At 65.3% G+C, this 54,097-nt stretch carries 60 protein-coding genes and 2 tRNA genes (1 of these 62 cut by a window edge); 36 read left to right on the plus strand and 26 right to left on the minus strand.

The genetic code is table 11. From position 1 onward, the window contains the following. Window positions 1-337: 337 nt before the first annotated feature. Window positions 338-1,258 carry a DUF4349 domain-containing protein gene (locus tag ACNSN7_RS12600; RefSeq protein ID WP_418282650.1) on the plus strand — a complete coding sequence of 307 codons (921 nt, stop codon included), beginning with the start codon at window positions 338-340 and terminating at the stop codon, window positions 1,256-1,258. 25 nt (window positions 1,259-1,283) lie between these two features. On the opposite strand, the gene ACNSN7_RS12605 is transcribed toward ACNSN7_RS12600, so the two are convergent. From ACNSN7_RS12605 to ACNSN7_RS12615, 3 genes are all read right to left on the minus strand, one after another. Further along, a complete protein-coding gene (locus ACNSN7_RS12605; RefSeq protein ID WP_418282651.1) occupies window positions 1,284-2,204 on the minus strand; it encodes an EamA family transporter in 921 nt (306 codons plus the stop codon). A gap of 42 nt (window positions 2,205-2,246) precedes the next feature. Further along, entirely contained in the window at window positions 2,247-3,701 is a 1,455-nt protein-coding gene (locus ACNSN7_RS12610; RefSeq protein ID WP_418282652.1) for a small ribosomal subunit Rsm22 family protein, read from the minus strand. 102 nt (window positions 3,702-3,803) lie between these two features. Further along, window positions 3,804-4,577 (minus strand): NAD(P)-binding domain-containing protein, encoded by a 774-nt coding sequence (locus ACNSN7_RS12615; protein ID WP_418282653.1) that lies wholly within the window; start codon window positions 4,575-4,577, stop codon window positions 3,804-3,806. A gap of 277 nt (window positions 4,578-4,854) precedes the next feature. Here ACNSN7_RS12615 and ACNSN7_RS15555 point away from each other — a divergent pair, with 277 nt between their 5' ends. The 4 genes from ACNSN7_RS15555 to ACNSN7_RS12630 all read left to right on the plus strand — a co-directional run bounded on the left by ACNSN7_RS15555 (window position 4,855) and on the right by ACNSN7_RS12630 (window position 6,631). Continuing rightward, window positions 4,855-5,061, plus strand: a complete 207-nt coding sequence (locus ACNSN7_RS15555; protein ID WP_496923307.1) for a DUF8099 family protein — start codon at window positions 4,855-4,857, stop codon at window positions 5,059-5,061. Further along, complete coding sequence (locus ACNSN7_RS12620; RefSeq protein WP_418282654.1) at window positions 5,062-6,084, plus strand: DUF5794 domain-containing protein; 1,023 nt, start codon at window positions 5,062-5,064, stop codon at window positions 6,082-6,084. Between the two features lie 67 nt (window positions 6,085-6,151). Continuing rightward, window positions 6,152-6,376 carry a DUF5795 family protein gene (locus tag ACNSN7_RS12625; protein WP_418282655.1) on the plus strand — a complete coding sequence of 75 codons (225 nt, stop codon included), beginning with the start codon at window positions 6,152-6,154 and terminating at the stop codon, window positions 6,374-6,376. Between the two features lie 81 nt (window positions 6,377-6,457). Next, window positions 6,458-6,631: transfer RNA gene (locus ACNSN7_RS12630), tRNA-Trp, on the plus strand. An 846-nt stretch (window positions 6,632-7,477) separates the two neighbouring features. On the opposite strand, the gene ACNSN7_RS12635 is transcribed toward ACNSN7_RS12630, so the two are convergent. From ACNSN7_RS12635 to ACNSN7_RS12645, 3 genes are all read right to left on the minus strand, one after another. Next, window positions 7,478-7,741 (minus strand): type II toxin-antitoxin system HicA family toxin, encoded by a 264-nt coding sequence (locus ACNSN7_RS12635; protein WP_418282734.1) that lies wholly within the window; start codon window positions 7,739-7,741, stop codon window positions 7,478-7,480. Between the two features lie 28 nt (window positions 7,742-7,769). After that, window positions 7,770-8,030 (minus strand): type II toxin-antitoxin system HicB family antitoxin, encoded by a 261-nt coding sequence (locus ACNSN7_RS12640; RefSeq protein ID WP_418282656.1) that lies wholly within the window; start codon window positions 8,028-8,030, stop codon window positions 7,770-7,772. A gap of 264 nt (window positions 8,031-8,294) precedes the next feature. Continuing rightward, on the minus strand, window positions 8,295-9,416 hold the full coding sequence (locus ACNSN7_RS12645) for a hypothetical protein (RefSeq protein WP_418282657.1): 1,122 nt from the start codon (window positions 9,414-9,416) through the stop codon (window positions 8,295-8,297). Window positions 9,417-9,576: 160 nt separating this feature from the next. Here ACNSN7_RS12645 and ACNSN7_RS12650 point away from each other — a divergent pair, with 160 nt between their 5' ends. Then, window positions 9,577-9,780 (plus strand): hypothetical protein, encoded by a 204-nt coding sequence (locus tag ACNSN7_RS12650; protein ID WP_418282658.1) that lies wholly within the window; start codon window positions 9,577-9,579, stop codon window positions 9,778-9,780. Between the two features lie 34 nt (window positions 9,781-9,814). Here ACNSN7_RS12650 and ACNSN7_RS12655 read toward each other — a convergent pair whose 3' ends face one another. Then, window positions 9,815-10,507 carry a hypothetical protein gene (locus tag ACNSN7_RS12655; protein ID WP_418282659.1) on the minus strand — a complete coding sequence of 231 codons (693 nt, stop codon included), beginning with the start codon at window positions 10,505-10,507 and terminating at the stop codon, window positions 9,815-9,817. 196 nt (window positions 10,508-10,703) lie between these two features. Between ACNSN7_RS12655 and ACNSN7_RS12660 the strand changes: the two genes are divergently transcribed. From ACNSN7_RS12660 to ACNSN7_RS12670, 3 genes are all read left to right on the plus strand, one after another. After that, the gene (locus ACNSN7_RS12660) at window positions 10,704-11,165 is read left to right on the plus strand and encodes a MarR family transcriptional regulator (protein WP_418282660.1); all 462 of its coding nucleotides are present in this window, start codon (window positions 10,704-10,706) and stop codon (window positions 11,163-11,165) included. 245 nt (window positions 11,166-11,410) lie between these two features. After that, window positions 11,411-11,653, plus strand: a complete 243-nt coding sequence (locus ACNSN7_RS12665) for a hypothetical protein (RefSeq protein ID WP_418282661.1) — start codon at window positions 11,411-11,413, stop codon at window positions 11,651-11,653. 71 nt (window positions 11,654-11,724) lie between these two features. Continuing rightward, a complete protein-coding gene (locus ACNSN7_RS12670) occupies window positions 11,725-11,874 on the plus strand; it encodes a hypothetical protein (RefSeq protein ID WP_418282662.1) in 150 nt (49 codons plus the stop codon). Window positions 11,875-11,953: 79 nt separating this feature from the next. Here ACNSN7_RS12670 and ACNSN7_RS12675 read toward each other — a convergent pair whose 3' ends face one another. Further along, window positions 11,954-13,261, minus strand: a complete 1,308-nt coding sequence (locus tag ACNSN7_RS12675; RefSeq protein WP_418282663.1) for a multicopper oxidase family protein — start codon at window positions 13,259-13,261, stop codon at window positions 11,954-11,956. A gap of 730 nt (window positions 13,262-13,991) precedes the next feature. Between ACNSN7_RS12675 and ACNSN7_RS12680 the strand changes: the two genes are divergently transcribed. The 7 genes from ACNSN7_RS12680 (at window position 13,992) to ACNSN7_RS12710 (ending at window position 18,246) form a co-directional block, all read left to right on the plus strand. Continuing rightward, window positions 13,992-14,582, plus strand: coding sequence for a helix-turn-helix transcriptional regulator (locus ACNSN7_RS12680; RefSeq protein ID WP_418282664.1), 591 nt, complete (start codon window positions 13,992-13,994; stop codon window positions 14,580-14,582). 174 nt (window positions 14,583-14,756) lie between these two features. Next, the gene (locus ACNSN7_RS12685; protein ID WP_418282665.1) at window positions 14,757-15,083 is read left to right on the plus strand and encodes a hypothetical protein; all 327 of its coding nucleotides are present in this window, start codon (window positions 14,757-14,759) and stop codon (window positions 15,081-15,083) included. Window positions 15,084-15,142: 59 nt separating this feature from the next. Further along, window positions 15,143-15,490 carry an SHOCT domain-containing protein gene (locus ACNSN7_RS12690; protein ID WP_418282666.1) on the plus strand — a complete coding sequence of 116 codons (348 nt, stop codon included), beginning with the start codon at window positions 15,143-15,145 and terminating at the stop codon, window positions 15,488-15,490. A gap of 69 nt (window positions 15,491-15,559) precedes the next feature. Further along, window positions 15,560-15,976, plus strand: coding sequence for a DUF302 domain-containing protein (locus ACNSN7_RS12695; RefSeq protein WP_418282667.1), 417 nt, complete (start codon window positions 15,560-15,562; stop codon window positions 15,974-15,976). A gap of 6 nt (window positions 15,977-15,982) precedes the next feature. Then, window positions 15,983-16,336 (plus strand): SHOCT domain-containing protein, encoded by a 354-nt coding sequence (locus ACNSN7_RS12700; RefSeq protein ID WP_418282668.1) that lies wholly within the window; start codon window positions 15,983-15,985, stop codon window positions 16,334-16,336. A 690-nt stretch (window positions 16,337-17,026) separates the two neighbouring features. After that, window positions 17,027-17,605, plus strand: a complete 579-nt coding sequence (locus ACNSN7_RS12705) for a cadmium resistance transporter (protein ID WP_418282669.1) — start codon at window positions 17,027-17,029, stop codon at window positions 17,603-17,605. 215 nt (window positions 17,606-17,820) lie between these two features. Further along, on the plus strand, window positions 17,821-18,246 hold the full coding sequence (locus ACNSN7_RS12710) for an OsmC family protein (RefSeq protein WP_418282670.1): 426 nt from the start codon (window positions 17,821-17,823) through the stop codon (window positions 18,244-18,246). A 35-nt stretch (window positions 18,247-18,281) separates the two neighbouring features. On the opposite strand, the gene ACNSN7_RS12715 is transcribed toward ACNSN7_RS12710, so the two are convergent. From ACNSN7_RS12715 to ACNSN7_RS12725, 3 genes are read right to left on the minus strand one after another with little or no spacing between them, the layout of a single operon-like run. Continuing rightward, a complete protein-coding gene (locus ACNSN7_RS12715) occupies window positions 18,282-19,013 on the minus strand; it encodes a DUF5781 family protein (RefSeq protein WP_418282671.1) in 732 nt (243 codons plus the stop codon). A gap of 40 nt (window positions 19,014-19,053) precedes the next feature. Next, complete coding sequence (locus ACNSN7_RS12720; protein WP_418282672.1) at window positions 19,054-19,731, minus strand: metal-dependent hydrolase; 678 nt, start codon at window positions 19,729-19,731, stop codon at window positions 19,054-19,056. Further along, window positions 19,732-20,496: a hypothetical protein gene (locus ACNSN7_RS12725; RefSeq protein ID WP_418282673.1), complete on the minus strand. Its 765-nt coding sequence runs from the start codon at window positions 20,494-20,496 to the stop codon at window positions 19,732-19,734. Between the two features lie 109 nt (window positions 20,497-20,605). Here ACNSN7_RS12725 and ACNSN7_RS12730 point away from each other — a divergent pair, with 109 nt between their 5' ends. Further along, complete coding sequence (locus tag ACNSN7_RS12730) at window positions 20,606-21,280, plus strand: metallophosphoesterase family protein (RefSeq protein ID WP_418282674.1); 675 nt, start codon at window positions 20,606-20,608, stop codon at window positions 21,278-21,280. 131 nt (window positions 21,281-21,411) lie between these two features. Further along, window positions 21,412-21,687, plus strand: coding sequence for a PadR family transcriptional regulator (locus tag ACNSN7_RS12735; RefSeq protein ID WP_418282675.1), 276 nt, complete (start codon window positions 21,412-21,414; stop codon window positions 21,685-21,687). Between the two features lie 13 nt (window positions 21,688-21,700). On the opposite strand, the gene ACNSN7_RS12740 is transcribed toward ACNSN7_RS12735, so the two are convergent. After that, window positions 21,701-21,961 carry a hypothetical protein gene (locus ACNSN7_RS12740; RefSeq protein ID WP_418282735.1) on the minus strand — a complete coding sequence of 87 codons (261 nt, stop codon included), beginning with the start codon at window positions 21,959-21,961 and terminating at the stop codon, window positions 21,701-21,703. Window positions 21,962-22,156: 195 nt separating this feature from the next. Here ACNSN7_RS12740 and ACNSN7_RS12745 point away from each other — a divergent pair, with 195 nt between their 5' ends. Then, the gene (locus tag ACNSN7_RS12745; RefSeq protein WP_418282676.1) at window positions 22,157-23,212 is read left to right on the plus strand and encodes a TrmB family transcriptional regulator; all 1,056 of its coding nucleotides are present in this window, start codon (window positions 22,157-22,159) and stop codon (window positions 23,210-23,212) included. Window positions 23,213-23,321: 109 nt separating this feature from the next. Beyond that, entirely contained in the window at window positions 23,322-25,568 is a 2,247-nt protein-coding gene (gene mutL / locus ACNSN7_RS12750; RefSeq protein ID WP_418282677.1) for a DNA mismatch repair endonuclease MutL, read from the plus strand. A 68-nt stretch (window positions 25,569-25,636) separates the two neighbouring features. Here the strand turns inward: mutL and ACNSN7_RS12755 are convergent, their stop codons facing one another. Further along, window positions 25,637-27,022, minus strand: a complete 1,386-nt coding sequence (locus ACNSN7_RS12755) for a hemolysin family protein (protein ID WP_418282678.1) — start codon at window positions 27,020-27,022, stop codon at window positions 25,637-25,639. A gap of 202 nt (window positions 27,023-27,224) precedes the next feature. Here ACNSN7_RS12755 and ACNSN7_RS12760 point away from each other — a divergent pair, with 202 nt between their 5' ends. The 6 genes from ACNSN7_RS12760 to ACNSN7_RS12785 all read left to right on the plus strand — a co-directional run bounded on the left by ACNSN7_RS12760 (window position 27,225) and on the right by ACNSN7_RS12785 (window position 32,773). Next, window positions 27,225-27,500, plus strand: a complete 276-nt coding sequence (locus ACNSN7_RS12760) for a glutaredoxin family protein (protein WP_418282679.1) — start codon at window positions 27,225-27,227, stop codon at window positions 27,498-27,500. Then, entirely contained in the window at window positions 27,501-28,013 is a 513-nt protein-coding gene (locus tag ACNSN7_RS12765; protein WP_418282680.1) for a redoxin domain-containing protein, read from the plus strand. It abuts the gene before it with no gap. A gap of 238 nt (window positions 28,014-28,251) precedes the next feature. Continuing rightward, window positions 28,252-29,625: an ABC transporter substrate-binding protein gene (locus ACNSN7_RS12770; protein WP_418282681.1), complete on the plus strand. Its 1,374-nt coding sequence runs from the start codon at window positions 28,252-28,254 to the stop codon at window positions 29,623-29,625. A 6-nt stretch (window positions 29,626-29,631) separates the two neighbouring features. Continuing rightward, on the plus strand, window positions 29,632-30,699 hold the full coding sequence (locus ACNSN7_RS12775; RefSeq protein ID WP_418282682.1) for a carbohydrate ABC transporter permease: 1,068 nt from the start codon (window positions 29,632-29,634) through the stop codon (window positions 30,697-30,699). After that, a complete protein-coding gene (locus tag ACNSN7_RS12780) occupies window positions 30,696-31,595 on the plus strand; it encodes a carbohydrate ABC transporter permease (protein ID WP_418282683.1) in 900 nt (299 codons plus the stop codon). Before ACNSN7_RS12775 ends, ACNSN7_RS12780 begins: the two co-directional genes overlap by 4 nt. Beyond that, a complete protein-coding gene (locus ACNSN7_RS12785; protein WP_418282684.1) occupies window positions 31,595-32,773 on the plus strand; it encodes an ABC transporter ATP-binding protein in 1,179 nt (392 codons plus the stop codon). Before ACNSN7_RS12780 ends, ACNSN7_RS12785 begins: the two co-directional genes overlap by 1 nt. 257 nt (window positions 32,774-33,030) lie before the next feature. On the opposite strand, the gene ddfA is transcribed toward ACNSN7_RS12785, so the two are convergent. The 4 genes from ddfA to ACNSN7_RS12805 form a co-directional block, all read right to left on the minus strand. Next, a complete protein-coding gene (gene ddfA / locus ACNSN7_RS12790) occupies window positions 33,031-33,291 on the minus strand; it encodes a DdfA family disk-determining factor (RefSeq protein WP_418282685.1) in 261 nt (86 codons plus the stop codon). A 113-nt stretch (window positions 33,292-33,404) separates the two neighbouring features. Beyond that, entirely contained in the window at window positions 33,405-34,112 is a 708-nt protein-coding gene (locus ACNSN7_RS12795; RefSeq protein WP_418282686.1) for a DUF4013 domain-containing protein, read from the minus strand. Between the two features lie 7 nt (window positions 34,113-34,119). Further along, the gene (locus ACNSN7_RS12800) at window positions 34,120-34,533 is read right to left on the minus strand and encodes an SHOCT domain-containing protein (protein WP_418282687.1); all 414 of its coding nucleotides are present in this window, start codon (window positions 34,531-34,533) and stop codon (window positions 34,120-34,122) included. 80 nt (window positions 34,534-34,613) lie between these two features. After that, window positions 34,614-35,087, minus strand: a complete 474-nt coding sequence (locus tag ACNSN7_RS12805; RefSeq protein ID WP_418282688.1) for a DUF192 domain-containing protein — start codon at window positions 35,085-35,087, stop codon at window positions 34,614-34,616. A gap of 61 nt (window positions 35,088-35,148) precedes the next feature. Between ACNSN7_RS12805 and ACNSN7_RS12810 the strand changes: the two genes are divergently transcribed. Both ACNSN7_RS12810 and ACNSN7_RS12815 read left to right on the plus strand, forming a co-directional pair. Then, a tRNA-Val gene (locus tag ACNSN7_RS12810) sits at window positions 35,149-35,222 on the plus strand. Between the two features lie 201 nt (window positions 35,223-35,423). Further along, the gene (locus ACNSN7_RS12815) at window positions 35,424-36,392 is read left to right on the plus strand and encodes a succinylglutamate desuccinylase/aspartoacylase family protein (RefSeq protein ID WP_418282689.1); all 969 of its coding nucleotides are present in this window, start codon (window positions 35,424-35,426) and stop codon (window positions 36,390-36,392) included. 3 nt (window positions 36,393-36,395) lie between these two features. Here ACNSN7_RS12815 and ACNSN7_RS12820 read toward each other — a convergent pair whose 3' ends face one another. The 4 genes from ACNSN7_RS12820 to ACNSN7_RS12835 form a co-directional block, all read right to left on the minus strand. Beyond that, on the minus strand, window positions 36,396-37,913 hold the full coding sequence (locus ACNSN7_RS12820) for an amidase (protein ID WP_418282690.1): 1,518 nt from the start codon (window positions 37,911-37,913) through the stop codon (window positions 36,396-36,398). A 185-nt stretch (window positions 37,914-38,098) separates the two neighbouring features. Then, window positions 38,099-38,857 carry a DUF8116 family protein gene (locus tag ACNSN7_RS12825; protein WP_496923309.1) on the minus strand — a complete coding sequence of 253 codons (759 nt, stop codon included), beginning with the start codon at window positions 38,855-38,857 and terminating at the stop codon, window positions 38,099-38,101. A gap of 121 nt (window positions 38,858-38,978) precedes the next feature. Beyond that, complete coding sequence (locus ACNSN7_RS12830) at window positions 38,979-39,593, minus strand: DUF8054 family protein (RefSeq protein WP_418282692.1); 615 nt, start codon at window positions 39,591-39,593, stop codon at window positions 38,979-38,981. Beyond that, on the minus strand, window positions 39,590-40,357 hold the full coding sequence (locus tag ACNSN7_RS12835; protein WP_418282693.1) for a nucleotide-binding protein: 768 nt from the start codon (window positions 40,355-40,357) through the stop codon (window positions 39,590-39,592). Before ACNSN7_RS12835 ends, ACNSN7_RS12830 begins: the two co-directional genes overlap by 4 nt. A gap of 154 nt (window positions 40,358-40,511) precedes the next feature. On the opposite strand from ACNSN7_RS12835, the gene ACNSN7_RS12840 reads away from it, so the two are divergent. Together ACNSN7_RS12840 and ACNSN7_RS12845 are read left to right on the plus strand one after the other, a co-directional pair. Further along, complete coding sequence (locus tag ACNSN7_RS12840; protein WP_418282694.1) at window positions 40,512-41,789, plus strand: MBL fold metallo-hydrolase; 1,278 nt, start codon at window positions 40,512-40,514, stop codon at window positions 41,787-41,789. Between the two features lie 129 nt (window positions 41,790-41,918). Further along, complete coding sequence (locus ACNSN7_RS12845) at window positions 41,919-42,515, plus strand: NAD(P)/FAD-dependent oxidoreductase (protein ID WP_418282695.1); 597 nt, start codon at window positions 41,919-41,921, stop codon at window positions 42,513-42,515. A 160-nt stretch (window positions 42,516-42,675) separates the two neighbouring features. Here the strand turns inward: ACNSN7_RS12845 and ACNSN7_RS12850 are convergent, their stop codons facing one another. Then, complete coding sequence (locus tag ACNSN7_RS12850; protein WP_418282696.1) at window positions 42,676-44,427, minus strand: cobyric acid synthase; 1,752 nt, start codon at window positions 44,425-44,427, stop codon at window positions 42,676-42,678. Window positions 44,428-44,788: 361 nt separating this feature from the next. Here ACNSN7_RS12850 and ACNSN7_RS12855 point away from each other — a divergent pair, with 361 nt between their 5' ends. Both ACNSN7_RS12855 and ACNSN7_RS12860 read left to right on the plus strand, forming a co-directional pair. After that, complete coding sequence (locus ACNSN7_RS12855; RefSeq protein WP_418282697.1) at window positions 44,789-45,283, plus strand: DUF411 domain-containing protein; 495 nt, start codon at window positions 44,789-44,791, stop codon at window positions 45,281-45,283. 141 nt (window positions 45,284-45,424) lie between these two features. Then, a complete protein-coding gene (locus tag ACNSN7_RS12860; RefSeq protein ID WP_418282698.1) occupies window positions 45,425-46,123 on the plus strand; it encodes a helix-turn-helix domain-containing protein in 699 nt (232 codons plus the stop codon). 4 nt (window positions 46,124-46,127) lie between these two features. Here ACNSN7_RS12860 and ACNSN7_RS12865 read toward each other — a convergent pair whose 3' ends face one another. After that, window positions 46,128-46,709: a TIGR04206 family protein gene (locus tag ACNSN7_RS12865; RefSeq protein WP_418282699.1), complete on the minus strand. Its 582-nt coding sequence runs from the start codon at window positions 46,707-46,709 to the stop codon at window positions 46,128-46,130. 2 nt (window positions 46,710-46,711) lie between these two features. Further along, window positions 46,712-47,821: an OBG GTPase family GTP-binding protein gene (locus ACNSN7_RS12870; protein ID WP_418282700.1), complete on the minus strand. Its 1,110-nt coding sequence runs from the start codon at window positions 47,819-47,821 to the stop codon at window positions 46,712-46,714. A 157-nt stretch (window positions 47,822-47,978) separates the two neighbouring features. On the opposite strand from ACNSN7_RS12870, the gene ACNSN7_RS12875 reads away from it, so the two are divergent. Further along, window positions 47,979-48,179: a VNG_1110C family protein gene (locus tag ACNSN7_RS12875; protein ID WP_418282701.1), complete on the plus strand. Its 201-nt coding sequence runs from the start codon at window positions 47,979-47,981 to the stop codon at window positions 48,177-48,179. Between the two features lie 80 nt (window positions 48,180-48,259). Here the strand turns inward: ACNSN7_RS12875 and ACNSN7_RS12880 are convergent, their stop codons facing one another. Continuing rightward, window positions 48,260-48,715 carry a hypothetical protein gene (locus ACNSN7_RS12880; protein ID WP_418282702.1) on the minus strand — a complete coding sequence of 152 codons (456 nt, stop codon included), beginning with the start codon at window positions 48,713-48,715 and terminating at the stop codon, window positions 48,260-48,262. A 216-nt stretch (window positions 48,716-48,931) separates the two neighbouring features. On the opposite strand from ACNSN7_RS12880, the gene coxB reads away from it, so the two are divergent. From coxB to ACNSN7_RS12895, 3 genes are all read left to right on the plus strand, one after another. Continuing rightward, window positions 48,932-49,687, plus strand: a complete 756-nt coding sequence (gene coxB / locus ACNSN7_RS12885; protein ID WP_418282703.1) for a cytochrome c oxidase subunit II — start codon at window positions 48,932-48,934, stop codon at window positions 49,685-49,687. After that, window positions 49,687-52,188, plus strand: coding sequence for a cbb3-type cytochrome c oxidase subunit I (locus tag ACNSN7_RS12890; protein WP_418282704.1), 2,502 nt, complete (start codon window positions 49,687-49,689; stop codon window positions 52,186-52,188). The genes coxB and ACNSN7_RS12890 overlap by 1 nt, the downstream gene beginning before the upstream one ends. Before the next feature lie 122 nt (window positions 52,189-52,310). Beyond that, the gene (locus ACNSN7_RS12895; protein WP_418282705.1) at window positions 52,311-53,303 is read left to right on the plus strand and encodes an NAD-dependent epimerase/dehydratase family protein; all 993 of its coding nucleotides are present in this window, start codon (window positions 52,311-52,313) and stop codon (window positions 53,301-53,303) included. Between the two features lie 50 nt (window positions 53,304-53,353). Here ACNSN7_RS12895 and ACNSN7_RS12900 read toward each other — a convergent pair whose 3' ends face one another. Then, window positions 53,354-54,097: the 3' portion of a GNAT family N-acetyltransferase gene (locus ACNSN7_RS12900; protein WP_418282706.1), read on the minus strand. The gene runs 6 nt beyond the window's last position; the window shows 744 of its 750 coding nt (coding positions 7-750); its start codon lies off the right edge, out of view; it ends in the stop codon at window positions 53,354-53,356.

Here is a 54,097-nt window from a genome sequence, read left to right on the forward strand (position 1 = left end):
CCTGACGGCCGCTCACGGGCGCACGCCACCGCATGCATTCTTTATAAGTAGCCATCGCCGTCGCTCACGATCGTTTAAATACTATATTACAACCGACGACCTGCAACACCCACTCCCGCCATCGATCACCGCTGTGTCTGTGCTGGCCGTAACGGGCTAAATATATCATATTCAGAGAATTTCAACAGAGCCGATCGGGTGGTTAGACGGATCTACGATATCCGTCAAAGAGTCGGTCGGGAAGCGTATGGGTGACGACTTCGGGGTCGATCGGAAGGCACAAACCGACGTTTGCGCCTTGGAAGCGTTTACGGTTCCCGTCTCCGTGTGTCGAGGTATGAACACGAAACGGGTGCTGGTCGTCGTCGCGGTGGCGGCGATGCTCGTGCTCGCCGGGTGTACGGGTGCGGACGACGCGGGCGACACTGCGGGCGGAGACGGTGCGATCGAGGGCGACGCGAGTCCGGACGACGCGGCCGACCGATCCACGACGTTCGAGGGTGACGACGTGGACGCAGATATCGCGGACGGAGACGTCGACCCCGCCGCGCTCGCCGCCGAGCAACAGCTGATACGAACCGGCCAACTCCGGCTGACCGTCGACGAGTTCGGCGAGAGCGACGCGGCGGTCCGAGCGGTTGCGTCGGAGCGCGGCGGCTTCGTGAGCGAGGCGACCCGCGAGACGACCGATCGACACGGCGAGGAGTACACCGTCGGAACGCTGGTTCTTCGGGTCCCGAGCAGCGAGTTCGACGCCGCGATGGCCGACGTCGAGGCGGTCGGCGACGTCGAGTCCGCGAGCACCGAAAGCGAGGACGTCTCCGATCAGCTGACGGACATCGACGCTCGGCTGGAGAACCTCCGTGCGGAGCGCGACCGACTCCGGGAGCTGTACGACGACGCCAACGAGACCGCCGACGTGCTGGCGGTCCAGTCGGAGCTGTCCAGCACACAGGAGCGGATCGAGCGACTCGAGGCTCGACAGGCCGACCTGGAGAATCGGGTCGCGCTCTCGACGATCCGCGTCACGCTCTCCGAGGAGCCCCCGGAGCCCGAGATCGAGGCGTGGCACGACACCGGCGTCGTGGCGGCGTTTCTCGAGTCCGTGAGCGGCGTCGGAACCGTTCTCCGGGCGACGGTCGTCGGGACGGCGTACGCGCTCCCGTACGTCCTCGCGTTCGGCGCGCCGCTGATCGGCGTCGGCGTGCTCGCGAGGCGGATCGCCACGACACCGTCGCTGACTGACGACGAGGACTGAGAGGGACGACGACGCGACCGACGGCTCATATCGCGATCATCGTCACGCCGATCACCGCGAGCACGGCGGCGATGATCCGGATCCGGAAGTGGCGCTCGCCGAGCAAAAGCCCCCCGAGGACGACCGCGACGATCGCCTGCGTGTTGATGATCGGCGAGGCGATGCTCGCGGGGAGGATAGCGAACGCGAGCGTCGTGGTGTGCTCGCCGAGTGCGACGACCCCGCCCGCGAGCGCGAATTTCGGGAGGTCCGCGCGCACGTCGCTCGGGGGATTCCGGACGGCACTCGGGAGGAGCACGGCCGCGACGCCGGCTAGTAGCAGCGGGACCCACAGCGTCTCGGGAATGGCGAGCTCCTGGAGGCCGACGCGTTTCCCGACGTCGCTCACCGCGAAACACATCGCGCTCAACAGGGCGAGCTGTGCGGGTCGCGACCGTGCGGCCTTCACGAACGGTTGAAAGAAGCCGCCGGGATCGTAGTTCGCGACGTACACCGCCAGGGTCGCGACGACGACGCCGGCGACCTCCAGCGGCGTCAGGACCTGTCCGAGCAGCAGGATCTCCATCGGGAGGACGAACATCGGGACGACCTTGTTGATCGGCGTGACGTAGGAGACGTCGCCGTCCGCGATCGCGACGAGGAACAGCACGAACGCGGCGGCCGTCGAGAGGACGGTGACGGCGACGACTGCGATCTCGGCCATCCCGAACGCGGTGAGAGACGCCGCGGTCACGCTCCCGTCCGAGACGACGACCGGAACGTACCACGCGATCGCGAACGCGTTGATCAGCACGGCCAGCGCGGCCGGCGGATACCCCTCGAAGAGGCGCTTCAGGAGGTAGATGTACACGCCCCAGACGACGGCGGCAGTCAGCGCGAACCCGAGTCCGGGATCCGCCACCCCGCCAAGTTCGAGCGTCACTGGGACGCCGGATCCGGGGTCCATCGATAGATTCGACGGCGGTGTCACTCAAGAGGGGTTCGATCCTCAGGGCGCGACGAGGTCGACGACCGTCTCCGCGTCGACGACGACGTTGTACGCGCCCTCGTCGTCGTTCCAGAGGACGAGCCCGTTCTCGACGAACACGACCGCGCCGTAGTCGGCCTCCCGAAGGTGACGGTTGAGCTCCGTCTCCCGGGTGCACACCGCGTAGTGTTCGACGCGCTGGGAGCCGTCGCCGATCTTATAAACCGCGTTGTCGCCCTCGCTGAGGTCGTGGCTGAGCTTCACCGCGAGGAGGTTCACGCGGTCCGTGACGTGCTCCTCCGAGTCGGCGAGCCGCGCGCATCGCCCCTCGCTCGCGCGGACGTCGACGCGGCGCTTCCCGTCGGTCCGGAGGATCGAGTAGGCGAACTGAACGTCGACGTTGCAGAACTCGCCCGGTTCGTCCTCGGGTCCGCGAGCCGCGTCCTCGTCGAGCCGTCGCTGGAACGGCGGGATCGCGAGGTCGTCCGCGACGTCGAACGACCAGCCGGGGTCCTCCGGCACCAGCCCGGGCCACAGCCGAAGCGTCGGAGAGTAGACGTCGACGCCGCGGTCGGGCGTCGCAACCGCACGCTCTATCTCGCGGAGCCCGGTCGCGGTGTTGAGGTCCGCCGGCGCGAGCGCGACGACGCTCCCGTCGTCGGCGATCGTCTCGAGCGCGGTATCGACGACTCGAACAGGGTCGTCGAGTTCCGACAGGACGTTTCCGAAGACAACGAGATCGAACGGCTCGCGCCCGTCTCCGTCCCCGAGGGCAGCAGACGGGGGCGCTCCGACGCCGAGCACCGATTCGACGGTCTCCCGGTGGATCGTCGGTCGGAAGTTGCGTCCGGTCTCCGAGAGCATCCGTTCGAGCACGTCCGCCGCGGGGCTCGGCTCGACGGCGTGGTACTCGACGATCGCGTCGTCGGAGAGGTAGTCGTGGAGTCCGAGCGCCGGGCCGCCCGTCCCGGCACCGATATCGAGCACGCGGAGGGTCCGATCGAGGAGCCCGTTCTCGACCAGATCGTCGAGGACGTATCCGATCGCCGCGTAGTAGTCCGGGAGGTGATAGATCGCGTAGCCGAGCGCGGCGATCCGGTCGTACGCGACGTCGTTCTCGAAGAAGTAGTCGGTTTTCAGTCGACGGATCGCCTCGCGCAACCGGTCGCCCGACGCTCCTCGGTGCCAGTTCGCACCGAACTCCTCGACGAGCAGGTCCTCCAGCGCGAACGCGTACGGCTCCGGAAACGCGGCGGGGCTCCAGTCGGGCGAACGGACCGGTTCGTCGTCGACCGGCACGAAGCACCCGTCGTCGCGCTCGCGGAGCCGCAGGTCGAACGCCTCCTCGCGGAGCGCCTCGCGAACCACCGCGGGATGTGGGAGCCCCTCGATGTACTCGGCGATCTCGTCGGGGTCGATCGGCCTGACGTTCCGCAGGTAGTTGGCGTTGTTCCGGACGGCCTGTCTGTCGATCATCGTCGGATTCGGGTCATTGTGGATGTGTCGGGGTCGGTCGTACGCACGGGCGATTCGCGGTCGTCGGGGTCGGTCGTACGCACGGGCGGTTCGTGGTCGTGCTCAGTCGTGTCGCTCTCGCGTCTCGCGGTCGCCGCGTGCGCGCTCGTACAGCTCCGCGAACCGCTCGGGATCGGCGTCGGCGATGTCGCGGGCCGCCGCTGCGACGTCGTCGGCCCCCGCGAACGCGCGCTGGATCTCGGCGTACACGGCGGGTGAGCCCTCCGTGACCGTGTCCGCGATCCCGTCGAGCGCTTCCGAGACGGGCGTGTGAAACTCATCGCGAACGTCGTCGCCGGCGAGCCGCCACGCGAGCACCGCGGCGTGTGCGCCGGCCTGCACGGTCTCCATCGCATTGTCGTGTTCCGCGGCCGTCGTCTCGAAGACGTCGTTGCCGCCGGCCTCGATCGCGTGGGTGAGCAACGAGACGTATGGACCCGCCTCGTCGACGACGACGGCGACGTTGCCCGGAACGCGGGGCGGCGCGAACAGCGGGTGATAGCTCGCGCGCTCGCGGTCGGGGGCGTGCTCACGCATCGCTGCGAGCGCATCGCTCATCTCGCCCGAGACGTCCACGACGGCGTGTTCCGCGCGAGCCGCGTACGCCTCGGCCGCCGTGGGAACCGCGGACATCGGCACCGCGAGACAGAGTACGTCGAACGTCGACGCGGCGTCCGGTGACGTCGTTTCGGCATCCCGCGACCGCGCCGCCTCGGCCGCGACGGCAGGATCCCGGTCGGCGAACGCCACGGTCGCGTCGACGGGCGAGGAGTCGGCGAGGACGGTGTCGGCGACCCATCGCCCCATCTCTCCCGCGCCCACGACGAGTAGCTCCATCGGTCGTCCGAACGGACGGCGTGCGGCCGTTAAAAGCGTTCGATGCTCGCTTATAAGACGCGTTCAATCGAAGCCGATGAACGGATCTCGGACCGCCCGACGTACTGATCGTTCGTAGGATATTTCCTTCGAGCATCGGTTACCGACGAATATTCGATCGATCTCGACGTTTTCCGTCGGTCCCACGCCCACCCTTAAAAAGAAGCCATGAACTCTGCTGAGTTATGCGGACGTATCTCACACAATATTTAACCCGAACGCAACCGTAATTCGCAGTATGGACTCCGACAGTCCCGCAAACGCGTGCATTGCCGGACGGCCGACGATCGAGCTCGGCGGTTCCTTTACATCCGGCAATACCCGCAAGCGCTTCACGTGGACTCGTCGGGCCTCGGTCGGCTCCGACTCCGCACGCCGCGCACGCGGCTATCGTGGGTCGCCCGCTTCCAGCCGTCCGCCCATCGGTGAGGGCCATCGTCGCTGAATGAGCGTCTCGAAGCACCCGATCGCGCTCCGGCTCGAACGGCGGGTCGGCGGCGCGACGAAACTGCTCGCGACCGTGATGGCGCTGCCGCTGATCGACGGGATATTTCCGGCGCTCGTGGTCGCCGGCGTCCTCGCCTCGCCGACGGGCGTGATCGAGACCGGGATCCTCATCTTCGGCGGCTCCGCCACGGTGGCGGTGATCCTCGCGGAGATGGACGGCTCCCGTCGGGAGATGGCGACGTCGGTGCTGCTCATCGGTGCCGTCATACTTCCCGTCGCGGCGCTCGAGGCCGCGCTCGCGCCGACGCTCGAGGGGTTCCTGAACCTCGCGATCTTCGAGCGGTTCGCCGGTCTCGTGATCCTCGCGATCGCCGCCAAAACCGCGAGCTCGGAGATCGGCGAGTACCTCCCCAGCCCCGCCGTCATCATCGGGCTCGGGCTCGTCGCCAGCTTCGACCCGTCGGGGTTCTCCGTCGAAGTGTCGATGGAGTACGTCGTTCCGGGGACCGCCGCGGCGGCGGTCGGCGTCGCCTTCGCGCTGGCGGTCGCGCTGCTGTCGCCCCAGCTGAAAAACCGGGTCGACATCGATCGGTTCCGCTTCGGCTCCGCGGTCGCGCTCGGCGTGCTCGCGCTCCCGATCCTGTTGAGGCCGTTCGGCCTCATGCAGACCGAGGCCCCGATCGCGTTGGCCGTGCTCGGCGTCACCGCCCTGTTCGCGTACGATCCCGACTCGGGACCCGTCGACGAGGTCGGCGGTCACGACGACGACCCGTCGACCGGCGCGCTCCCCGTGGACGGCGACGGTGACCGCGAGTCGGACGATGCGGATGAACGCGTGCGGTCGGCGGATGCGCCCGCGAGCGACTCGCCGGTCGAGCCGGCGGATGACGCGCGCAGTGGCGCACCCATGCCGGCGATCGGTGAGGACGTCACGGTGATGGCGAACGGCGGCGGCGTCGCGGACGACGAGGAGTCGACGGACCCGTTCGGCGACGAGGACTCTCGGGCCCCGTGGTTGTAACCGCGTCCGGTTACGGACGCGCCCCCGATCCGCCGCCCTTTAGGTGACATCGACGCCAACGGTGCGTATGTCCAATCGCGTCGTGCAGGGTCGGATGGTGACGCCCGGAAAGCTCGCGGAGATGGTCGAAGGCGGATCGGTTCTCGAAACCGAAGACATCGAGGACGCCGACCGCGACTGTCCCGACTGTGGCGGCGACGTCATCGCCGTCGGCTACATGCCGAGCGTGACGGAGTTCGTCACCGGCTACAAATGCCAGGAGTGTGACTGGTCGGACGACGACCGCGAGTAGGACCCGGCTCTCGTCCACGGATCGCTCCGGATCGAAACCCCTTTAGTCGTCTTCACGTAATCGACGAGTGCAGGATCACGCGGGGCTGTGGCCAAGCCAGGCATGGCGACTGACTCCAGAGGCTACGCCCGGGACGACACTCCAGACTGATATACCGAGCGGACGACTGATCATCGTTCGTGTTGACGACCCTCTGGAGTTCCGAGGCGAACCGGAGATATCAGTCGATCGGGGGTTCAAATCCCTCCGGCCCCATTCCCTTCCTTTCAAACCCAAAACCACCAGACGGCAGTAACCCGGTGTTGGGATAACAGTCTGAACGACTGGTTTCAGCGTCGATTTGAGTGGGTAACGGGTACAGCCACCACACCGTATAGCGATCATTTCGATACACGCTATCGGCAGAGATCGCTACATTTGGAAGGGGCGGAGTCTCCCCCGCTCGATGTGTTGAAAATGAAAGAGATATTCAGGGGTTTAATTTAGCGGCTATACTAAAATTATATTTTCTGCATATAATATATGAAAATATATGGGGATTGAAAAATACATATTAAGCAGGCAAAAATATTAGTATATCAGACTGTCAGGTACGTTGTAATGGTTCAATCGTCTTATGTTCGATTCGGAATTATTTGGGCGGTACTGGTAATGCTCGGATTCATCCTCGGGGCAGTATTCGGCCCGCCGGATGCTGGCACTAATTTCCAGATTGGGGTGGGAGTAATCCCCGTCGGCGCAGTTATTTCGTATCTTGTAGTATACAGAATGGACGTATTCGCTACAGAGGCTCCCGAAACTAAGTAACTCTCCTGTACTGCGCGATTTGCGTTTTATTTTGTTATAGCAAGTCAATATACTCCTTCCGACCTTCTCGCTCCTGCTCCTTCGTCCGGGCGTCGTAGTGCTTGTCCAAGACGGCGACAGACATATCGACCCGTTCACTCAACTTTTCCTTTGGCCAACCACGATTGATGTGGTAGGTGATCGAACCGCGACGAATAGGGTGAAGCGAGACGGACGATGGACAGCTCGGTGCCTGATCGACGGATTGGGCGGCGTCACAGTCGTTGACCACTCGGTCGTGGGGGCAGTTGTTCGTCAGAACGCATGGACGAGTGATCGGTACGAGCGTTTTGTACGCCCGCTGGCGAGGCACCCGGCTATTGATTGTCGTGAACAATCGTCCGCGCCGCACTGATCGGCGATCGACTGTAGAGTCCCGATCGGGATCTCGTCTTCGGACGCCATGGGAACAGTCACGATCCGGACTTCGTCCGTATCTGGTGACTCGTAGCGCATCTTCAGATGACTGCCGACGCGACCGACACGCCTGTAGCCGAAATCGTGGAGCACGGACGCAATCTCGCGTCCGGAGAAATTCGTCCGGACTTCACTTCATGAAGTCAGGAAGCTCCTCGTCGCCGGGTTCCGCGTCCTCGAGGCCCCACTCCTCGAGGTCCTCGTCGGTTACGGGCTCACCGCCGCCCTCGTGAAGTTCGATCGCCTCCGCGAGCATCCGGAGGGCTTCCGCTTTCGTGTCACGGAAGGACGCGACACCGGTCTCGATGTCCTTGGCGGTGATCGAGCCGTCATCCTCGTGAATGAACTCGACGCCCTCCCCGTTGGATGGGTCGCGTGTCGCACTCGCCATACTCTTCCTTCGCGGACCGCTCGAATAAGCGTTCTGTCCAATAAAGCCCGGCAAGTGTGAGGCGATCCGGCTCAGTTCCGTGCCCGAGACGCTCGATCCCTTGTTCTTGACCTGCGCTTTGAATTCGATCCCGGTGTCAGTTACCGTGTCTCTTTCAGTCGACCTTGTCAAACTGATCGTTCCACTGTTCCACGATCCAGATGCACTCAACGTAGATCTGCTGTACCACTGGGAAATCGTGAGAATATCATATTGCCACAATCGTTATACGACGGCACTCAGCAGTTGGTTTATTATCTCGGGTTGGAGGAAGTACTCGATCGTCATCGAGAGGATCGGAAGAAGTATCGACCCGATCAGCCGGGCGATGACGGACACTCGGAGCGGATACAACCGTACCTGTTGATACGTCTGGTACTCGTCCCGGAGTCGGGTGAGTTTCTGTTCGGTGACGGGATCCGTGTCCACGAGGTCCGCACCCGTTCGTGGTTCGCCGGCTGCCCGCTTCAACTCCTCGTACTGATCCCGTATGTTCTCGAGGATCCGCTGACGAATCGCGTTGGCGCGCTGACTGATCTTGATCGTTGGATAGAGAAACGAGAGTCCGATGAAAACGGCGTACACACCGCCCATCACGTAGATGAGAGCTCCCGCAGGTGGTCCGACCGTCGCAGCGTACTGTAGTTGAAGGGGAAGCAGTAGCGATCCGATAGAAAACAACCCGGTGGTTCGGATCGCGTACGTCCCGACGATGGTCATCCCGCCGAGTCCGTCCGGATGCATGGGATCGATGCGGAGTTCTAAGGAAGCGATGTTCCGAATAATAAGGACCGTCACGGCGACCAGCAAAAACCCGATGCCCACGATCACCCCGATCCAGAGCAGAACGGCAAACACCGCCCAAAACAGTGGATCAGTGGCACCGAAGAGGCCATGCTGCCGGATAAACGGGCCTCCTCGGACCATCAGGATCGGGATGGGGATCGACGCGAGGATGGCTGCCATCCACCAGTACCGATCGATCACACGGCTGTATCGATCTACCAAGCTCTGCGCCCGGTCTCGGTCCGACGAAGCCACAATCGCGGTTACGTCGCGGCGGAACGTCGGGAGGAGTTTCGCCTCGTAGTACCAGATCAGGTACGGGGCCACGAGCAGAATGAGGAATACTGCGGCGAAGCTGAAGAGGTAACCAAGGGTCATGTACTGCCAGCGAAAGATCGGATAAGCGACCAGTACGATAGTCGGTGGGAGACCGAACAGCAATGTGCTCGCCCCAGCATATGAGTTCACGCGCCGTTCTCCACGCTCAATCCATGCCGTGATCCACAAGTGACAGTCCAACGAGTCAGCATCCAGCGGGTGCCTTGCCTGTGATTCCTCCATAATTCATTCACTCGCTCGTCACGGTATTGATCGATACCGGATCTATAGGTTCTTTTGGCTCTAATGGAGCCATCTGGGGCGGATATCCAGAAAAGCTGCTCATCAGGCCCATCTTCGCGAGTTCGCTCTCATCTGGTCACAACGTCAGCAATGTCTCACCATGATCGACGTCGATGAACATCCGCGAATCGTTCGAAAAGGATGGTGGCCGAGGACAAACAAGATCGGTCACGACAGGCCGGCGGACCGAGAGGAACCCGAGACACAGTACGAGCAGATCGTGGACGACGCCGAGGCGTTTGCGCACGTCGACGTAGCCCGTGACCGTCTCGAACGGATCGAAGACGAGTGGAGCAAGCGGTAGTCGTCGCGGTTTCCCTTTGGCGGTGTGGCGGTTCTCACGACTCGCTGTTTGCCTCGGACAAATATCGGTCCTGCAGCCGTAGCTTGCAGGTGTTCATCGCCCAGTTCCGAGCGAGTCCGTGGACGTACTCGACTGCCCGCTCCGTATCGTTTAGATCGAAGTCATTCAGGTCTAATTCGACCTGATTCTGAACGTCGATCTCCTCCGTCGTGACCTCGCCGCGAAACACGGGACCGATCTTATTCGCCATCTCTCCTTCAAAAAGGACGAGGGTCCGTTCGCGTTCAATATCGATCTCGCGTAACCAGTAATTCATCTCCTGTATCACTGAGGAGTTGATCTCCTCGCGAGGAGGGCCATCGCCATACGGTTCGTCTTTGAACGCGCGATCTGGAAGTACGTTCGCACGGTCCAGTTCGTTTTCCAGAATGAAAAAGACGGCCACATCGGCGTGGTCCGCGAAATCATAGCTCACCTCGTGCCAGAACTCCGCTTTCTCGCGTGGGCTCGCTCCATCCGGTGGGCTGTCGTCCCGGTCGGAGCAGATCTTCGCCTGCTCGAACTCATTGTCTTGTAACTTGAGTTTGACCTCATTGAGAAAGGCCTCACAATCACCCGAGTACGGCCCGAAGATGTGAAGGCGGAGATAGCGATAGAGCGCCTTATCGGATTGTGAATTTGCTTTCGCAACCGCACCACTCAGTCCATCCGGGAATCGGTCGTCCATTCGCTAGTCATGTAATACCCTTCACCGATCCACTTAATTCTCGGTATCGTGAGCCGTCAATCATATAGTATAGGATTTCTTAGTAAAAATCTTTATATCCACGGGTACAGAAATCTTGACTGTAGACGCAGAACCAACGCAATGTGCCATGGGCGGGAATGCGTAACAAAACACACTGCCAGGAACCAAAGAGATCATGTCGAACAACCTAGCAAAAGAGAGGGCTGAACTGTTCCCTCTTGAAATCAGGCAGGCTATCGAAGCATTGGATAAGAAACACGGAAAGGCTATCGTCGCCACGTTGTTGGAGGAGGGACCACAGTCGTTCACTGAGCTGAAAGAGGATCTCGGGCTCTCGTCTTCGCAGATCACGAACGCGCTTGACGCGCTCACCATTGCGGGGCTCGTCAGGAAGCGGACGACGATCGACGATGAGAGCTCGTACAACGGACGGTACGAGATCAGCGAGTTCGGGTCTCGGTTCGTGTATCAGATGCTCGAGTCGCTCGGCTCCGTCGATTCGTTTGAGAGCCATGACGAACCGTATGAGCCAGTCACGAACTACCAGAACAAAGAGACCGGAAACGAGCCCGTGGTTGAGTCATATCACCGGCAGAAGCGGTCACTTGATGCGGGCTCCGAGCTCCCGGTCCAATGATTCCGGAACTCGATCTCCCGGAATACTACGTCGAGTCGGTTAACATCGACGTTAACCCGGAGATTGGGGAGACGGTCTACGGGCAGGTCTCGAGTCAGTTTTCGGTCCGGAATCCGCGGCTGTGCGAGGACCCCTCCGGACTAACGTGTGAAGCCGAGCTGCAACTCGATCTGTATCGTGACGATGAGGCACCGTGGCAACAGGAGAATCCGGAACAAGCGACGCAGTTCGGTCAGGTCGATATCGTGACACAGATCCTCGTTCCGGGTGATCACGAGGACCTCTCACCGTATTATGAAACGTGGGACGAGGGAACCTACACGGATGTCGATGACGCGTTCATACAGCACGTCGAATCTGGGGTGCTCCATCACGTGATCACGCCGGTCGGAGACCTCGTCGAAAAATCGTTCAGCGGCATCATTCCACGGATGGTGATCACGCAGCCCGATGACTCTGTCAACGGGCCTGCCGAAGCCGAAGAATAATATCGGATTTCTTAGTGAAAAATTGGCTCCGATGAGTCGGCCGATCGCCCACGTTGTACCGCTCTGGCCACGTGTCCCCGCACTTTCCCTCCTCGTTCATCGTTTCGAACCCTCCGATCCGGTTTCAGATCCTCGCGCCCGACGTCGCGATCGTCGACATGACCCGACAGGCGGCCGGCATCCATCCGGCCGCGTTCCACTCCGGTGAGGTGGTCGTGTGAACCGGACGTTGTAGACGTACAATAGCGGTTGCACGGTCAATCGGTACACGAACGCGGAAACCTGTCCGGGCTGCAGCGGTTACCGCTCGTATCGAACCTCTCGAGCCATCCCGGTCTCCATGTGGTAGAGGTGATGGCAGTGGAAGAACCACATACCGGGGTTCTCCGCAACGAAATCGATCGTGACCTGCCCCATGTGACCGGGGACGACGACCGTATCTTTCAGTACGTCACCGACCACGAAATGGTGTCCGTGGAGATGCATCGGGTGGCGCAGTGGACTTCGATTCTGCAACCGGAGTCGAACGTACTCGCCCTCCTCGATACGGATCGGATCGGCGTCCGGATACGCCTGCCCATCGATAGTCCATTCGTCTCCGCTTCCGCTCATCGGACCACCGGAAAGCGTGAGGTCGACCGTCCGATCCGGCGAGCCCGTGTACGCGTCGAGCGAGTCGATAGCGGTGAGATCCGAGAGCTGAAGGCGACGAGAACCGATCTCACCATCGGTGACATCTCCGTCGTGCCCTTCGTAGTCGAGAATGGCTCGGCCCCTGGGTGCGGACGTATCGAGTGGGGAGACTCGGATCGGCCATCTCCCTGCCGAGTCGGCCGCAACGACGACGTCGTATCGTTCCCCCATGCCGATATCGAGCGTATCGACGGTCACCGGTTCGACGGCTGGCCCGTCCGTATGGGTGGCGACGAGTGTGTGACCACCGATACCGAATCGGTAGGTCGTCGCCGCTGCGGCGTTGATGAGTCGGAGTCTGATTCGCTCGCCCGCTTCGACGTCGACAGTTGCCGGTTCGTCCGGGAGCCGTCCGTTGACCAGCGTCCCTTCCGCCGGCGGTGCGTCAGGGAATCCGCCACCGCCCATTCCGCCCCCACCTCCCCTTGCGGATACGACGCGTGGTTCGGTCGGGAGATACTCGTCGAGGACGAGCGTGGCTTCGGTGTCGTACTCGACGTGCGGTTCTCGCTCCTCGATAACGAGCGGACCGAGAAGCTCCCGATCCAGTTGTAGGCCGACGTGGCTGTGATACCAGTGTGTGCCAGCCGGTTCGGCGTCGAACTCGTAGACGAACTCCTCCCCGGGTTCGATCGCAGCCTGGGTGACGCCCGGAACGCCGTCCATCGCGTTGTCACCGTCGAGGACCATCCCGTGCCAGTGAATCGTCGTTTCCTCCGGCAGATCGTTCTCGACTGTGACGCGGACGCGTTCACCTTCCACCGCGCGAATTTCCGGCCCGGGATACTCGCCGTTGTACGTCCAGCCATCGTAGGACTCGTCGGTTGCGACCGACACGTCACTCTCGGTCGCAGTGAGATGGTACGATCGGTCCGGCTCGCCGTATCGCGGCTCCGGGAACTCGCGGTCGTCCAACGATCCAACGGAATCAGTTGTGGTATCGACACAGCCAGCGAGCACAGTGCTCCCCGCAATCACACCGGCTGTGAGCACATCTCGTCGACTGGTCCTCTCCCTGAATGAGTTCGTCATTAGATTGTATGTCCAACATCTCGCGGTCTATTCCGTGATCCAGCGATCGTCATCGGAATCGAATACGGTACCGAATGGTGTATGAGTTCCAAAACTATGATCGATCGGACCGGTGGTTCAGAAGCCCGTCACGAGTCTGGTGGGTGAACCGTTCCAGTTCGTGGCGTGCGGCCTCGGGCAGATTCCCAGAGGAAGCTCGTAACGCCGGCTGTACGTCCGGGTCCAGGTCCGTGTCTCCGACGGTCACGCGGCCGATCATCCCCAACCGGGACCCATCAATCCGTGTCATTGCTCACTCACAATAGTGTATTGGATATTGTGACATAAGAGCATTACTGTGCGATCCCACTACTCTGGGAGCGGCGCCCGTTCCGGGAATCTCTTCAAAAGTACTCTCCAATTCAGCTCCGGGGGATAGTCACACGGAGTACGATCACCGTTTTTCACCGTATCGCGAATCGCCAGTACGATTCGTCTCAAATCACTCCCTCCGTGGGTGTGCTTCCTACGGATATTATTGTGGTTGCACCCCTTGATCGATCAAAACAGGTACGGCACACCCGCTCCAATCATCAGGTATGAAACAGCACCACGATGCGTCGAGGTGGGACAGATGAACCGACGGCGGGCCGACGTGATGGCCGGTCTCCTCGTTTCCATCGTTCTCATCGTCGGCGGTGCGCTCAGTTGGCAAGCCTACCAGCAACAGCAAGCCTTCGACCAGATGGGGTCAATGATGGGTACGTCGATGGGAACGGTCCACGGAACGAGCCCACTCTGGTACGTTCTCGGGACCCTCCTCGTCTCGGCTGTCCTCGGTGGGGGCTATCTCGTGATCCGGGACGACCTCACCGACACAGCCGCACACGACCGCTCGCAGAGCAAGTCGACGGGTCCCGACCGCGAGAGTACTGACGTACAGACGGGACCCTCCCAATCAGCCGGGGCCATCACTCCCGAGTCACAGCCCCGGGCTCGCGTGCTGGATCTCGTGCCGGATGACGAACGCCGGATCCTCGAGCCCGTTCTCTCCTCGCCCGGCATCACACAGATCGAACTACGGGATCGGTCGGATTTCTCGAAGAGCAAGGTAAGTCAGACGGTTAGTGCCTTGGAGAAACGAGGGCTGTTGTATCGCGAACGCCAGGGGCGGACCTATCGCATCTATCCCAGCGACGATCTGCATCAGAACCAAGAGGAGTAAGCGCGGGTCGAACCGGAGCACCTCGCTCCCCGGAGAATTCGGCAGGGATGAACGATTCTGGCTCCGAAAAACGATTAGCTCTCTCGAGATACGTTCTTGAACGTTCTCCTCTTCGGATTCACACCCATCATGATAACTCCCGACCCCTCCTACGGATAACCGAGGAAACGCACAATGACCCACTTCACCATCGGTCGCTGGCTGCTCGTGGCGCTCGCACTCGTCGGACTCGCGTTCGCCGCTCCTGTGGTCAGCGCACACGGCATCGACACGACTGCAAACGAGACGACTGCAAACGAGACGACTGCAAACGACACACACCCGTACGACGGAAGCGCCGACGACTGGGCAACCTGGATGGGGTCACACATGACCGAGCATATGGGTCCGGGTGCCGCTGAGTGGATGGACTCGCACATGGATGTGACCGCCGACAGGATAGCCCAAGACGGGGCTCACACCGACCGTAACGACGGAGTGTACGGGCAGGGCCACTGCTGACGGCTCCTGACTGCTCTCGCTCGCTTCGATAGAACACAGCGGCTACCCAATACACGACAATGACGCACCTTACCACTCACATCGGACGCACTGCTCGTCGACTCACGCTACTCGCCGTCCCGCTGCTCATCGCGGCGACCGGCACTGCTGTTGCGCACGGTGGCGGCAGTTACGGGAGCGGTATGATGGGCGGTAGCTGGGGGCTCTTCGGCGGGACGATGGGTCTCTGGGGACTCCTCTGGATGGGGCTCCTGCTCGCGATTCCACTCGCCCTCGTCGTCGTGCTCACAAGGCGTAGTGAAGATGGAACCGACGAACGTCCGCTGTCGGTTCTCCGAGAGCGTTACGCGCGTGGGGAACTTTCGGATGAGGAGTTCGAACGACGACGCGAACAACTGGAACGTTGAGGGTGATCCATTCGTGACGACCGCTTCGGGACACCAATAGTTAAGTACATAAGAGGCGTGACATATTATATGGGATACACGATACAAAAGACCGTGTTCGGTGACTTCGACCAGGTAGTCGAGACGACGATCGACGCGCTCAAAGACGACGGATTCGGCGTTCTCTGTGACATCAACGTGCAGACGACGCTCAAGGAGAAGCTCGGAGAGGAGTTTCGACAGTACCGCATCCTCGGTGCGTGCAATCCAGCGCTCGCGCACGAGGGTCTGAACGAAGATATCGAACTCGGCACGCTCCTCCCGTGTAACGTCATCGTCTACGAAACCAACGACGGTGGGATCGTGGTGAGCGCGGTCGACCCGCACCGGCTCCTCGACGTTGCCGACAACGACGCACTCGACTCGATCGCAAACGAAGTCCACGATCGGTTCGAGCACGTCCTCGCGAGCGTCGCTGACGAACTCGACTCACCATCGGAGGCCTAAGTATTGATGTCGTCATCTGACCGTCTCGACGCGACGACCATCGTTCTCCTACTCTTGGTGGTGATCGTCCTCTTTCCCCTGTTTACGATGGGCTTCGGATTCGGCGGGATGATGGGATCCGGAGGAATGATGGGCTGGGGTGGGACGACGAGCGGCTGGTGGCCACTCGTCGGACTGATCGCCCAACTGGTCTTCCTCCTCGTGTTGCTCGGTGGGGGATACCTCATCTTTCGCCGGATGACCGACGCACAGTCGTCTCACGATCCCGCGTTAGAGGAACTACGGATGGCGTACGCCCGTGGCGATCTCACCGAGGAAGAGTTCGAATCTCGACGGGAGACACTCGAACGCTCGGAGTGAATCGGTTGCGTTCGGGCTCCTCGAACTCCGTATTTAGCTCCGTTAAATACATACTATCTGATACATTGTTTCGATCGCGGTCAGTGATACACAGCGGCGATCGATAACGGGAGTGGGTGTTGCACGTCGCCGGTCGTGATATAGTATTTAAACGACCGTGAGTAGCGGCGACAGACGCTTATAAGCGAACGACGCGGTGGGGCGCGCGCCTCCGAGCGCCCGACGGGCGCGAGGAGCGCGTGCGAGGGAGTCAGGGGCGGTCGCCGAGCGGTTCCGGCGACCGCCCCTGACGAGGCTGGGGAGGCATGAGGCGCGGTCGCGGTGCTGTGCGGGGTGGGACTCAAAGGGGCAGCCGCGAGGGCGAAGCCCGCCGCAGTAAGCACCGCAGCGAGGAAGCGACAGCGACTGAGCGAGGCGCGCAGCAAGGCGCGCGAGTCGTCGCGGCTGGGGCTTTGCAGGCGTGCATCGTCGATCCGAGCGAGATCGCTTATAAGCGAGCGGCTGGGGCTTTGCAGGCGGTCATCGCAGAGTCGTCGATCACTTATAAATACCCGCCAGCAACATCCCAGTCTCACGTATAAACAACCACGCCACCGATCTGATTCACGTACTCCCGCTATCGCTCGCCACCGTGGCCGTCCGGACGCGGGAGAGAAACGCTATTATCGGGCCCTCGTGTACGGTTCCGACGTGGAACCGATCCTGTTCGTGGCGCTCCTGTTTTTCGCCGCAACCAACCTGGACACCTTCGTCGTCCTCGTGGCGTTCCTGATCGACGACGACTACCGGACTCCGGAGGTGTTTTTCGGCCACTCCGTCGGGGTCGTCGTCGGTCTCACCGGTGCCGTTCTCGGCGCGCTGCTCGCCGCCGAATGGCTCCACACGTGGACGTTCCTTCTCGGCGTGGTCCCGCTCGGACTCGGGATTTGGGGGCTCAGCCGGCCGGAGTCGGGTCCGGAGACGGACGAACTCCAGGTCGTCCCGGGTCCGATCGGGCGCGTCGGTGTCGTGTCCGTCATCGCGGTCGGACTCGCCGGGGAGAACCTGGCCGTCTACGTCCCGTTCTTTGCGGGACTGTCGACGGCCGAGTTGACGATCGTAGTCGCGGCGTACGTCGTCGCGTCCGGCGGCCTGTTTCTCCTTGCGTGGGGAGTCGCACGTCGAACCGTCGACCTCGGCGTGCCCGCGTGGGTCGATCGACTGCTCGTCCCGATCGTGTTGTTGCTCGTCGGTGCGTACATCCTCATCGCCGGGTGGTTCGTCGCGTGAGGGTTGGCAGTCGCGTGAGGGTTGGCAGTCGCGTGAGGGTCGGCCGTCGCGTCACCCGGCGGCCGGAAAGCGAGATCCTCCCGTGTTCTCAGTATTGTGTATAACGCACAACTCTTAAGCGGGATCGTTCCGTAGCGACGACCACGTCTCGGATCACCGGTGTCCCTCGATCGCTACTCGAACGCCGGGTACGGACGACCCACGACCCATCCACCATGACTGACTCGAACGCGGCGACGACCTACGAACTGACCGGCGAGCGGCTCAGCCCGAAACGAATGCGGATCGACACCGGCGACGCGGAGTTCGTCGTCGGCAAGGACGTCAACCCCGTCGAGTACTTCCTCGGTGCCGTCCTCGGCTGTCTGAACTCGACGGGGACCATGGTCGCTCGCGACATGGACCTGTCCATCGACGGACTGAACGTGTCCATCGAGGGCGACGTCGACTACGCGCGCTATCGCGGCGAGCAGTCCGACGCTCGGCCGGGTTTTCAGGGGCTTTCGGCCACGATATCGGTCGAGACCGACGCCGATGAGGCGGCCGTCGAGGAGTGGCTCGCGGCGGTCAAGGAACGGTGCCCCGTCACCGACAACGTCGAGAACGAGACGCCGCTCGATCTCACCGTCGAGACGGCCTGACCGGTCGGTGGAGCGGCCTGACCGGTCGGTAGTACTTAAACCGCGTACGCACGCGTCATCGACACGAGCGCTTTCCGATAGTCGCGCTCGGAGGGGTCGGGCCCCAGCGCGAGGAACCGGTCTTTGAACGCGTCGACGTCGACCGCCGGCGCGTCCGCGGCGGCGACCCGCGCGAGATCGTAGATGCGATGGGTCGGCGCGGCGATCCCGTGTCGCTCGATCAGCGCGAGCGCGAACGCCGCGTTGACCGCCGTGATCTCCGGATCCGCCCCGGTCGTGGCCGGCTGCGAGCCGGGGCGCGGCGGGGCCGGGCGGTCCGCCACCGCCGTCGCCAGCGTCGATTCGAGGAACTCGAGGAGCTTCTTCGCCGGCGCGACCGAGAGAGTGATGTCGTCGGCGTAGATGTCCTTCATGTGGTTCGCGATCTGGTAACAGTGTGCGAGCTTCCGACGCTCGACCCGCTCGCCGGCCAGTCCGAGGTACAGCGCCTCCTCGGTCGACTGCACGTGGGAGGCGTGTCCCTCCTCGTACCGTGCCATGTGTGACAGTTCGTGGACCGCCAGCTCGCGGGCCATCGCGCTCGTTGCGGCCCGCTTCGAGACGTTCAACACGTGGTGGTCGTCGTAGTGGCCGGCCCACGTCCGCTCGTCGGGGTCCGCCCGGACCCGAACGTGAACCGGCTTGTCGAGCGAGAACTCCGTCTCGAACACGTCGGCGGCTCCGAGAAACGGATCCGGGGCGACGTCACCCTGTATGCGAAGATCCATGCGTACAATTGACATGGACTGGGGAGATATGACTCTTGTGTCAGTCCTCGCTCGGCGGGTCGCGCTGGAGGCGTCGTGCGACGACGGTGAAGACGCCGACGAGGACGAGGTACAGTCGCCAGCCGCGGTTCGCGATCGGGAACCGTCGGTCGATGACCTCCCGGTCCGCGAGGTCATCCGGCGATCCGGGCTGGACTGGGTTGTTCACGTGGACGGTCTCGGTGGTTCCGCCGCCGCCCGGATCGACGGTTCGCTCGCCCGTCTCCGGGTCGAGGTCGACGTCGACGAACGTCTGGACGAACCCCTCCGTACTCGACCACAGCAGCTCTCCCTCCAGTCGGAAGAAGCGGTCGTGGAGCGGCCAGAGAGCGTTGACGCCGTCCAGGTGCGCCCAGTCGAGGAAGACGTGCGCGAACACGTGGACGAACAGGGCGACCCACGCGACGCGGACCCCGCGGTCCGCGAAGCGCTCGCGGAGCAGCGACTCGTCGCGCAGCCGTGTGTCGTAGTACAGGAGTATTCCCGCGGCGGCCGGCAGCACGAAGCTGTGGCCGACGGTGCGGTGTGCCCCCGGCATCAGCGGTCCAAGCACGGTGTCGACCTCCGGGAGGACGACGACGAGGAGGACGACCGCGAGCGCCTTTCGGTCGTACGACCCTTTTAACAGTCCGGCGGCGAGCAGCAGCGCGAAGCCGGCGTGAACCACCGTCGAGACCATCTACGGCGCACCTCCGTTCTCGCCGTCGAGCGCGTCCGCCCCCTCGCCGCGGTTCGTCGTCCCCGTCTCTCGGAGCCGCACCTCGCGGGACCGAACGGCGAGCAGACAGCCGGCGGCGGCGACGACGACCGCCTGCCAGCCGCTCCGGACGAGGTGGAGCTCGCGTTCGACGCCGATCGAGAGTCCGGGACGTCCGTCGGGGTTGACCCACGTCGGGACGACGTACGTCTCCGTCGTCCCCGGGCTCCGCAGCGGGAGTATCCCCGGCCCCTCCGAACCGACGGCGACGAACGTCTGGACGATCCCCTCCTGTGTCGAGAACAGCAGTCGGCCGCGAACGAGGTAGTAGGCGTCGTGAACGGGATACAGCAGGTTCGCGCCCGCGAACCCGAACAGCTCCGGCGCGATCCCGGCGACCGCGAACGCGGCCAACGCGACCCACGCGACCCTGACGCCGTACCAGCCGTAGCGGTCGCGGAGCCACGATCGGCCCCCCTGTTCGCTCGCGTTCGGGTCCGTTCTCGCGGTCGGGTCCGTTCTCGCGGTCGTGTCCCAGTAGAGGAGCGCTCCGAGCGCGAGCGGGATCCACACGTTGTGCAGGAGGGCGTTCGTCGCCCCGTCGACGACGAGGCTCGCGACCGCGTCGAGATCCGGCAGCACCGCGGCGGCGACGACGACCGCGACCGACCGGCGGTCGAAGGCGGCACCAAGCAGCGCGGCCGCCAGCAGCGCACCGAACGCGGCGTTCACGAGCGTCGGTGCCATACCGGTGGCTGCCCCCGAGCGCGGATAAGTTCTCCGTCGGGCCGGACGGCGGCGACGCGCGGGATCCGTGTCGGAACCTATTCGGATCGGGATGCCGAACGATCGTTCGATGAAGGTGGGGCTGATCTCGGACGTCCACGCGAACCTGCCGGCGCTCGCGGCGGTGCTCGACAACATGCCGCCGGTCGACGACGTCGTCTGTGCCGGCGACGTCGTCGGATACAACCCGTGGCCCGCGGCGTGTCTGGACCGCGTCCGAGAGGTCGCGTCGGTCACGGTCCAGGGGAACCACGACGCGACCGTCGAGACGCCGGAGCGATATCGGGCGAACCGGATGGCCGAGCGCGGACTCGAACACGCGAGGGCGACGCTCTCCGAGTCCGACCTCGCGTGGCTCCGGGCGCTCCCGCGGACGGCGACGTTCGACGGGGGGCGCTATCTGCTGGTCCACTCGCACCCGAGCCCGGACCGCGACGGCGCGTACGTGTATCCGGAGTCGTTCTCGACGCTCGCGCGCTACCTCGACGACTACGCCGGCGTCGTGCTCGGTCACACGCACGTGCAGGCGGCCGAATCGATCGACGACGGCCGCCTCGTCGTCAACCCCGGAAGCGTCGGACAGCCGCGCGACGGCGACCCGGACGCCGCCTACGCCGTGCTCGACACGGACCGAAACGAGGTCGACCTCCGTCGCACCGCCTACGATCGCGACCGCGTCCGGGCGGCCGTCGAGGAGGCGGGCTTACCGTCTCGGACCGCGGAGCGGCTGTTCGAGGGCGAGTGAACGCGATCATCCCCGGTGTCGACCAGTGCGCTCGGGGTCGCCGACCGAAAACGTTCGGGGTCACCGACCGGCTACGCCGTACGGTAGGGAAAAAACATATGCTATATTAAATTAAAACTGTCAGTAGGAGGATGTACGATCTCACCGGGTTCCAGCGGGACCTGCTGTACGTGGTGGCCGGCTTAGACGAACCGCATGGGCTCGCGATCAAGGCGGAACTCGAGACGTACTACGAGTCGGAGGTGCATCACGGTCGGCTGTATCCGAACCTCGACACGCTCGTCGAGAAGGGGTTGATCGAGAAGGGGGAGGCCGACCGGCGAACGAACTTCTACGCGGTCACCCGGCGCGGTCAGCGCGAGATCGAGGCGAGAGACGAGTGGCAGTCCCAGTACGTCGATCCGTAGCCTCGCCGTTCGATCACGGCCAGACTCCGACCACGAGCAGCACGTTCCGCACCGCCGCCAGCGCCGAGAGCACGCCGACGCCACCGAACATCACCGTCGCGACCAGTCGCCGGGTTCCACCCGCGAGCGCGACCGGCACCGCGATGACGACCATCCCAACGGCCTTCGTGACGACCATTCCGGTCGCGAGTCCGTACCGCGACACGAGGAACTGACCGACGGGTGACCCCTCGACGAATCGCCCGGAGGAGACGGCGACGTACGTCGACGCCATGTCCGCGGAGACCCCCACGATGAACACGGCGACCGCGACGATCAGACGGGAAACCACGACCGATACAGCGACCCCTCCGTGAATAAAACCCGGGGTCACGGACGATCGATCCGACCGAGCGACCGGTCGTGGCCGCCGCCGATCGCCGGAGGTGCCACCGACTCATCTAAGTGCCTCCCTGTCGCGTTCCGGAACATGGACGATCGAACGGTACCCGACCTCCTCCGTCGGTTCGGCTTCTCCGACAAGGAGGTCGACACGTACCTCTCCCTGCTCGAACACGGCGAGGCGAAAGCGAGCACGATCGCCGACGCCGCCGGCGTGTCGAAGCGGTACGTGTACAGCGTGAGCGAGTCGCTCGCCGACCGCGGCTTCGTCGAGGTGAACGACCACGCGGTGCCGACGACCATCCGTGCGATCCCGCCCGAGGACGTCATCGATCGGCTCCGCTCCGACGTCGACGCGCTCCGACCGGGATTGGCGGAGCGCTTCTCGCGGGTGGAACGCGAGACGGAGCAGTTCGAGGTTGTCAAAGCACGGGCGACGGTGCTCAAACGGGTCCGGTCGCTCGTCGACGACGCCGAGGACGAACTGACGCTGTCGATCCCCGCGAAACGGCTCTCCGAGATCCGCGAGCACCTCGTCGACGCCGTCGACCGCGGCGTTCTCGTGTTGCTGATCGTGACCGACGTGGACGGGGCCGCCGACACGGATCTCGCGCTCGACGGCGTCGCAAGCGTCGTCCGCGGCTGGCGCGAGGCGATGCCGACGCTTCTGACCGTCGACTCCGCGGCCGGCGTCGTCGCCCCGCCGGAGCTGCTCCGCCGGTCGAACTCCGACCGACAGGCGATCGTGTTCGCACAGGAGCAGATCGCGCCGGTCATCGCCGGATCGTTCCTCGGTAACTACTGGCCGGCGGCCGACGAGGTCGCCACCGTCGACCCGGTGCCGCTTCCGGTCGAGTACGCCGACTTCCGCCACACGGTGTTTCAGGCGACGCTGCACCGGCGAAGCGGGACGGCGATCCGCGCGACCGTCGGCGGCCGTCGAACCGACGACGACGAGGCGGTCGAGATACGCGGTCGCGTGACCGATGTCCGGCAGGGGATGGTCGAGCCGACGAACAACGAGTTCCCGGTCCAGCACTCGCTCGTCGTCGAGACGGGAGCGGGACCGGTGACCGTCGGCGGTCAGGGGGCGTTCGTCGAGGACGTCGAGGCCGACCTCGTCGTGCTCGAGCGCGACGCGTAGCGAGGATGCGGGACCGTCGACGAGGCCGAATGCGTCGACCCGCGTCGATCCGTCCCGACCCGCGTCGACAACGGGTTCAAGTACCCGCTCGTCCCACGAACACCCGTCAATGGAGTCGCCCGAGATCGAGCGGTTAGACGAGCGGACCGTCCAGCGGATCGCGGCGGGGGAGGTGGTCGAGCGCCCCGCGAGCGTCGTCAAGGAGCTGATCGAGAACAGTCTCGACGCCGGGGCGAGCCGCGTCGCCGTCGCGGTCGAGGCCGGGGGCACCGAGGGGATCCGCGTTCGCGACGACGGCGTCGGGATCCCGCCCGACCAGTTGGCGGCGGCGGTCGCGGAACACGCCACCTCGAAGATCTCGGACATCGCGGACCTCGATCGCGGCGTCGGAACCCTCGGATTCCGCGGCGAGGCCCTCTACACGATCGGCGCGGTGTCGCGGCTCACGGTTCGGTCGCGGCCGCACGGTGCGGAGGCGGGCGCGGAGATCACCGTCGAGGGCGGCGACGTCGGCGACGTCCGGCCCACCGGCAGTCCGCACGGGACGACGGTCGAGGTCGACGACCTCTTTTATAATACCCCCGCGCGAAAGAAGTTCCTCAAGCGGACGGCGACCGAGTTCGACCACGTGAACACGGTCGTCACGGGCTACGCGCTCGCGAACCCGGACGTCGCGGTATCGCTCGAACACGACGGCCGCGAGACGTTCGCCACCGAGGGGAACGGCGACCTCCGGTCGGCGGTGCTCGCGGTGTACGGCCGCGAGGTCGCGGAGTCCATGGTCGACGTCGAGTGGGAGCCTGACGGTCCGGCGACGAGCGACCGGGACGATCCGTCGGGGCCCGTTCGTCGCGTGACCGGGCTCGTGTCCCATCCGGAGACGACGAGGGCGAGCCGCGACTACCTGGCGACGTACGTCAACGACCGGTACGTCACGGCGAGCGCGCTCCGCGAGGCGGTCCTCGACGCGTACGGCGGCCAGCTCGCGCCGGATCGCTACCCGTTCACCGTGTTGTTCGTGGCGGTCCCGCCCGGCGACGTCGACGTGAACGTCCATCCCCGGAAGCTGGCGGTCCGCTTCGACGAGGAGCGCGCGGTGAAAGCCGCGGTCGAGGACGCGGTCGCGGCAGCGCTTCTCGACGACGGGTTGATCCGGTCGACGGCCCCGCGCGGCCGGTCCGCACCGGACGAAACGGCGGTCGCTCCCGAGTCGTCCACGACGGAGGCCGTCGGCGGCGCGGGCACCGATCACGAGACCGCCGCCACCGCCGATCGAGACCAATCCGATCGGACGACCGCTGCCGAACTCGACCCCGACGACGAGGGCGCATGGACGGTCGATGACCTCGGAGGCGGCGGCTCGTCGACCGGAGTCGGCGAGGGACCCCGGTCGCCGTCCCCGTCCGGTGACCGATTCGGTTCCGGTGGCGGTCTCGAGGGTGGGCCGGAGGGCGACCCCGCCGAGGACGACCCCGACGAGGGCGACCCCGTCGATGAAGACTTCGTAAGCGGTTCGGACGAGGACGTCGCCGCCGGTAACGGTTTCGCGGCCGACTCCGGCGAGACCGTCGACGGCGGCCGCCCCGGACACGCGACCGCACGGACAGACGCCGATCGTCCCGCTCCACGCGAGTGGCAGACGGACCCGGTCGAGGCGGAGTCGGCGGAAGCGACCCGATCCGCGCCCACGGGACAGCGAACTCTCGCCGGCGGGAAGACGAGCGAGGAGCGGTCGTTCGACTCGCTCCCGCGGCTCCGCGTGCTCGGACAGCTCCACGAGACGTACGTCGTCGCGGAGGCTCCCGACGGATTGGTGTTGATAGACCAGCACGCCGCCGACGAACGGGTGAACTACGAGCGGCTGTGCCGGGCGTTCGCGGACGGCGTCGACGCGCAGGCGCTCGCGTCGCCGGTATCGGTCGAACTGACTGCACGGGAGGCCGAGCTGTTCGCCGAGTTCGTCGACGAGCTTCGCGGGATCGGGTTCCGAGCGGAACGGGCGGGCGACCGCGAGATCGTCGTCGAGGCGGTTCCGACCGTGTTCGACGCGGCGCTGGATCCCGAACTGCTCCGCGACGTTCTCTCCGCGTTCGTCGCCGACGCCGCGGACGGGGCCGACCCCGTAGCGGACGTGGTCGACGAGCTGCTCGCGGACCTCGCGTGTTACCCGTCGGTGACCGGGAACACGTCGCTGACCGAGGGGAACGTCTTCGATCTCCTCGATCGGCTCGATGACTGTGAGAACCCGTACGCATGCCCGCACGGCCGACCGGTCGTCATTCGCTTCGATCGGGAGACCATCGAGGACCGGTTCGAGCGCGACTACCCCGGACACGCCGGGCGGCGCGCGGAGTGACTGCGGTCGAGCGCTCCGTTCCGGGTTGAGCGCTCCGTTCCGGGTTGAGCGCTCCGTTCCGGGTCGAACTACTCGTCGCTCGCTTCGGACTCGACGGGTTCGGACTCCGGCTGCTCCGCCTCCTCCGTCTGCTCGTCGACCGCCGGTTCGAGCACCGTGACGCGTGCCTTCATGATCCGGGTGTTGTCGACGCGCTCGATCCGGATCCGGACGCCATCGAACTCGATCTCCTCGCCCTCCTCGACGAGACGGCCCGCACGATTGAACACGAAGCCCGCAAGGGTCTCGAACTCCTCTCCTTCGGGCAGGTCGATCTCGAGCATCTCGTTGACCTCGTCGATGTTCATCTCGCCCTGCACGAACGCGACGTTCTCGTTGACGAACTCGATTGGTTCGGGCTCGTCGCCTTCCAGGATGTCGCCGACGATCTCCTCGACCATGTCCTCTAACGTGATGATCCCCTCCGTCGTTCCGAACTCGTCGATGACTATCACCATCTGGAGGCGGTTGTCCTGCATCTCCTCTAACAGCTCGTCGGCGTTCTTCGACTCGGGGACGTGCAGCGTCGGCTTGACGACGCGTTCGAGGGAGGGTTCCCCCTCGGAGTACCGGAGCTCCCGGACCAGATCGCGGACCTTCACGATGCCGACGATGTTGTCGAGGTTGCCGTCGTACACGGGGACGCGCTCGTGGTCCGCCTGAATGCACTTCTCGATCGCCTCCTCGACGGTCGCCTCCTTCGGGACCGCGGTGACGTCGAGTCGCGGCGTCATCACCTCCTTGGCGATGGTGTTGTTGAACCGGAAGATGCGGTCGAGCATCTCGCGTTCCTCCTCCTCGATGACGCCCTCCTGTTCGCCCGTCTCGATGATGTTCTGGATCTCGTCGCGGGTGACGTACGTCGACTCCAGTGCCGTCTCGCCGCCGGTGATCCGGTTGATCCCGCGAGTGATGTAGTCGAACAGGACCACGAGCGGATACAACGCGTACTCCGAGAACTTCAGCGGACGGGCGATCCTGAGCGCCCACGACTCCGTGTTCTCGACCGCGTAGGACTTCGGTGCGCTCTCGCCGAAGATCAGCACCAGCGTCGTGATCCCGAACGTCGTCGCCAGAACCGCCTGTCCTCGTGTGAGGTAGAGCGCGAACAGCGCGGTCGCGATCGACGTCATCGCCACGTTGACGATGTTGTTGCCGACGAGGATCGTCACGAGCAGCCGATGCGGGTTGTCCTTCAGCTTCTGGATGGTCCGTGCGCCCTTCGTCCCGTCCTCGACGAGACTGTCCACGCGGTGCTGTGGCAGCGAGAACATCGCGATCTCCGACGACGAGAAGAACGCCGACAGGCCGACCAGTACGGCGATCGCGAGAACGCCGAGGATAGTCACGGTAGTCCCGTCCAGTACCGGTATCTGTAGCAGGCCGGCTATCAGCATGCTCGACGACAAGCCCATTCTCGTTTGGGATATCGCGGCCCACACTTAAAGGATTACCTTCGTCGGCGTCGGACCGGCGACGGACCCGCCACGGGCACGGGTCCGACCGGCGACTGACCTGCCGCGAGCACGGGTCCGGTCGGCCACGAACCCGTCATGAATACGGGCACACGCTCCCGACGCCGACACGGTTACCACGGTGGCGGTCGCACGGGGACGTATGGCGGATCCAGCGATCACCCTGTATCGACTGCAGGCGTGTCCGTACTGTGAACGAGTCGTTCGAACCCTCGATCGCCTCGGACTGTCGTATCGGTCGCGGTACGTCGAGCCGATGCACTCCGAGCGAAACGTCGTCAAGCGCGTGTCGGGAAAGCGGAGCGTCCCCGCGATCGTCGACCGCGAGACGGGCGTGACGATGTCCGAGAGCGCCAACATCGTCGACTACCTCGAACGAACGTACGGCGACGCTATCACCGCGGCGGAGGGCGCGTAGATGCCCGACTTCGACGTCGTCGCCCTTCCGGAGACGGACCACGTCGAGGACGGGGACGTCGCCCCCGACTTCACCCGACCGCTCGTCGGGACGGAGTACTGGGAGGACCGCGCGCTCTCCGAGGTCGTCGACGGCCCGACGCTGCTCGTGTTCCATCCGATGGACGGCGCGTTTCAGACGACGTACGTGTACAACGAGATCGACGACCGCGACTGGGTCGCCGACGTCGACGTGCTCGGCGTCTCCATCTCCTCGCCGTACGAGCACAAGGACCTCCTCGCGGCGCGCGGCGACGGCGTTCGCGCCTTTTCGGATCCGAGCGCCGCGGTCGTCCGCGAGTACGGCGTCGACCACGACATCGACGCGATGGCGGGCATCACCGAGAGCCGACCCGCCGTGTTCCTGCTCGACGGGGATCGGACCGTCCGGTACGCGTGGGTCGCGAGCGAGCATCCGGAGTTCCCGGAGTACGACGCCGTCGACGCCGCGATATCGGAACTCGTCGATCGGTAACGGCGGTTCGACACGATCCTGTGCCATCCCGACCTGTGGGCTCGCTAATGCGTCCTCCCGCCTCGTGTGACTCGCTGCTGTGTCGCCCGAGACCGATCGAGAGTCGCAGATCACGACGGTGGAGATCACGACGGAGGATACCTCACGCGACGCAATGGGCCGATCTTAAATCGACCGTCAACAACCGGAAAGGATTGTCAATAATTAAGTATACTCGGGATCGAATACCCATTGACACATGTCACGAAACGATCGATCCGAGGGGGACGCTCGTCTGACTCGCCGCCGGTACGTCGCGGGTGCAGGTGCCGTTGTGACCGTGGGTATCGCGGGGTGTTCCGACGACCCCGAAGACGAGTTCGAGGAGGACGACGGAACGGGTGATTCGGGCGGTGACGATACGAACGGCGACTCCGGTGGCGACGCCCCCGACGCCGAGGAAGGAGACCTGGAGATCGTTCACTGGTGGACCGCGGGCGGCGAGGAGGACGCGTTCAACGCCCTGCTCGACGGGTTCCGCGAGGCGCATCCGGACGTCGAGATCGTCGACAACCCCGCGCCCGGCGGCGCGGGTTCGGCGATCGATACGGTGATCCAGAACCGCGTGCTCGACGGCAACCCCCCGAGCACGTTCCAGATCTGGCCCGGACAGGCGCTCACGCCGTACACGGACGCCGACCTGCTGGAGGACATCGGCGACTCCGTCTGGGACGACGAGATGCGGGAGGCGTACCTCGACGACATCATCGAGCTCTCCAGCCCGGCCGGGGACCTCGTCGCGGTGCCGATCAACATCCACCGGATGAACAACCTGTTTTACAACGTCGACGTCCTCGACGACGCCGGCGTCGACGCGACCGACATCGACGACCCGCAGGGGCTCCTCGACGCACTGGAGACGATCGACGCGGAGACCGATGCGGTCCCGCTCGCTCACCAGACGCAGAGCCCGTGGTCGACGCTCCAGTTGTTCGAGGACGTGTTCATCGGCCAGCACGGCGCAGACGAGTACGTCTCGTTCATCGAGGGCGGTGCCGCGGACCTCGAAGACGAGATCCGAGAGACGCTGGACCTGCTTGCGGCGTACGCGGACCACTACCCGGAGGACGCCGGTTCCATCTCGTGGGACCAGGGCAACGACGAGCTGATCGAGGGGAACGCGGCGTTCCTCCATCAGGGCGACTGGGCGGCCGGGCAGTACGAGGCCGCCGAGGGCTTCGAGTTCGCCGAGGACTGGGACATGGTCCCGTTCCCCGGATCGGACGGCGTCTACCACTCCGTCATCGACTCGTTCGTGTTCCCGACGAGCAACCCCTCGCCGGAGGCGACCGAGCAGTTCCTGAACTACGCGGGCACCGTCGACGCCCAGGAGCGGTTCAACCCGGTCAAGGGTTCGATCCCGCCGCGAACCGACGTGCCGATGGACGAGTTCGGCGCGTTCCTCTCCCGGCAGTTCGAGGACTTCGAGAACTCCACGAACCAGCCGCCGACGATCGCACACGGGACGGCGGTCGCACCGGCGATACACTCCGAACTGGAGGAGGCGTTCGCCAACTTCAACGAGAACCTCGACGTCGACACGGCCTACGAGGCCATTCGGGACGCGTTCTAAGGCCCGATGTTCGATCGGACACTTCGGTCGCTCCGAGCACGGCGCGGTGACGGGAGCGGCGCGAGGAGCGACGACAGCGGGGAGACGGACGCCGGCACCGCCGATGCGGTCCGTACCGACGGCGGAACGACCGTCACGGGGACCGACGACACCTCGACTGCCGGCGACCCCGACAGCACCCCGCTCGCGACGCGGCTCCGACGGAGCGAGTTCCTGGAGTCGCTCCCGTTCTGGGGGCCGCCGGGGCTCCTCGTGTTGCTGTTCGTGTACGGCGCGATCTCGTGGAACTTCGTCATCTCGCTGACCGGTTGGGAGGGGCTACGCCAACCCGAGTACACGTCGCTGACGACCGAAGCGTACACGACGCTTTTAACGGACGCCTCCTTCATCGCGGCGTTCCGGAACACGGTCGTTCTGTTGGTCGTGTTCACCGCGCTCTCGCTCGGCGTCGGGCTCGTCCTCGCGATCCTCGTGGACCGGGAGATACGGTTCGAGAACACGTTCCGGACGATCTACCTGCTGCCGATGAGCCTCTCGTTCGTCGTCACGGCGATCTTCTGGTCGTGGATGTACAACCCCCGGATCGGCCTGATCAACGAGCTGTTGCGGGGAGTCGGCCTCGACGTGCTGACGCAGGCGTGGCTCGCGGACCCGCGGTTCAAACTCGCCGCGATCATCTTCGCGCTGATGTGGCAGTTCTCCGGCTACTGCATGGTCGTGTACCTCGCCGGGCTGCGCGCGATCCCCACCGCCCAGTACGAGGCCGCGCGCATCGACGGCGCGTCGTCGGTTCGGATGTACTGGCGCGTCATCGTCCCGCAGCTCCGCGCGTCGACGATGTCGGCAGCGGTGGTGTTGATGGTGTTCGCGCTGAAGGCCTTCGACTTCCTGTTCGTGCTGTTCGGCGTCAACCCCGGCAGCTCCGCGGACATCCTCGCGGTGATGATGTATCGGGTCGCGTTCGACCGACTCCAGTGGGCGTACGGCTCCGCGGTCGCGATGGTGCTGTTCGCGATGGCGCTGTCGGTGATCGGCCCGTACCTCTACTTGCAGTACCGGCGAGGTGAACTATGAGCGACGACGCGACGCAACGCACCGACGATTCCGACTCGCTTTTCGATCGCATCGACCGGTCGCGCGTGGCGCTGTACGCCGTGCTGCTCGGCATGGTCGCGTTCTACCTCGCACCGCTGGAGTCCGGGCTGATGACCGCGTTTAAAACGACGGACGGCTTCCGTGCGACGACGCCGTTCGCGCCGCCGCCGCTCGGCGAGTTCACGTTCGCGGCGTGGCAGGTGGCGTTCGATCGGCTCTCGGCCGGCCTCATAAACAGCGCGATGATGGCGATCCCCGCGACGGTGCTGTCGGCGTTCTTCGGGTCGATCGCCGCCTACGGGCTGACGAACCTGAACTGGCGCGGCCAGATCGGCGTGCTGTCGCTGTTCGTCGCCGGCGTGTTCATCCCGTATCAGGCCGTGTTGGTACCGCTGACGCAGTTCTGGTCGTTCGTCGACCTCGGGGCTCGGATCCCCCTCGCGTTCGTCGAGAACAACCAGGGACTGATCAACCTGAGCATCACTCACACCGCCTACGGGATCCCGATCTGTACGGTCCTTTTCAGGGCGTACTACGCGACGATCGACGAGGAGATGCTGGAGGCGGCCCGACTCGACGGGGCGTCGGCGATGACGATCTACCGCCGGATCGTGCTCCCGCTGTCGGTGCCGATCTTCGCGGTGACGCTCATCTACCAGTTCACGCAGGTGTGGAACGACCTCCTGTTCGCCATCGTGTTGGTCAGCGACCCGTCGAATCAGGTGGTGACCGTCGCGTTGAATCAGCTACAGGGATCGTTCGTTCAGGAGTACAACCTCCAGATGGCGGGGGCGTTCATCGCGGCGTTGCCGACGCTCGTCGTGTACGTCCTCTTCGGCGAACAGTTCGCGAAAGGCGTCGCAGGTGAAACCTAATGGCACGACTCGAACTCGACTCGGTGACGAAACGATTCGGCGAGGGGGACGGTTCCGTCCTCGCCGTGGACGACGTGAGCGTCGACATCGCGGACGGGGAGTTCCTCGTCTTGGTCGGACCGTCCGGCTGCGGGAAGTCGACGACGCTCCGCATGGTCGCGGGGCTCGAAACGATCACGGACGGCGAGATACGGCTCGCCGGCGAACGGATAAACGAGCAGGGACCCGCGGAGCGGGACATCGCGATGGTGTTCCAGAGCTACGCGCTGTACCCGCACATGACCGTCCGCGAGAACATGCGGTTCGGGTTAGAGGAGTCGACCGACCTCTCCGACGCGGAGATGGACGACCGCGTCGAGTCGACGGCGTCGATGCTCGACATCACGGAGCTACTCGACCGGAAACCCGGTGCGCTGTCGGGCGGGCAACGGCAGCGCGTCGCGCTCGGTCGAGCGATCGTCCGCGAGCCGGAGGCGTTCCTGATGGACGAGCCGCTCTCGAACCTGGACGCGAAGCTCCGCTCGCAGATGCGGACGGAGCTCCAGCAGCTACAGAACGACCTCGATACGACCACCGTGTACGTCACGCACGACCAGACGGAGGCGATGACGATGGGCGACCGGATCGCGATCCTCGACGCGGGCGAACTCCAGCAGGTCGCCACGCCGCTGGAGGCGTACCACCGCCCCGCCAACCGATTCGTCGCCGGCTTCATCGGGGAGCCGTCGATGAACTTCCTCGACTGCGCGAGCGAGGACGGCGTGCTCGTCGACGGCGAGTTCCGGTACCCGCTCTCCGGTGACGCGGCCGATTCGATCGGCGACGTCGGTGCGACCGCCGACGGTGCGGACGTCACCTTCGGGATCCGACCCGAGGACGTCGTCGTCCGGGAGACGGGCGACGGCGAGGCCGGTGCGGGAAGCGTCGACGACGCTCACGCCTTCGCGGCGACCGTCGAGGTCGTCGAGCCGATGGGCGACGAGAACGTCGTTCACCTGGCGCTCGACGCCGGCCCGAAGCTGGTGGCGACCGTCAACGGCCTCCGACGGATCACCGACGAGAGCCGGGTCGAGGTCGGCCTCCCGGCGTCGGCGATCCACCTGTTCGATCGCGCGTCCGGTGACGCCGTTCACAACCGATCGCTGGCGGACGCCGAACTCGACGCGAATCGGGTGTAGGCGTCCCGTCGGCCGTGTCGGCTGTGTAGGCGTCCCGTCGGCCGTGTCGGCTGTGTTGGATCGTCGGCTCCGCCGACTCGCCGACACCGTCGGTGTTTCAGCAACCAACTCCGGGGGCGACCCCCGAAAGCCACTGCGCTCGGCGTATCAGACGTCACCGTGTCGAACGCGACAGAACCATGGCTCACGGCGGTTCGGTCGCGTCGATCGAGTCGTGCCGCCGTAACGGACCACGGAGCCGGCGGCGCGTCGCCGTTTCAATCGTCGCCGGGGAGCCCGACGGTCGAACGCTCAGTCGGGGTGTGATGGAGATCGACGGTCCCGTCACCGCTCACGACGACCTCGTGGTCCGCGTAGGTGAACGTGATCTCGCCGTCCGACAGCTGTGCGACGAGCCTGTCCAGCGCGTCCGGATCGATCGAGCCGTACAGCGGCGGCAGCTCCAGTGAGTCGCTATCGGTGGCAGTCGCGACCTTTCGAACGACGCGCTCGGACACCGGTTCCCCCTCTCGTGACATGTTATACAGAGACACAGTATGTGTTATAAACCTATGTCAGACGTTATATGTCCCACATACGGATCGTAACAAACCGTGCCGAACCGAGCGTGGACGGCAGCGACGACTCCCGCTCACGGTTCGTCGACGGCGTGATCGCCGACGACGGCGTGATCGCCGCCGCCAACGCCCTGCCGCTCCCACGCCCGACCGGTCGCCTTCCCGACGGTCGCCGCGGCGACGACCTCTATATAAAAGGCGGCGAAGAAGCCGGCGGCGACGGCGTTGAGCGGCCCGTACACGCCTGCGCCAACGGCGAGTCCGGCGGCGGCGAACAGCGTCGCCACGAGGTAGCCGGCGTCGCGGGTCGCGGTTCCGATCAGCGTTCGGTCGACGGCCGCACGCAGGCTCCGCTCGCGGGCGACCGCGACGAGCGCGGCCGGGAGCGGGTACGCGGCAGCGAACGCGAGCAGCGTCGTCAGCGTCGTGCCGGCGACGAAGATCAGTCCGTCGGTCGTCCCGGTCGGGTCGACTCGTTCGAGCGGGCCGCCGAGGGTGACGACGAGGAGGACCGTCGGGACGATCAGGTAGCCGACGCACGTCGTCAGCAGTCGAACGCCGTCCCACAGGAGCGGGCGGAGGGGACGCCACCCCGGACGGTTCGCGTCGTCGACGCGGTCGACCGCGGCCGTCGCCGCGAGCACGCGAGCGAGGTAGCCGGCGACGGCGACGAACGGGACGAGCGGGAGCCACACCGCAAGCAGGTGGAGCCCGCCGCCGACGAGGACGGCGTCGACCCGTGGCGACCCCCGGAACGGGTACGCGAGCAGGGACCGGATCACGCTCGGCTCACTCGCGGAGCCGCTCCATCTCGCGCTGAACGTTCTCGCGAACGCGCTCGCGGACGCCGCCCTCGCGGTCGGCGGTTTCGGCGTCCTCCGTTTCGAGGAGCCGATCGAGTCTCCGTTCGAACTCCGCTTCGTCGATATCGCCGCGCGCGTATCGTTCCCGGAGGGCGTCGAGCGCGGCGTCGTCGGTTCGGTCGCTCCCGCGCCCGGCGTCGTCCGGGTCCGGCAGCGGTTTCGCGAGGGTGTGCAGGAGGGGCAACGCGATGAACAGTCCGAGGAACCAGACGAGCGGGAGCGACCACCAGAAACCGGTGACGAACGGCGCGAGGACGCCCGCACCGACGACGAGGAGGGCAAACAGCCGCCGCCAGTGACGGCGGAGGTTCCAGGCGATACGACCGAGGGGACCCGTCATACCGGGAAAGACGAAAGCGATCCTCGAAAGCGTTTCGTCGCGAGGATCGGAGCCGGTCCGGCGCTCGAGGCGACGTCGCCTCAGTCGGCCTCGACGCGGATCCGGTCGCCGACCGTCACGTCGTTGTCGGCGCTCCATCCCATCGGGACCTCCAGGACGTACTTGCCCGTGCCCTCGTAGGTCGTCAGCGGTCGAGACTCGGGTTCGGCCCCGTGGATCGCCGTGATCTCGCCGTCGGCGGCGACGAACACGATATCGATCGCGAACGCCATGTCCCGCATCACGTAGCCGTACTCTCCCGGCTCGTCGTGGACGAACAGCATTCCCTCGTCCGCGCCGAGTTCGTCGGTGGCGGAGAGGCCGACGTACCGCTTCGGGAGGCTGTCGGCGATCCGTACGTCGACGGTCGCCAACCGTTCGCCGGTGTCGGCGTCGACGGCCTCGACCGTCGTCGTCTCGTAGCCCCCGATCAGAAGGGCGGGGTTCGCGTAGACGGCGACGGCTGCGAGACCGACGACGAGAAGCCCGACGAGTGCGACGTGGCGGCGGTTCACGCCCGACGTTGGCGGCCGAGAAGGAAACCGTTTTCCGCTCCCGGCGGGTGAGTTTCGGTGAGGGCTCGTGGTCTAGCTGGTTATGACGCGGCCTTTACAAGGCTGAGATCGGTGGTTCGACTCCGCCCGAGCCCATTTCTGGGACGAACGAAGTGAGTCACAGAAATGTATACGGGGCGGAGTCGAATCAGGGAGTGGGAGGTGAGCGAGCGGAGCGAGCGAACGGGAACGACCGTGGTTCGACTCCGCTCGAGCCCGTTCTTGCAGTGAACCGAACGGGTTCCAGGTGGGGGCCTGCAGAAGGCGTTTAGCGGTAGCTCCATTATCTCCACCGAGATGGGCACGTACTCGCAATCGACGATCACGATATCCCACCTGCCGTCCCAGCAACCGATACGGACGACCGTACACGAATACGTCGGCGATTCCGACGGACCGACGGTGTACGTCCAGGCCGCACAACACGGCTACGAGGTAAACGGTACGGAGGTGCTCCGACGACTCCACGACGAGTTACGCGAACGTGTCGAGGCGGGGCGCGTCGTCGCAGTGCCGATCGCCAGCCCGCTGACCTTCGACCACTCGTCGTATACGACGCCGCGGGCTATCGAGGAGACGCATCCGAACATGAACCGGGTCTGGCCGGGCGACTCCGACGGGACGGTCCACGAACGGATCGCTGCGCGGCTCTGGGAGTACGCAGGCGAGGCCGACGTCATCATCGATCTCCACACCATGAGTCCCGACGCCCTGTCCCACGTCGTCGTCACCGAGGACGATGACGAGGGGCTCGCGCTCGCCCGGGCGTTCGGAACGGACCTGGCGCTCGTCGAATCACGACCTGATGAAGCCGGCCACGAGTGGCACCGGCGGAACTTCTCGGGGAAGCTCCGCGTCGCTGCCACACGACGCGATATCACGTGTATCACGCCCGAACTGGGGTACAACACGTGGATCGACGAACCGGCGGTCGAGACCGGCATCCGAGGCGTGCAAAACGTCCTTCGCGAGGTCGGCATCCTCGCCGGTGATCCGGCTTCCAACGGAACGCCCCGACTGGCTCGAAACCACCTGGGTCGGGTGACCGCAACGGACTCCGGGCTGTTCGTCATCGATCCCGACGTCGAGATCGGTGACACGGTCGAGGCGGGTGACGCTCTCGGCACGGTGTACGATCCGAGCACGTACGAGGTTCACCAGGAAGTCCGGGCCGACCGAGACGGGACGCTCTACGCGCTCACACGGGAAGCGACGATCATCGCCGGGGAGACGCTGGCTAACGTCGCGCTACCGCTCGAACGGTAGCCGTCACACGCTGGGAACGGATATCTCGGACTCGACTGCGTGCGCGGCGTTCAGAACCGTCGCATCGTCGAAGCGCGCCCCGACGAGCATGAGTCCGACCGGACACTCGTCGACCATCCCGGCCGGCACGCTCACGCCTGGGTGTCCGGTCCTGTTGAACGGTTCCGTATTTGCGACGACCGCTGGCTCCTGAAGTCGCTCGTACGGATCCTGATCGGGTCTGTGCTCCGGCGCCGACGTAACCGTCGTGGGCATCGCGAGCAGATCGTACGTCTCGAGTGCCTCGTCGTAGCGCTCGGTCATTTCGACGACGAGATTCATCCCGTGGGCGTAGTACTGAGAGTGGTATTCGCGGTTCGTGTACGCTCCGAGGAGCAACATTAGTTTGAGGGTCGGCGGGAAATCGTCCGCCTGGGTCCGTCGGATCTTTCCGAACATCTCTACCCACGAGCGGCTGTACCACGCCTTCCAGCCGTGCCCGAGTCCCTCGCCTCTCATCGCATCCAGCAACCCCTCCGTGGCACAGACCGAGTGGATGTCTCCGGCATCGGCATGCATCGGCACGGAAACGTCCTCGAGAGTCGCACCGCGTTCGGCCAACACGTCGAGTGCATCTCGCGTCGTCTCGAGAACCGCCGTCTCCGCATTCGACTGGGTGAATCCCTCCTCGAGGATGCCGATAGAGAGGTCCGATACGTCGCCGTCCAGGGCGTCCTCGTACTGCTCGGTCGGGACTGGTGCGTGGGATCGCAGGTCCTGCTCGTTACTCCCGGCGAGTGCGGTGAGCGTCCGGGCGACGCTCTCCACGTCGGGGCCGATCGGTCCGGGGTGGTCGATCGTGTGTTCGATGCCGATACAGCCCGTGTACGGGACGAGTCCATAGGTCGGCTTGTGACCCACGACGCCGCAAAACGCCGCCGGAATGCGAATGCTTCCCCCCTGGTCGGAGCCGAGCGCCACGTCCACGTCACCGGTTGCGACGGCGACCGCACTACCGCCGCTCGACCCGCCCGAGAGTCGATCCTCGTTGTAGGGGTTCAGTATCGGGCCGAACGCGCTGTGGCCGGTCGTCGTCATCGCCATGTCGTCCATGTTGGTCTTGCCGACCACGTCCGCGCCAGCCTCGAGGATCCGCGTGACGACCGTCGCATCGCGGTTCGGAACAAATCCTTCCATCACTTGCGAGCCACAGGTCATCTCGACCCCGGCGACGAAGACGTTGTCCTTGACGCCGACGTCCCAGCCGTCGAGCTGCCCACCCTCGTCCCCGCGTACGTAACACTGCGTTATCCAGGCGTTGTGTGGGTCCTCGCTGTCGGACACGCGCCGTCCCGAGCTCCGTTCGCGCCGCTCGACCCCGCCGAGTCGGGGCTCAGGATATCGGGACATCACCGTCTCGTAGGTGTCAGTTCGTTGCTCGGCCATGTTCGCGAAGAACGCTAGCTCCTCCTCGGTGAGATCGAGAAACAGTTCCTCGCCGAGTTCGCGGAGGTCCTCTTTCGTTGGCGGGCGAATCGGCATAACGACCACTCGATCCTCGGAGTGAAGTACGCGGGGCCTGCAGACGCAAGCGACGACGTTTCGGGCCTCTGTGCCGTGCTTTCCGTAATAGAACTTCGGCGGTCAATACACCGCGTTCAGTGACTGGCTGTTTCATGCGACACGCCATCTGGAGAGACGACCTCGACGGAGCCGAAGGAGTCGACTCAGTCACCCTCGAGCCGGTCACGCTCCGCCCGCAGGATCCGCTCCCACAGTCCGAACAGCCGGCTGTTCAGCCCGTACGTCTCGTCGACGTCCCGGACCCACGCGTCGTCGGTGAACAGCAACCGCTGGAACTCTCGGATCTCCGGGGAGAGGCGGTCACGATTCCCGGCGTAGTGATCGAGCGTCTCCGCACGAGCGCGCACGACGAGCGATCTCGGGAGCTCGATTCCGTCCGCTTCGGCGGCGTGGACGAACCACTCCAGATGGAGGAGCGCCGCGGCCAACAGGAACCGTTCGCGGAACCCCGAGATCCCATCGAGCGCCGGATGTCCGTCGACCGTGACGTCCCGGGGGCGCGAGAACCGCGGCGCGGAGACGGTGACGTCCGCGGCCACGGCGACCTCGCGGGCGACGCGGCGGAGTCGCCACTCGCCGTAGCGCACCGGTGCGAGCAGCGCCAGTTCGTACCAGAGCGGCATCCACTCGCAGTACGGCTCCGAGAAGACGCCGTCCGCGAGCAGCGTCGCCGCGACCGACCGCGCTTCGGGCGGCGACAGCGATCTCGGGTCCTCGCGGAGCCGGGCGGCGACCGCTTCGCCGTCGACGGCGTCAGCGCCCGCGAGGTCCATCCCGGCCGCGACGCGGCGGGTATACGTCCGACTGGCGACGTACCAGTCCGCGAAGTCGGCCGGGGCGGTCAGCCGGAGCAGACGGAGGACGGTGATGTCCGTCGTACGCCCCGAGGCGACAAAACCGATCCGACGCGGGTGCGGTCGTCGGACGCGGTCGTGGGCGGATCGGGTGGTCGTCGTCGGACGCGGTCGCGGGTGGAGAGGGTCGCCTGGTCGACGACGTCTCCGGGGAGGGTCGCTTGGTCGACTACGTCTCGCCGCCGTCGGAGAGCGCGTCGTCGAGTCCCCACTCCTCGGCCCTGGTTCGCGCCTCCTCGCGGGCCTGCTCTCGGATCGCCTCGATTCGATCGTCGTCGGAGAGGAACGCCGCCACCGCGTCGGCGTCGTCAGGGTCGTCCTCGGCCAGCCGGTCGTCGGGAGCGACGGACCGGGTCCGTGCCGCGAGATCGGTATCGTCGGCGAGTTCGGTCGCCACGCTGCCGGGGGCGACACGGAGGGGGTCTGCCCCGTGAGCGTCCGTGAGCGCCTCGGGGTCGACCACGTACAGTTCGACGCGATACGGGCCGGGAACGGCCAGTTCCGCGAGCGCGTCCCCGCCGCCGTTGTCCGTGACGGTGTTGTACGCGAGCACCGGGACGCCGTTCTCGAAGGTCACCACGCCGCGAACGTCGCCCGCGAGCAGCAGCGTCTCCTGCGGAACGATCGTCGCGTAGCCCGTGAGCTCGCGGTCGAGCACGGTCGACAGCGACGTTCCGAGGTCCGTGACGACTCGGGAGCGGAGCAGCTCTCCCCGGGGGATACGGAGGTCCGCCTCGCCGGCGTCGGTCCCGGTCGCTGCCGGCTCGCCGGGACCCGACGTCATGGCGTGTCCGGCACGACGGCGCTCGTGAACCGGTCGGCGACGTCGTCGCCGTCGCCGTCGCGCACGTCGAGGGCGGCCGCCGCGCGCCGATAGGCCGCTGCCGCCTCGCTATCGGGTGCGTACGCGAGCAGGGGTTCGCCGGCCCGGCGCGCTCCGCGGGCGGCGTCGCTGTCGGGCACCTGCGCGAGGGCCGGCCCGCCGAAGTGGCGATCCGCCTGATCGGCGACGTCGCCGGCGTCGCCTCTGACCTTGTTGAACAGGACGCCCGCGGTCTCCGTGCCGTACGTGCGTGCGTACTCCTGGACCTTCAGCCCGTCCGACAGTGCCGGGATCGTCGGCTCCACGACGATCACGGTCCGGTCGGCCAACACGATCGGCAACACCGCCGACTTCGAGCCGAGCGCGGCGGGCGAGTCCAGAAGCAGGACGTCCGCGTCGGCGGCCAGTTCGGCGACGACGCCGCGCAGCCGCGCGGGATCGGCCGCCTCGAACGCCGTCAGCGAGGTGCCACACGGGACGACCGACATCCCGAACCGCTCGTAGGTCGCCTCCGAGACGTCCGTCGCCGTGCCGTCGACGAGGAGGTCGTGCAGCGTGACCGTGGCGTCGTCGAGTCCGGTGTGAAAGAGCAGGTTCGCCATCCCCGTGTCGACGTCGACGACCGTGACGTCGTAGTCGGCCGACAGCGCCATCCCGAGTGCGAGCGTGCTCGTCGTTTTGCCCGTGCCGCCCTTGCCGCTGGCGACCGCGAACGCCTCGACCATACACCCCATCGATGGTACACGCTGTTAAGGATTCTCGTCCGTGACGCCGATCGTCGCGTTCGATCTATCGGGGACGAGGCGGGCCGGGGACGAGGCGGCCGGGGACGGCGCGAATCCGGGACAACGCTTTGTGTCCCGACGGCGATGGATCGGTATGCCAACCGTCGTCACCGCCGACGCCTTCCGCGACATGACCGACGAGGCCCGTCGAGGCGACCGCGAGTTCACCGTGATCGACACGCGGCTGGCCGAGGACTTCGAGGGGTGGCGCATCGCCGGCTCGATCAACTACGTTTACAAGCCGTTCCACGAGTTCGACATCGACGAGTTCGAGCGGGAGACCGGGCTGTGCCCGACCGACGCCGTCGTGACGACCTGTGCGAAGGGGAAGGCGTCGCTCGCGCTCGCGAAGGAACTGGAGGCCGCGGGGTACGACGACGTCCTCGTGATCGAGGACGGGATGCGCGGCTGGTCCGCGGTGTACGACCGGGCCGACGTCCCGGTTCCCGACGCCGGTGACGATCCGCTCGACATCGTCCAGATCCAGCGTCGTGCGAAGGGGTGTCTCGGGTACCTCGTCGTGGGCGGAACGGAGAGCCCCAGCGGAACGGGCGACCGTGTCGCGGTCGCGATCGACGTCTCTCGACACGGTACGGAGTGGCGCGCGGCCGCCGCAGACCACGGCGCGCGGATCGTCGGCGTCCTCGACACGCACGTCCACGCCGACCACCTCTCGGGGGGCCGTGCGCTCGCGGACGAGCTCGACGTGCCGTACTCCCTCCCGGCCGCCGCGAGCGAGCGCGACGTCGCCTACGAGTTCGAGCCGCTCGCCCGCAACGAGACCCTCGACGTCGGGGGAGTCGACCTCAAGGCGCTCGCGACGCCCGGACACACCGACGACATGGCGAGCTACCTCGTGGGACGCTCGGCCGTGCTGACCGGCGACACGCTCTTTACCGACAGCGTCGGCCGGACGGAGCTACAGTTCGCGGCGGGCGGCGAGGGGATGGCCGATGGAGCGGGCGAGGGAGGGCGAGCGGACACCGAAGCCGCGGGTGCCGCCACCGGCGCGGAGCGGCTGTACGACTCGCTGCACGCGACGGTGCTCGCGGAGCCGGACGACGTCGTCGTCTGTCCCGGCCACTTCACCGTCGAGAACGACGGAACGACGGGCGACGTCACGCCCGGCGAGCCGGTGGTGACGACGATCCGAGACGCCCGACACGGGATCCGGCTGTTACACGCCGACCGCGAGACGTTCGTCGACCGGATCACCGCGACGCTTCCCGAGAAGCCGCCGAACTACGAGGCGGTGATCGACGCCAACCGCGGCGTCGACGCCCCCGAGGACGAGGTGGCCGCCATCGAACTCGAACTCGGACCGAACCGCTGTGCCGCGGAGACCGCGGCGGAGCCGAACGCCGACGACTGACGCGTGATCCGGACGGTTGTTGGGTGATTCGGACGATCGATATGCGAACCCCTCTCAGACCACGGTCGTCACGGGGTGACACGTCCGTTACTCGGGAGTTCTTGTCGGTACGGCACGTCCGATCGATCGATGAGCGACACAAACGCAGACGTCATCGTCGTGGGCGGTGGTCCCGCCGGACTGAGCGCTGCCCTCTTCGCTGAAAAGAACGGGCTCGACACCCTCCTCTTCGATACGGACTCGACGTGGATGCACAAGGCGCATCTCTTCAACTATGTAGGTATCGGCTCGATCGACGGGTCGGCGTTTATGGAGACGGCGCGAACGCAGGTCGACGGCTTCGGCGTCGACCGGCGACAGGACGAGGCGGTCGAGGACGTCTCCGAGGTCGACGACGGCTTCGCCGTCGAGACGGCCGAGGGCGAGCACACGGCGACGTACGTCGTGCTCGCGACCGGCGCGAACCGCGATCTGGCGGAGTCGCTCGGCTGCGCGTTCGACGGCGACGTCGTCGACGTCGACGTCACGATGGAGACGAGCGTCCCGAACGCGTACGCGACCGGCGCGATGGTCCGCGTCGAGGAGTGGCAGGCGGTGATCTCCGCGGGCGACGGCGCGGCGGCCGCCCTGAACGTCCTCTCGAAGGAGAAGGGCGAACACTACCACGACTTCGACGTCCCCGCCGACGCGAGCGCCGTGTTCGGCGCGATGGCCGACGAGGAGTAAGGCATCTCCGACAGCCGGTCGACCGGAAGACCGACTGATCCGTCGACCGGAAGACCGACTGATCCGTCGACCGGAAGACCGACTGATCCGTCGACCGGAAGACCGACTGATCCGTCGACCGGATAATCGGACGATCGGACGATACCGTCCCTCCCCTTCTTTAAATACCGTTTCGGTCGAGATCGGGCGGACCATCCGGATCGGCACCGTGCGAGCACCCCTCTACCCCGTCACCGACCGGGAGGTCCAGCGCCTCGTCACCGATCCGGAGGTCCAGCGCCGCGAGGTCGACGTGGTCGCGGAGGAGGTCCGCGGCGCGGTCGTACGGCGTGGTGCCGTCGCCGCCGACCCGCTCGGGAGGGCGCTCGACGCCCGCCCGTTCCCGCACCTCGCTTATAAACGCCGACCGGACGGGCTCGTTCTCGAACAGGCCGTGCAGGTACGTTCCGAGGACCCGGTCGGTTGCCGCGCCGAGTTCGACGCCCGAGCGGTCCCCGCCCCCGCGCCCGGGTTTAAAAGGCGTCGAGAGCGCGACGTCCGTACGGTCGGCTTCCACCCCGTCTGACGGACCAGCGTGTCCGGCGGGGCGCGTCTCGCCCATGTGGATCTCGTAGCCGGACACCGAAACCGCCTCGACGCGCGATCCGGGACTCGTCTCGCCGAGCGTGCGTAACAGACCGTTCGGGTTCGGATCGACCGTCAGCACGGTCGCGACGACCCGCTTGTCGGCGTCGAACGTCGTCTCGACAGGCAGCAGCCCGAACCCGTCGACGGTCTCCGGCGCGTTCGCGTCCGCGCTCTCGACGTCCGCGCCGCGGATCCGCTCGCCGAGCAGCTGGTAGCCGCCACAGAGGCCGACGACGGGACCGTCGAACGCGCGGATCGCCTCGTCGAACCCCGCCTCGCGACACGCGATCAGGTCGTCGACGGTGTTTTTCGTTCCCGGCAGGACGACCGCGTCGGCTCCGCCTAAATCGTCGTCGAGCGGGACGTACGCCACCCGAACGCCCCGCATCGCCGCGAGCGGTTCCGTGTCCGTCGCGTTCGAGATCCGCGGGAGTCGCGGGACGGCGACGGTTACCGCGCGCTCGTCCGGCACGCCGTCGTCCGCGCCGTGAACCGCCCGCTCGCCCTCGGCCGGGAGTGCAACGCTGTCCTCCTCGGGGAGGCCGGGATCGTCGTACGGGAGCACGCCGAGCACGGGAACGCCCGTTCGCTCCTCGAAGGCGTCGAGGCCGTCACGCAACAGGGAGACGTCGCCGCGGAACTTGGTGATAACCGCGCCGCCGACGCGCGCTCGGAGGTCGTCGGGAAGCAGTTCGAGCGTTCCGACGAGCGAGGCGAAGACGCCGCCGCGCTCGATGTCCGCCACGAGGAGGATCGCGGCGTCACCGAAGCGCGCCGTCTCGACGTTGGCCAGATCGCGGTCGTGGAGGTTGATCTCCGCGATCGACCCCGCGCCCTCCGCGACGACGACGTCGTGATCCGCCGCGAGCCGCTTGTGCGCGGCCTCGGCAGCGTCTCGCGCGTCGTGCCAGTGATCGTCGTAGTAGTCGCAGGCGGCGTAGTGGGCGACGGCCTCGCCGTTGACGACGAGCTGGCTCTCGCCGTCTCCGCGCGGCTTCAGGAGCACGGGGTTGTGGTCCGTCTCCGGCGGGACGCGGGCGGCGCGAGCCTGCACGTACTGTGAGACGCCGACCTCGCCGAAGCCGCCGCCGGAATCGGTGCTGTTCGGCGACGCAGTCGACGACGTCGGCACCGCCCGCGCGTTGTTCGACATGTTCTGTGCTTTAAACGGAGCGACGTCGACGCCCCGATCGGCGAGCAGTCGACAGAGCCCGGCGGCGACCGTCGACTTTCCGACGTGCGAGGCGGTTCCGGCGACCAACAGCGTTCGTGCGTCTCTCGTCATGAGCGTGAGGGGTGTGTGGAGCGAAACGCGTCGCGAGCGCGGTCGCGATGGTCGTCTCCGCGGATCGTGAGCGTGTGTCTGCGGATCGTGAGCGTGCCGTTTCGCTCTGTCGGTTCGAGAGCGCGTCCACATCACGCCGATCGCGTCGATCGGGCTGTTCAACCCCGCGTTGGCGGGGACCGCGATGGCCGCCTCCGACGTCTCTGTCGTCTCGAACCGCCTCGCGGTCGTGAACTTGGGTCCCCGCTATGACGACGCTTCCTGCCGTTCCGACCCTTCACGTGGATGTTCGGGCGGCACGTTCCCACGAACTGAAAACGATCGAATCATGAAACCGAACACGGATCCAAGGGGAGAACCGATGACACTCGAACCGCTCTCCCGTCGGTCGATGATCGCCGCCGTCGGCTCCACCGTCGCCCTCGCGGGCTGTCTCACCGGCGACGCAAACCGCGACGAGTGGGCGGTCACGGAGTCGCTGTCGGTCTCGCATGCCGTCCAGTACAACGGGCCGAACTGCGACTGCTGTGATGAATACGCGGCGTATCTCGACGATCATCTCGACGGGACTCTCGCGGTGGAGGAGTTGGACGACCTCGATGCGGTCAAACGTGAACGTGAGGTCCCGACTGCCCTCGACAGCTGTCACACGATAGCACTCGACGACTACGTGGTCGAAGGACACGTTCCCGTCGAGATACTCATCGAACTGTTCGAGGAGGAGCCGGACGTCGCCGGGATCGCGCTTCCGGGGATGCCCGCTGGATCGCCAGGAATGCCCGGTGAGAAGGACGGAGAGTGGACCGTCTACGCGTTCGACGGAGCGGAGGAGTACGAACCGTTCGTCGAGCGATAGCGCACTCGTGCGGGAGTCGTCCGGACGGCGGTAGCTCCGCGTCCGAGTTGCTGTTGTATGTACTGTCTTTGTCACCCGAATCGATTCTGTACTTAAAGACGCGTTATATTCGCGTACGAAAGTCAGGGAGCTGAGTTGCTAATGATAGTTTGCATGAGCCAGAACTCCGGCAGCAGCGCTCTCGGCCGGCGAGGATTTCTCAAGGCGGGGGCGGCGGCGACGCTCGCTGCGGGCGTCGGCAGCCGCACGCTGGTCGAGGACGCTCGATCAGAGACGGACGAGACGAGCGAGGGGGTGGACACGGAACTGGTCAAAACGATCTGCTCACACTGTGCGGTCGGGTGTGGGCTCAAGATGGAGGTACAAAACGACGCGATCGTCGGCCAGGAGTCGTGGGACGATCACCCGATCAATCAGGGCGGACTCTGCTCGAAGGGCGCGAGCCTGAGCCAGACGGTCAACTCTCCGAACCGACTCAAGGAACCGATGAAAAAGGAGGGCGGCGACTGGGTCCGACTCGACTGGGACGAAGCGATGTCGGAGGTCGCCGATGAGCTCTCGACGATCGGTGCCGACGTCACCGTGCAACGTCTCGTGACGGCAACGGAGGGGTCCGACAGGGACCTCGTTCTCGTCGATCGATCCGACCTCACCGATCGACAGCTCGACGTGTTGGAGACTGCCCACCGGATGGGATATTTCGAGCCGTCCGGCGGGGCAAACGCCACTGACGTGGCCGCGGAGTTCGATCTCGCCGTCTCGACGGTCACACAACACCTCTCGGCCGCACAGGCGAAGCTCCTCGATGCGGTGTTGTCGTCGACGCCGGAGATGGAGTGATCGGCTACCGCCGAAGGATATCGCGGAGATCTGCTCCGTACAGCCCGATCGCGACCGAAATCGTCGCCAGCGCTCCGGTCGGGATCACGGTGACCCATCCCGCGGTCCGCCCGACGCCGACTCGCCCGGCAACCCCGACGCTGACCCAGAGGGTCGCGAGCGCGGCCAACACGAGCAGTCCGCCCGTCACGCGGCGGTCCTCCCGACCGAAGGCGACGCCGCCGGCGGCGCTCGCGACCGCGAGGAGATGAAAGCCGATCGCCACCGGCCACACCTGAATCGACGTTGGCAGGGTTCCGAACGGTCGCGCCCGATCGGCGAAGTACGACCACACCGGATACGCGCTCGGACCCGTCGTCGGGTCGCCGAGACCGGCTCCGATGAACCCCCACAGGGTCACGAACGTGGGGCCGCCGGACGACGAGGGGACGACGGTCATCGGAACTGCCAACAGCCCGACGACGAGCACGAGCGCCGTCGAATCGCTCACGTCGGATGCGCCGCTCGCGGTCCGTTCGTCTTTCATCCCGTTTACATCGCTGTCCTCCCCGTCGTCGGCCCGTTCGGCGAACGGGAGCGACGCCATGCTCACTTCCGGGCGACGATGCGGAGCACGTCCTCGTCCGCGAGCTCGTGGCCCTTCCCGACCTGCTGGTCGTCGTGTTTCGCGCTCGGTCCGGAGACGCGGGCGAACTTGAATCGCTCGTCGAACTCGCCGCCGATCTTCGTGCAGGCGTCGCCGACGGTGTCGCCCTCGAACAGTATCAGGGGTTCCTCGTAGTCGACGCCGCGACCGGGCTTGTCCATGTAGATACGGATGAGTCCGAGCTCGGCCCAGAGCCGCTCTCGTAAGCCGTCGAGGCCGAGCTCCTCCTCGGCGGAGATGAAGATGACGTCGTCCGGATCGAGTCCTCGCTCGCGCAGTTCCGCTTCGACGGTCGGGAGGTACTCCGTATCGATGAGGTCCGCCTTGTTGACGGCGACCATCGAGGGGAGGTACTCGCGGTTGTCCATCACCGCGTCGACGAGCTGGTCGATCGTGAGGTCGTGGGGGATCGTCACCTTCGCGTTGACGTAGCCGTACTCGCGGAGCACCTGCTTGACGGTGTCCTCGGCGAGGGTCACGTCGTCGCTCATCGTCACGCCGATCCCGTCTTTGTGCGTCTTCCGGATGTTGATGTTCGGCGGCTCGGTGTCGATCCGGATGTTCGTGTCGTACAGCTCCTCGCTCAGCCGGTCGTACTGTTCGATCTCGAAGACGGAGAGCATGAACACGACGAGATCGGCGGTCCGGACGACCGAGAGCACCTCCTTCCCGCCTCCGCGCCCGCCAGCGGCACCCTCGATCAACCCCGGCACGTCCAGTATCTGGATGTTCGCCCCGCGGTACTGGAGCATCCCGGGGTTGACGTCGAGCGTGGTGAACTCATACGAGCCCACCTCGCTGTCGGCGTTCGTGAGGGCGTTGATCAGCGTGGACTTGCCCACGCTCGGGAACCCGACGAGCGCGACGGTGGCGTCACCGTGCTTCTCGACCGCGTAGCCGTGACCACCGCCCGCAGAGGACTGGTTCTCCAGTTTCTCCTTTTTCTCCGCGAGTTTCGCTTTCAGCCGTCCGATGTGTGCCTCCGTGGACTTGTTGTACGGCGTCTCGGCGATCTCCTCGCGGAGTTCCTCGATCTCCTCCTCCAGTCCCATTGGTGTACGATCCGCCGCTCGGCTCGTTAAAGTTGTTCCTTCGGGCTCATCGGGGAGCCGGCCGGTCCAACGCCGGACGCCGTCGTCCCCACGAGTGGTTGGCGTATCGATACTTCGACACGGTTATATTCGACAGGGTCGACCGAACGCACGTCGAATGCCGGACCCGGCGAGCCTCCGAGACAGCACGCAGATCGTTCTCCCGTGTCACGCGCTCGACGGGCTTCGAGAGGGACTCCACGAGCGGTCGACCGTGACGGTGTTCGAGTCGGACGGTCAGTGCCGGGTCATCGGCAGTCCGGTCGAGATCAAGGCGGCGAGCGAGTACCTCACTCGCAACGGCGTCACGGTCGCGTAACGCGCAGTAGGCCCGTATCCAGTGCACCCCGTCCGTCGACCCGACCGCTGCGGTGACTCAGTGTCGGCGGGATGACGCCACTATCCGATGACGCCGACGAGCAGCTGTGCGGTGACGAGCACCAGGAAGGCGAGTCCCGCCGCGAACGATCCCGCCGCGATGCCGTGAGCGTTCCCCAGACCGCGACCGCGAGCGCCGAAGTACGCGCCGAGGAAGACGAACCCGGTCAACAGGAGGCCCATGGCGGCGTACACGACGGTGAGAAAGATCGACGACGTTCCTTCCGGAAGGCCGAAGCTTCCGACCGCGAGAACGGTGGCGACCCCGACGCCGACGGTCACGACGACGAACGTGATGGACCAGACGGCCGGCGTGCGGGCGAGCTCGCTCAGTCGGTTGGTTGCCGCGTCGTATCCATCGACCGATTCCTCACTGTCGGGCGGACCGCGCCGCCCGCCGATCCGTGCGACGGCGACGAACGTGGCGACGACGAGCAGCCCCATCAGTGCCGTACTCAAGAGGGTAAGCGAGACCATAGTGAACTCGTTATTGGTGGGTCAGTGTGAGCGTACAAATAGCCTTCGTATGTGGTTACCCTTCCTCCGGGAGTCGGAACGGAAAACGGTCATCCGATATAGGACTTTGGCTCGATTATACAGTCTCTTTTCAATGGACGGACCGGTCATCCGGCTCCGCTACAAAAGAGCTAAGTGTACTATGACCAAGGGAGAGACAAGACCTGAGCGACACACATGATAGATGCACTTATTCTACAACAGGGAACCGGCTGGCGTGCACAGGCGGAGGTGTTCGACGAGATCTTCTTCGTCTTCCTCGCGCTGGGGACGCTGGTGGGTGTCGTCGTGGTCGCGTACACGCTGTGGAACGCGTACAAGTACCGCGACGACGGCGGCGAGCCGAAGGAGGGGTTCGACGCCCCGGTCGTCGGCGAACTGCCGACCGGACAGGGCGGTCCGAAAGCGAAGAAGCTCTTCTTATCGTTCGGCCTGAGCGCGATCGTCGTCATCAGCCTCGTCGTCTACGCGTACGGGCTGCTGCTCTACGTCGAGCAGGGCCCCGACACTGACGGCGAGGGCGACATCGAGATCGTCGTCGAGGGGTACCAGTTCGGCTGGGACTACGAGTATCCGAACGGCCACACCGAGACGAACGAGCTGATCGTCCCGGCAGACCAGCGGATCGACTTGGCGGTGACATCACGGGACGTCTGGCACAACTTCGGCTCATCGGAGTTACGATTCAAATCGGACTCCATTCCGGGTGAAACCTCCCACACCTGGTTCTCGGTGAGCTCCGAGGAGGTCGAAACACAGGGCGGCGAGGCGACGTTCCTCGTCGAGTGCTTCGAGCTGTGTGGCTCCGGCCACTCACAGATGGACGGCCAGATCACCGTCCTCCCGCAGGACGAGTGGGAGGAGTGGTACGAGAACACCGAGACCGATGACACCGACGAGACCGACGAGACCGACGAGGAGGGTGACCAATAATGTCTGAGCTTCCCCCAACGACCTCCGTCAAGCGCTGGCTCGTGACGACGAACCACAAGGACATCGGCGTCCTCTACACGATCACGGCGTTGTTCTTCCTGCTGTTCGGCGGCGTACTCGCGCTGCTGATCCGCCTCCAGCTGTGGGACCCGGCCAATCAGGTCATGTCCGGGCTCGCGTACAACGAGGCCGTCACCGCGCACGGACTGATAATGGTGTTCTGGTTCCTCTCACCGTTCGCGTTCGGGTTCGCGAACTACTTCGTTCCGCTCCAGATCGGAGCCGACGACCTCGCGTTCCCGCGGCTGAACGCACTGTCGTACTGGATGTACCTGTTCTCGGGAGTTCTCCTCGGGATCAGCTTCTTCCAAGGCGGCACGCTCGATGCGGGATGGACGATGTACGCTCCGTTGAACGTCCCGATGTACACGCCGAGCATCGGTTCGACCGGGGCCGTGCTCGCGCTGTTCATGTTCGTCGTCGGCGTCACCGCGTCGACGGTGAACTTCCTCACGTCGATACACCACTCCCGCGCGGAGGGGATGGGCCTGATGGACATGCCGATGTTCACGTGGTCGATGCTCGCGACCGTCTGGATGATGCTGTTCGCGTTCGCGGCGCTGCTCGCCGTCGGGCTCATCCTCGCGTCCGACCGCGTCCTCGGCAGCGTCTACTTCTCGGCGACCGAGGGCGGCTCCCTGCTGTGGGGCCACCTGTTCTGGTTCTTCGGTCACCCCGAGGTGTACATCGTCTTCTTCCCGGCGCTCGGGGTGATGTTGGAGCTGTTCCAGACGTTCTCCGGTCGCCGGCTCGTCGGTCGGAAGTGGGTGATCATCGCTATCTGTCTGATCTCGGTTCAGTCGTTCCTGGTGTGGATGCATCACATGTTCCTGACGACGATCAACCTGGAGATCAAGACGCTGATGATGGCGACGACCATCGGTATCTCCCTGCCGTTCGATCTCCTCGTCTTCGCGCTCATCTACACGCTGATCAAGGGTCGAATCCAGTTCACGACGCCGTTCCTGTTCGCGTTCGGCGCGCTACTGCTGTTCATCCTTGGCGGTATCACCGGGGTGTTCCTCGGCGCTATCGTGCTCGACTACGAGTTCCGCGGGACGTACTGGGTCGTCGCACACTTCCATTACGTCATGTTCGGCGGCGCGACCGCGCTGTTCGGCGGGGCGTACTACTGGTTCCCGAAGATGACGGGGAAGATGTACGACGAGTTCTTAGGGAAGGTCCACTTCGTCGTCTTCTTCATCGGCTTTAACGCGGTGTACTTCTCGATGTTCCTCGCGTGGGAGACCCCGCGGCGCGTCTTCGAGTACAACCCCGCGTTCCAGGGAATGCACCAGGCGGGTACCATCGGTGCGTTCGTGCTCGGTGCGTCCTTCTTCATCATGTTCTACAACTTCGCGAAGTCGTACGTCTCCGGGCCCGACGCCGGTGACAACCCGTGGGACTACTCCCGGACCGCGGAGTGGGCCGTCTCCTCGCCCCCGCCGCTGGAGAACTGGCCGAACCGCCCCTCCTACGCCTCCGGGAAACTGGAGTTCGTGAAGGACTACGTGCCGGACGGCGGTCCGGCCGTCAAGGCCGACGAGAACGGCAACGCGGTCACCGACGGCGGTGACAGCCACTCCGACCACATCCGCAACTACCCGTACTGGGACAAGCACGCGAGCCACGCCAGCGTCTGGCCCGTTCTGTTGTCCGCGGCGACCGGGATCCTGCTGCTCGGTCTCTCCGGGTTCAACGACTCCACCGAGTTCGCCATCGGCGACACGGTCGCGCAGACGTCGATCGAGGTTCTCAACCCCGTGTACCCGGTACTCGCGGTTATCGGACTGCTTGGGCTGATCTGGTCCGGCTGGAACTGGGGGAAAGAGGACTTCTACGCCCCGCCTGCGGAGTTCGCCGAGCGGTGGCCGTTCAACGGTGTCGAGAAGGTGAAACTGGGGATGTGGTTCTTCCTCGCATCCGACGTCATCGTCTTCGGCGCGTTCATCAGCGCGGCCGTGTTCATCCGGTGGAACGCGGGCTGGGGAACGTGGAGCCCGCTCCCGGACTCGCTGCCCGGACTGATCAACACGTTCGTCCTGCTGACGTCGTCGTTCACCGTTATACTCGCGCTCGTCGCGTCACACCGGAAGAGCCGGAAGGGCCTGCTCGCAGCGATCGGTGCGACGACCCTGCTCGGGCTCACCTTCCTCGGCGTGAAGGCGTGGGAGTGGTGGGAGAAGATTTACGTCGACGGCGTCATGCTTTCGACGGTTCCCGAGGGCTACTCGGCGATCCAGGCCAGCGTCTACTTCGTGACGACGGGTCTGCACGCGGTCCACGTCATCGGTGGGCTGCTCATCGCCAGCTTCCTGTTCGTCCGCGCCTACCGAGGCGCGTACATGGAGGACTCCCGTCCAGTCGAGTACTTCGGTCTCTACTGGCACTTCGTCGACATCGTGTGGGTGTTCCTCTTCCCGCTGTTCTACCTCTTCTGAGAGCAGCCGACCGATCTTTCGTTCGTTTGATTCGACTCGTCGAGTGACGACTGCCGCTCCGGAACGCCACCCGTGTGCGGGCCGACCGCGCCACCTTTTTATACGGCACCCCGAGTCGACGTATGACCGATACCGCGCTCGTGATCGGCGGCACTCGATTCATCGGCCGGCACACCGTCGCGGAGCTGTTGGCGAACGGCTACCAGGTCGCAATGCTCAACCGGGGGACACGCGAGAACCCGTTCGCGGACGAGCCACGTGTGACCCACGTCGAGGGCGACCGTACGAACCGAACCGACCTCCGCACCGCGGCGCTGTCGACCGATCCCGACGTCGTGATCGACTGTGTCGCGTACCGCCCCGTGGACGTCGAGACCGCGACCGACGTCTTCGCCGACGTCGACGCGTACGTGTACGTCTCCTCCGGAAGCGCGTACGCCGCCGAGGAGATCCCGAAACGCGAGGACGACACGCCGCTTCGCCCGTGTACGCCGGAACAGGCCGAAAGCGACGCGGACTCGACGTACGGCAACCGTAAGGCTGGCGGCGACCGTGCGGTGTTCGCCGCCGCCGAGGCGGGCGTCAACGCGATGGCCGTCAGACCGACGATCGTGTACGGCCCGAACGACTACACCGAACGGCTCGACTACTGGATCGATCGCGTGATATCACACGACAGAGTCATCGTCCCGGGCGACGGTGACAGCATCTGGCAGCTCGCGTACGTCGAGGACGTCGCCAGCGCGCTTCGGATCGTCGCGGAGCGCGGAGAGCCGGGGGCGGCGTACAACGTGGGTGACCGTCGGGCACTCACGCTCGCGGAGACGGTCTCTGAGATCGCGGCCGCGGCCGACACCGAGTGTGAGGTCGTCCCGGCCAGCGCGGACGCGCTCGCCGCCGGCGATCTAACTCCCGACGAGTTCGTACTGTATCGGGAGTATCCACACCTCCTCGAGACGTGTTCGCTCGCCGCGCTCGGGTGGGAGTCGACGCCGGTCGCCGAGGCGATGGCGCGAAGCGTCGCGGATCACCGGGACTCGAACCGCGACGGCAGCAAGTGGGACCCCGGTCGAGCACGCGAGGAGCGCGTGTTGGGCGTGAAGGACACGCTCTGAGACTCGCCCCGCCGACCGAGGGCACGGGCGTTCGTCCCACCGCGTCGGAGTCAGTACGCCGCATCCCACCGCGTCGGCTTGCGTCGGTTACTGCAGTCGAGACATTCGACCCGATCCATCGTGTCGATGGCGACGTTCGTGCTCTCGCAGTTGCCACAGAGGTATCCGTATCTATCCTCGTGATCCTCGTCGGAGTACACCGCATAAAAGGGCGCTAACGACCCGCGGTCGCTCCGCTCGAAGGCGACGTAGACGGTGTCCCCGTCGTCGGTCTCGTACGACTCCTGTCGATCGCTTTCGGCCCGACTCAACCGCTTCAGGTACGCCCGTTCGACGAACGTTCCGTCGCCGATGTCGACGTGGCGCTCGCCCGACCGTTCGTAGCCTTCACGCTCGTAAAACGTCGTCCCGGCCTCGTTGTCGACGAGGACTCGTCCCTCGATGTTCGCGACGTCGGCGGCGCGGAGGTCGGCCTCGACGCGAGCGAGGAGTTCCGAACCGATACCTTCGCTCCGGTAGTCGGGATGGACGTGTAACCAGTCGATCTCGCCGACACGCTCCCGACGGTTGACGATGTAGCTCTCCGCGAACCCCACGATGGTCCCCTCGTCGTCGGCGACGAGAAACACCGTGCTCGGATCGGCGACGTCCGCACCGAGCTCGTCCACGTCGTACCATCGCTCGACGGCCCCCTCGAGCAGGTCCTCGTTGACGGCATGGCCGTACGACGCCGTCAGTGACGCTCCCGCTACCTCCCGAATCTCCTCGATGTCATCCGTCGTCGCTGCTCGGAC

It is taken from the genome of Halorubrum rarum (genome assembly GCF_048380895.1).
In the GTDB taxonomy this organism is placed as follows: domain Archaea; phylum Halobacteriota; class Halobacteria; order Halobacteriales; family Haloferacaceae; genus Halorubrum.

Bases quoted from the DNA above. Each gene is read 5' to 3' on its own strand.
- ACNSN7_RS12600 (WP_418282650.1), top strand. From the start codon at position 338: ATGAACACGAAACGGGTGCTGGTCGTCGTCGCGGTGGCGGCGATGCTC.
- ACNSN7_RS12605 (WP_418282651.1), bottom strand. From the start codon at position 2,204: ATGGACCCCGGATCCGGCGTCCCAGTGACGCTCGAACTTGGCGGGGTG.
- ACNSN7_RS12610 (WP_418282652.1), bottom strand. From the start codon at position 3,701: ATGATCGACAGACAGGCCGTCCGGAACAACGCCAACTACCTGCGGAAC.
- ACNSN7_RS12615 (WP_418282653.1), bottom strand. From the start codon at position 4,577: ATGGAGCTACTCGTCGTGGGCGCGGGAGAGATGGGGCGATGGGTCGCC.
- ACNSN7_RS15555 (WP_496923307.1), top strand. From the start codon at position 4,855: ATGGACTCCGACAGTCCCGCAAACGCGTGCATTGCCGGACGGCCGACG.
- ACNSN7_RS12620 (WP_418282654.1), top strand. From the start codon at position 5,062: ATGAGCGTCTCGAAGCACCCGATCGCGCTCCGGCTCGAACGGCGGGTC.
- ACNSN7_RS12625 (WP_418282655.1), top strand. From the start codon at position 6,152: ATGTCCAATCGCGTCGTGCAGGGTCGGATGGTGACGCCCGGAAAGCTC.
- ACNSN7_RS12640 (WP_418282656.1), bottom strand. From the start codon at position 8,030: ATGGCGAGTGCGACACGCGACCCATCCAACGGGGAGGGCGTCGAGTTC.
- ACNSN7_RS12645 (WP_418282657.1), bottom strand. From the start codon at position 9,416: ATGGAGGAATCACAGGCAAGGCACCCGCTGGATGCTGACTCGTTGGAC.
- ACNSN7_RS12650 (WP_418282658.1), top strand. From the start codon at position 9,577: ATGATCGACGTCGATGAACATCCGCGAATCGTTCGAAAAGGATGGTGG.
- ACNSN7_RS12655 (WP_418282659.1), bottom strand. From the start codon at position 10,507: ATGGACGACCGATTCCCGGATGGACTGAGTGGTGCGGTTGCGAAAGCA.
- ACNSN7_RS12660 (WP_418282660.1), top strand. From the start codon at position 10,704: ATGTCGAACAACCTAGCAAAAGAGAGGGCTGAACTGTTCCCTCTTGAA.
- ACNSN7_RS12680 (WP_418282664.1), top strand. From the start codon at position 13,992: ATGAACCGACGGCGGGCCGACGTGATGGCCGGTCTCCTCGTTTCCATC.
- ACNSN7_RS12685 (WP_418282665.1), top strand. From the start codon at position 14,757: ATGACCCACTTCACCATCGGTCGCTGGCTGCTCGTGGCGCTCGCACTC.
- ACNSN7_RS12690 (WP_418282666.1), top strand. From the start codon at position 15,143: ATGACGCACCTTACCACTCACATCGGACGCACTGCTCGTCGACTCACG.
- ACNSN7_RS12695 (WP_418282667.1), top strand. From the start codon at position 15,560: ATGGGATACACGATACAAAAGACCGTGTTCGGTGACTTCGACCAGGTA.
- ACNSN7_RS12700 (WP_418282668.1), top strand. From the start codon at position 15,983: ATGTCGTCATCTGACCGTCTCGACGCGACGACCATCGTTCTCCTACTC.
- ACNSN7_RS12710 (WP_418282670.1), top strand. From the start codon at position 17,821: ATGACTGACTCGAACGCGGCGACGACCTACGAACTGACCGGCGAGCGG.
- ACNSN7_RS12715 (WP_418282671.1), bottom strand. From the start codon at position 19,013: ATGGATCTTCGCATACAGGGTGACGTCGCCCCGGATCCGTTTCTCGGA.
- ACNSN7_RS12720 (WP_418282672.1), bottom strand. From the start codon at position 19,731: ATGGTCTCGACGGTGGTTCACGCCGGCTTCGCGCTGCTGCTCGCCGCC.
- ACNSN7_RS12725 (WP_418282673.1), bottom strand. From the start codon at position 20,496: ATGGCACCGACGCTCGTGAACGCCGCGTTCGGTGCGCTGCTGGCGGCC.
- ACNSN7_RS12730 (WP_418282674.1), top strand. From the start codon at position 20,606: ATGAAGGTGGGGCTGATCTCGGACGTCCACGCGAACCTGCCGGCGCTC.
- ACNSN7_RS12735 (WP_418282675.1), top strand. From the start codon at position 21,412: ATGTACGATCTCACCGGGTTCCAGCGGGACCTGCTGTACGTGGTGGCC.
- ACNSN7_RS12740 (WP_418282735.1), bottom strand. From the start codon at position 21,961: ATGGCGTCGACGTACGTCGCCGTCTCCTCCGGGCGATTCGTCGAGGGG.
- ACNSN7_RS12745 (WP_418282676.1), top strand. From the start codon at position 22,157: ATGGACGATCGAACGGTACCCGACCTCCTCCGTCGGTTCGGCTTCTCC.
- mutL (WP_418282677.1), top strand. From the start codon at position 23,322: ATGGAGTCGCCCGAGATCGAGCGGTTAGACGAGCGGACCGTCCAGCGG.
- ACNSN7_RS12755 (WP_418282678.1), bottom strand. From the start codon at position 27,022: ATGGGCTTGTCGTCGAGCATGCTGATAGCCGGCCTGCTACAGATACCG.
- ACNSN7_RS12760 (WP_418282679.1), top strand. From the start codon at position 27,225: ATGGCGGATCCAGCGATCACCCTGTATCGACTGCAGGCGTGTCCGTAC.
- ACNSN7_RS12765 (WP_418282680.1), top strand. From the start codon at position 27,501: ATGCCCGACTTCGACGTCGTCGCCCTTCCGGAGACGGACCACGTCGAG.
- ACNSN7_RS12770 (WP_418282681.1), top strand. From the start codon at position 28,252: ATGTCACGAAACGATCGATCCGAGGGGGACGCTCGTCTGACTCGCCGC.
- ACNSN7_RS12775 (WP_418282682.1), top strand. From the start codon at position 29,632: ATGTTCGATCGGACACTTCGGTCGCTCCGAGCACGGCGCGGTGACGGG.
- ACNSN7_RS12780 (WP_418282683.1), top strand. From the start codon at position 30,696: ATGAGCGACGACGCGACGCAACGCACCGACGATTCCGACTCGCTTTTC.
- ACNSN7_RS12785 (WP_418282684.1), top strand. From the start codon at position 31,595: ATGGCACGACTCGAACTCGACTCGGTGACGAAACGATTCGGCGAGGGG.
- ddfA (WP_418282685.1), bottom strand. From the start codon at position 33,291: ATGTCACGAGAGGGGGAACCGGTGTCCGAGCGCGTCGTTCGAAAGGTC.
- ACNSN7_RS12800 (WP_418282687.1), bottom strand. From the start codon at position 34,533: ATGACGGGTCCCCTCGGTCGTATCGCCTGGAACCTCCGCCGTCACTGG.
- ACNSN7_RS12815 (WP_418282689.1), top strand. From the start codon at position 35,424: ATGGGCACGTACTCGCAATCGACGATCACGATATCCCACCTGCCGTCC.
- ACNSN7_RS12820 (WP_418282690.1), bottom strand. From the start codon at position 37,913: ATGCCGATTCGCCCGCCAACGAAAGAGGACCTCCGCGAACTCGGCGAG.
- ACNSN7_RS12830 (WP_418282692.1), bottom strand. From the start codon at position 39,593: ATGACGTCGGGTCCCGGCGAGCCGGCAGCGACCGGGACCGACGCCGGC.
- ACNSN7_RS12835 (WP_418282693.1), bottom strand. From the start codon at position 40,357: ATGGTCGAGGCGTTCGCGGTCGCCAGCGGCAAGGGCGGCACGGGCAAA.
- ACNSN7_RS12840 (WP_418282694.1), top strand. From the start codon at position 40,512: ATGCCAACCGTCGTCACCGCCGACGCCTTCCGCGACATGACCGACGAG.
- ACNSN7_RS12845 (WP_418282695.1), top strand. From the start codon at position 41,919: ATGAGCGACACAAACGCAGACGTCATCGTCGTGGGCGGTGGTCCCGCC.
- ACNSN7_RS12850 (WP_418282696.1), bottom strand. From the start codon at position 44,427: ATGACGAGAGACGCACGAACGCTGTTGGTCGCCGGAACCGCCTCGCAC.
- ACNSN7_RS12855 (WP_418282697.1), top strand. From the start codon at position 44,789: ATGACACTCGAACCGCTCTCCCGTCGGTCGATGATCGCCGCCGTCGGC.
- ACNSN7_RS12860 (WP_418282698.1), top strand. From the start codon at position 45,425: ATGATAGTTTGCATGAGCCAGAACTCCGGCAGCAGCGCTCTCGGCCGG.
- ACNSN7_RS12865 (WP_418282699.1), bottom strand. From the start codon at position 46,709: ATGGCGTCGCTCCCGTTCGCCGAACGGGCCGACGACGGGGAGGACAGC.
- ACNSN7_RS12870 (WP_418282700.1), bottom strand. From the start codon at position 47,821: ATGGGACTGGAGGAGGAGATCGAGGAACTCCGCGAGGAGATCGCCGAG.
- ACNSN7_RS12875 (WP_418282701.1), top strand. From the start codon at position 47,979: ATGCCGGACCCGGCGAGCCTCCGAGACAGCACGCAGATCGTTCTCCCG.
- ACNSN7_RS12880 (WP_418282702.1), bottom strand. From the start codon at position 48,715: ATGGTCTCGCTTACCCTCTTGAGTACGGCACTGATGGGGCTGCTCGTC.
- coxB (WP_418282703.1), top strand. From the start codon at position 48,932: ATGATAGATGCACTTATTCTACAACAGGGAACCGGCTGGCGTGCACAG.
- ACNSN7_RS12890 (WP_418282704.1), top strand. From the start codon at position 49,687: ATGTCTGAGCTTCCCCCAACGACCTCCGTCAAGCGCTGGCTCGTGACG.
- ACNSN7_RS12895 (WP_418282705.1), top strand. From the start codon at position 52,311: ATGACCGATACCGCGCTCGTGATCGGCGGCACTCGATTCATCGGCCGG.